The 49349-nt window shown below is 52.9% G+C and carries 38 protein-coding genes; 26 read left to right on the top strand and 12 right to left on the bottom strand.

Features of this window, described 5'->3' with window-relative positions:
* Positions 1-231: 231 nt before the first annotated feature.
* The gene (locus FH871_RS30065; RefSeq protein ID WP_138995049.1) at positions 232-3207 is read right to left on the bottom strand and encodes an excinuclease ABC subunit UvrA; all 2976 of its coding nucleotides are present in this window, start codon (positions 3205-3207) and stop codon (positions 232-234) included.
* Between the two features lie 118 nt (positions 3208-3325).
* Between FH871_RS30065 and FH871_RS30060 the strand changes: the two genes are divergently transcribed.
* The 9 genes from FH871_RS30060 (at position 3326) to FH871_RS30020 (ending at position 16947) form a co-directional block, all read left to right on the top strand.
* Complete coding sequence (locus tag FH871_RS30060; RefSeq protein WP_138995048.1) at positions 3326-3955, top strand: MgtC/SapB family protein; 630 nt, start codon at positions 3326-3328, stop codon at positions 3953-3955.
* Between the two features lie 78 nt (positions 3956-4033).
* Complete coding sequence (locus tag FH871_RS30055) at positions 4034-4672, top strand: hypothetical protein (RefSeq protein WP_138995047.1); 639 nt, start codon at positions 4034-4036, stop codon at positions 4670-4672.
* Positions 4673-4834: 162 nt separating this feature from the next.
* Entirely contained in the window at positions 4835-5419 is a 585-nt protein-coding gene (locus FH871_RS30050) for an RNA polymerase sigma factor (protein ID WP_229317718.1), read from the top strand.
* Positions 5420-5902: 483 nt separating this feature from the next.
* Positions 5903-7417: a serine hydrolase domain-containing protein gene (locus FH871_RS30045; RefSeq protein ID WP_138995045.1), complete on the top strand. Its 1515-nt coding sequence runs from the start codon at positions 5903-5905 to the stop codon at positions 7415-7417.
* Between the two features lie 329 nt (positions 7418-7746).
* Complete coding sequence (locus tag FH871_RS30040; RefSeq protein WP_138995044.1) at positions 7747-8889, top strand: FecR family protein; 1143 nt, start codon at positions 7747-7749, stop codon at positions 8887-8889.
* Positions 8890-9215: 326 nt separating this feature from the next.
* Positions 9216-12572 carry a TonB-dependent receptor gene (locus FH871_RS30035; RefSeq protein WP_138995043.1) on the top strand — a complete coding sequence of 1119 codons (3357 nt, stop codon included), beginning with the start codon at positions 9216-9218 and terminating at the stop codon, positions 12570-12572.
* A 13-nt stretch (positions 12573-12585) separates the two neighbouring features.
* Complete coding sequence (locus FH871_RS30030) at positions 12586-14052, top strand: RagB/SusD family nutrient uptake outer membrane protein (RefSeq protein WP_138995042.1); 1467 nt, start codon at positions 12586-12588, stop codon at positions 14050-14052.
* A gap of 11 nt (positions 14053-14063) precedes the next feature.
* Positions 14064-15710, top strand: a complete 1647-nt coding sequence (locus FH871_RS30025; RefSeq protein ID WP_138995041.1) for an FAD-dependent oxidoreductase — start codon at positions 14064-14066, stop codon at positions 15708-15710.
* An 82-nt stretch (positions 15711-15792) separates the two neighbouring features.
* On the top strand, positions 15793-16947 hold the full coding sequence (locus FH871_RS30020; RefSeq protein WP_171063001.1) for a sialidase family protein: 1155 nt from the start codon (positions 15793-15795) through the stop codon (positions 16945-16947).
* A 56-nt stretch (positions 16948-17003) separates the two neighbouring features.
* On the opposite strand, the gene FH871_RS34030 is transcribed toward FH871_RS30020, so the two are convergent.
* Both FH871_RS34030 and FH871_RS30010 read right to left on the bottom strand, forming a co-directional pair.
* Positions 17004-17420, bottom strand: coding sequence for a helix-turn-helix domain-containing protein (locus FH871_RS34030; RefSeq protein ID WP_138995040.1), 417 nt, complete (start codon positions 17418-17420; stop codon positions 17004-17006).
* Positions 17421-17622: 202 nt separating this feature from the next.
* Entirely contained in the window at positions 17623-18090 is a 468-nt protein-coding gene (locus FH871_RS30010) for a hypothetical protein (RefSeq protein ID WP_138995039.1), read from the bottom strand.
* A 614-nt stretch (positions 18091-18704) separates the two neighbouring features.
* Here FH871_RS30010 and FH871_RS30005 point away from each other — a divergent pair.
* From FH871_RS30005 to FH871_RS29980, 6 genes are all read left to right on the top strand, one after another.
* Positions 18705-19505, top strand: a complete 801-nt coding sequence (locus FH871_RS30005; protein WP_138995038.1) for an SMP-30/gluconolactonase/LRE family protein — start codon at positions 18705-18707, stop codon at positions 19503-19505.
* A 180-nt stretch (positions 19506-19685) separates the two neighbouring features.
* Positions 19686-20264 (top strand): RNA polymerase sigma factor, encoded by a 579-nt coding sequence (locus FH871_RS30000; protein WP_229317716.1) that lies wholly within the window; start codon positions 19686-19688, stop codon positions 20262-20264.
* A 16-nt stretch (positions 20265-20280) separates the two neighbouring features.
* On the top strand, positions 20281-20880 hold the full coding sequence (locus tag FH871_RS29995) for a hypothetical protein (RefSeq protein ID WP_138995037.1): 600 nt from the start codon (positions 20281-20283) through the stop codon (positions 20878-20880).
* Entirely contained in the window at positions 20877-21773 is an 897-nt protein-coding gene (locus tag FH871_RS29990) for a hypothetical protein (protein WP_138995036.1), read from the top strand. Before FH871_RS29995 ends, FH871_RS29990 begins: the two co-directional genes overlap by 4 nt.
* 36 nt (positions 21774-21809) lie before the next feature.
* Entirely contained in the window at positions 21810-22583 is a 774-nt protein-coding gene (locus tag FH871_RS29985; protein ID WP_138995035.1) for a hypothetical protein, read from the top strand.
* Between the two features lie 29 nt (positions 22584-22612).
* Positions 22613-23422, top strand: coding sequence for a hypothetical protein (locus FH871_RS29980; RefSeq protein WP_138995034.1), 810 nt, complete (start codon positions 22613-22615; stop codon positions 23420-23422).
* A 75-nt stretch (positions 23423-23497) separates the two neighbouring features.
* Here FH871_RS29980 and FH871_RS29975 read toward each other — a convergent pair whose 3' ends face one another.
* Complete coding sequence (locus tag FH871_RS29975; RefSeq protein WP_138995033.1) at positions 23498-24799, bottom strand: RagB/SusD family nutrient uptake outer membrane protein; 1302 nt, start codon at positions 24797-24799, stop codon at positions 23498-23500.
* Between the two features lie 63 nt (positions 24800-24862).
* On the bottom strand, positions 24863-27910 hold the full coding sequence (locus FH871_RS29970) for a SusC/RagA family TonB-linked outer membrane protein (RefSeq protein ID WP_138995032.1): 3048 nt from the start codon (positions 27908-27910) through the stop codon (positions 24863-24865).
* Positions 27911-28131: 221 nt separating this feature from the next.
* Between FH871_RS29970 and FH871_RS29965 the strand changes: the two genes are divergently transcribed.
* A complete protein-coding gene (locus tag FH871_RS29965) occupies positions 28132-28557 on the top strand; it encodes an ABA4-like family protein (protein WP_138995031.1) in 426 nt (141 codons plus the stop codon).
* Between the two features lie 19 nt (positions 28558-28576).
* Positions 28577-29431: a TraB/GumN family protein gene (locus FH871_RS29960; RefSeq protein ID WP_138995030.1), complete on the top strand. Its 855-nt coding sequence runs from the start codon at positions 28577-28579 to the stop codon at positions 29429-29431.
* Here FH871_RS29960 and FH871_RS29955 read toward each other — a convergent pair whose 3' ends face one another.
* On the bottom strand, positions 29432-30637 hold the full coding sequence (locus tag FH871_RS29955; RefSeq protein WP_138995029.1) for a hypothetical protein: 1206 nt from the start codon (positions 30635-30637) through the stop codon (positions 29432-29434).
* A 139-nt stretch (positions 30638-30776) separates the two neighbouring features.
* On the opposite strand from FH871_RS29955, the gene FH871_RS29950 reads away from it, so the two are divergent.
* The 4 genes from FH871_RS29950 to FH871_RS29935 all read left to right on the top strand — a co-directional run bounded on the left by FH871_RS29950 (position 30777) and on the right by FH871_RS29935 (position 35328).
* Entirely contained in the window at positions 30777-31403 is a 627-nt protein-coding gene (locus FH871_RS29950; RefSeq protein WP_138995028.1) for a thymidine kinase, read from the top strand.
* 85 nt (positions 31404-31488) lie between these two features.
* Positions 31489-33687, top strand: coding sequence for a two-component regulator propeller domain-containing protein (locus tag FH871_RS29945; protein WP_171062999.1), 2199 nt, complete (start codon positions 31489-31491; stop codon positions 33685-33687).
* A 29-nt stretch (positions 33688-33716) separates the two neighbouring features.
* On the top strand, positions 33717-34352 hold the full coding sequence (locus FH871_RS29940) for a uridine kinase (RefSeq protein ID WP_138995026.1): 636 nt from the start codon (positions 33717-33719) through the stop codon (positions 34350-34352).
* A gap of 46 nt (positions 34353-34398) precedes the next feature.
* Entirely contained in the window at positions 34399-35328 is a 930-nt protein-coding gene (locus tag FH871_RS29935) for an alpha/beta hydrolase (RefSeq protein WP_138995025.1), read from the top strand.
* 86 nt (positions 35329-35414) lie between these two features.
* Here the strand turns inward: FH871_RS29935 and FH871_RS29930 are convergent, their stop codons facing one another.
* From FH871_RS29930 to nuoL, 4 genes are all read right to left on the bottom strand, one after another.
* The gene (locus FH871_RS29930; RefSeq protein WP_138995024.1) at positions 35415-36569 is read right to left on the bottom strand and encodes an acyltransferase family protein; all 1155 of its coding nucleotides are present in this window, start codon (positions 36567-36569) and stop codon (positions 35415-35417) included.
* Positions 36570-36659: 90 nt separating this feature from the next.
* Positions 36660-37565, bottom strand: coding sequence for a prohibitin family protein (locus FH871_RS29925; protein WP_138995023.1), 906 nt, complete (start codon positions 37563-37565; stop codon positions 36660-36662).
* Between the two features lie 209 nt (positions 37566-37774).
* Positions 37775-39439 (bottom strand): NuoM family protein, encoded by a 1665-nt coding sequence (locus tag FH871_RS29920; protein WP_138995022.1) that lies wholly within the window; start codon positions 39437-39439, stop codon positions 37775-37777.
* A 32-nt stretch (positions 39440-39471) separates the two neighbouring features.
* Positions 39472-41376 (bottom strand): NADH-quinone oxidoreductase subunit L, encoded by a 1905-nt coding sequence (gene nuoL / locus FH871_RS29915; protein ID WP_138995021.1) that lies wholly within the window; start codon positions 41374-41376, stop codon positions 39472-39474.
* Positions 41377-41632: 256 nt separating this feature from the next.
* Here nuoL and FH871_RS29910 point away from each other — a divergent pair, with 256 nt between their 5' ends.
* A complete protein-coding gene (locus FH871_RS29910) occupies positions 41633-42508 on the top strand; it encodes a phytanoyl-CoA dioxygenase family protein (RefSeq protein WP_171062998.1) in 876 nt (291 codons plus the stop codon).
* A gap of 67 nt (positions 42509-42575) precedes the next feature.
* Here FH871_RS29910 and FH871_RS29905 read toward each other — a convergent pair whose 3' ends face one another.
* Together FH871_RS29905 and FH871_RS29900 are read right to left on the bottom strand one after the other, a co-directional pair.
* Positions 42576-45026, bottom strand: coding sequence for a TonB-dependent receptor (locus tag FH871_RS29905; RefSeq protein ID WP_138995019.1), 2451 nt, complete (start codon positions 45024-45026; stop codon positions 42576-42578).
* A gap of 95 nt (positions 45027-45121) precedes the next feature.
* Positions 45122-45937, bottom strand: a complete 816-nt coding sequence (locus tag FH871_RS29900) for an AraC family transcriptional regulator (protein ID WP_138995018.1) — start codon at positions 45935-45937, stop codon at positions 45122-45124.
* Positions 45938-46217: 280 nt separating this feature from the next.
* Between FH871_RS29900 and FH871_RS29895 the strand changes: the two genes are divergently transcribed.
* The 4 genes from FH871_RS29895 to FH871_RS33855 form a co-directional block, all read left to right on the top strand.
* Positions 46218-47540 carry a Gfo/Idh/MocA family protein gene (locus tag FH871_RS29895; protein WP_138995017.1) on the top strand — a complete coding sequence of 441 codons (1323 nt, stop codon included), beginning with the start codon at positions 46218-46220 and terminating at the stop codon, positions 47538-47540.
* Between the two features lie 111 nt (positions 47541-47651).
* Positions 47652-48662, top strand: a complete 1011-nt coding sequence (locus tag FH871_RS29890) for a T9SS type A sorting domain-containing protein (RefSeq protein WP_138995016.1) — start codon at positions 47652-47654, stop codon at positions 48660-48662.
* A gap of 205 nt (positions 48663-48867) precedes the next feature.
* Entirely contained in the window at positions 48868-49206 is a 339-nt protein-coding gene (locus tag FH871_RS29885) for a PadR family transcriptional regulator (RefSeq protein WP_114408301.1), read from the top strand.
* The coding region (locus FH871_RS33855; protein WP_171062997.1) for a permease prefix domain 2-containing transporter at positions 49203-49349 on the top strand (147 nt) is incomplete at its 3' end. The genes FH871_RS29885 and FH871_RS33855, both read left to right, overlap by 4 nt.

The raw sequence follows: 49349 nt of genomic DNA, 5'->3' as shown, positions 1-49349 counted from the left end.
AAACCAAAAGGACCTTACATAACAAACTTACTCACGTATCAATAACGTTCGTGTCTTTCCCTGGTGTCTAAACATGGTAGATTTTTTCTTTGTTTGTCAAGGTTTGTGAAATTTCGCAGCACTAATTTTAGTTTCCTCTCTTTCTTGGCCAGTATACAGCACATCGAACACAACAATAGCCGGACAACTAAGCCCGGCTATTGCTATAAAATCAATCAACGTCCGATAACCTTACACTTTCCCCCGCAAAAAATCCGCCGTATAATTCTCCCCCTCCGGCAGTTTCACCAGTTCTTCCGGGGTGCCGGCAAAGGTGATGTAACCGCCCGTATCCCCGCCTTCAGGGCCGAGGTCGATGAGGTAGTCGGCCGATTTGATGATCTCGGTATTGTGTTCAATGATGATTACACTGTCGCCCTGATCGACCAGCGCGTTGATGGCTTTCAGCAGTTTGCGGATGTCGTGGAAGTGCAAACCGGTGGTCGGTTCGTCAAAAATGAAGAGCGTTCCGCCTTTGTTGGCGTTGCCTTTTCCCAGAAACGACGCCAGCTTAACCCGCTGGGCTTCACCACCCGACAAGGTGTTGGACGACTGCCCCAGGGTGATATAGCCCAAACCGACGTCCTGCAACGGCATCAGTTTATCGACCATCTTCGGTTCGGCTTTCCGGAAGTAGCCAATGGCTTCATCGACGGTCATTTCCAGAATATCCGCCACGTTTTTGTCGTTGAGCGTCACTTCCAGAATTTCCTGCTTAAACCGCTTGCCGTTACAGCCTTCGCATTTCAGAAAAATATCGGCCATGAACTGCATTTCGATCTTGACCTCGCCTTCGCCCTGACACACCTCGCAGCGACCGCCATCCACGTTGAACGAAAAGTGCGACGGTTTATAGCCCCGTGCTTTTGCCACGGGCTGTTCCGCCATCACCTGCCGCAGATAATCGTAGGCTTTGATGTACGTAACCGGGTTCGAGCGCGACGATTTACCAATCGGATTCTGGTCGATCATCTCGATGGAGGTGACGCGGTCCAGACTGCCGCCCAGGCTGTCGTGCTTGCCCGCTTCTTCCGAACCGTCGCCCTTCAACCGCGTCAGGGCCGGATACAATACCTTGCGGATCAGCGTCGATTTGCCCGAACCACTCACGCCCGTCACCACGGTCAGCGTGTTCAGCGGCAACCGCACATCCAGATCTTTCAGATTATTCTCCCGCGCGCCGTTCACCTCCAGCCAGTGCGTCGCTTTCCGCCGGAATTTCGGCACCGGCACGGTTTCTTTTCCCGTCAAAAAAGCGAGGGTGTGCGAATTGTTAGTGAAGACGGGGCCGCCCGGCGGTGAAGAGTTATGAGTTATGAGTTGGCTGACGTGTTCTGTTTTTAACTCTTCACCGCCGGGCGGCCCCGTCTTCACTCTTAACTCATAACTCATAATTTCCTCCCAAGTGCCCTGAAACACCAGGTGGCCACCGTTGACACCCGCATCCGGGCCAATGTCAATGAGCTGATCGGCCGCCCGCATCACTTCTTCTTCGTGTTCGACCACAATGACGGTATTGCCCAGATCGCGGAGGGTTTCCAGCACGCTCACCAGTTGCTTGGTGTCGCGCGGGTGGAGGCCAATGCTGGGTTCATCCAGAATATACATCGATCCTACCAGCGCACTACCGAGCGAGGTTGCCAGTTTAATACGCTGGTATTCACCGCCGGATAACGTATTGGTTAGGCGGTTTAGCGTTAAATAGGTCAGCCCGACGCGCTCCATGTAATCCAGGCGGTTGCGGATTTCGGTGAGCAGCCGCTTGCCCACTTCCTGCTGGTGCGGGGGGAGTTCGAGATTCCGGAAAAAACCGGCGGCTTCGCCAATCGGCATCAGCACAATGTCGGTGATGGATTTTCCACCGGCAATTTTTACGTAACTGGCGTCCTTCCGCAGCCGCGAACCCCGGCATTCGGGACAGGTCGTTTTGCCTCGGTAGCGCGACAGCATCACGCGGTATTGGACCTTGAACGTCTGGCTTTCGACGAAATCGAAGAACGCGTTCAGGCCCTGAAAATATTTGTTACCCGTCCAGAGAACTTCTTTCTGCTCCGGTGCCAGATCTTTATACGGGCGGTGAATCGGAAAGTCGAACCGAATGCCGTTTTTGAGCAGCGGTTTTAAATATTCCTCATTCATTTTCTCGCTCCGCCAGGGTGCCAGGGCGCCTTCGAAGACCGATAGATTTTTGTCGGGAATGACCAGATCCGGGTCGATGCCCAGTACTTTACCAAAACCGTCGCACCGGCGACAGGCACCATACGGATTGTTGAAGGTGAACAGGTTGACGCTCGGTTCTTCAAAAACCAGTCCGTCCAGTTCAAATTTATCCGAGAAAACGCGCGATTCTTTGCCCACGACATCGACCCGGCAAACGCCTTCGCCTTCGTTGAAAGCGGTCTGGATCGAATCCGAAAACCGGTACTGACTGTCTTCATCGGGCTGCCCGTCCGCATCGAACTGAACCGTGCTGCGGTCGATCAGAATTTCCAGCGATGCCCCCGGCGCGGGTTCTTTCACGCCCTGTTCCAGCATTTCTTCTATGAACAGCACTTCGCCGTTGGCCACAATCCGGGTGTAGCCTTTCTGGAGCAACACCTTCAGTTCGTCGGCCAGCGTCCGGTCGGGGCGAATGTGGAGCGGAGCCATAACCAGCACGCGCTGTCCCTGTTCGTAAGTATACAGGTATTTAACGACGTCCGTTACCGTATCTTTGCGCACTTCCTGCCCCGAAATGGGGGAGTAGGTGATGCCCACGCGGGCAAAAAGCAATTTCAGGTAGTCGTAAATTTCGGTGGTCGTTCCAACCGTTGAGCGGGGATTGCGGGTCGTTACCTTCTGTTCGATGGCAATGGCTGGCGACACCCCTTTGATGTAATCGACCTCGGGTTTTTCCATCCGGCCCAGAAACTGCCGGGCGTAACTGCTCAGGCTTTCAACGTACATGCGCTGACCTTCAGCAAATAAGGTGTCGAACGCCAGGGACGATTTGCCCGAACCCGAAAGGCCGGTGATCACCACCAGTTTGTTGCGCGGAATGGCAACGTCGATGCTTTTCAGGTTGTGAACCCGGGCACCCTTGATGATAATATACTGTTTGGGATCAAGATGTTCAACGTTGGGTTGCTGAAAGGAGCCGTCAGGCGGCAGACTAACCGATAAATTCATCCTATAAATTTAGCAAAACTCTATCTTTGGACTAACGGTTTTTTTGAAAGGATGGTTTCTTTTTCAATAACGTTTGACACCCAGCCGAAGCAGGAGATGGCGTAACCAACGGAAATACATGGATTCAATTGTTCAGGAAGATATTCTGAAACTTCTGCTGGCGATGGTGCTGGGTGGTTTGATTGGCGCGGAACGCGAATACCGCAGCAAATCGGCGGGACTCCGGACCACGATTCTGATCTGTGTCGGATCGGCGCTGTTCACCATCGTTTCGCGTCGTTTCAGCAACGACGACCGGATTGCGGCCAACATCGTCAATGGGATCGGTTTTTTGGGTGCGGGGATTATTTTCCGGCAGGAGACCAGCGTCAAAGGATTGACCACGGCGGCCACGATCTGGGCCGTAGCCGCCATCGGAATGGCAGTTGGCGGTGGTTTTTACGATGTTGCCGTGGGCGGTTTTATCATCATTGGGGCCACGCTGCTGGTGTTGCCGGCGCTGGCGGCCCGCATTGCCCGCGCCAACCAGGCCCGACAATTCCGAATTGTTACTACCTTTAAACACAAAACGCTGATGGCGTATGAAACGCTGTTTGAAGAATGTGGGTTGCATCCCCGGTTGCAGAGTCAGCAGCGCATTGGTAACGAAATCATTGGCATCTGGCGCGTAACGGGGTCCGAAAAAGCCCACGAGCGATGTATTCAACACTTGTTGAATGACCCGGAAGTAAAAGAGTTTGGGTTTTGAGTGAGGGCATTACTTACTAAAAACCACTATTTTTTCGTTTATAATTCGAGTATCCATTTTTGTTCATTAATCAACTCTATGAACCTCATACAGAAAGGTTTATTAGCAATCATGCTGATAAGCAGCAGTGTAGCCTTCGGGCAAATTACCGAAGATCCCGAAGAACGACGCGGAGAAGGAAAAGACCCATTGAAAACAAAAACGCCGGAAGGAGATCCGTTGCCCTTTTCGCAGCGGCTGCGGTTTGGGGGCGGCATCAGCAATGTGTCTATCGGTAACCCGTTCAGTATTGGCGTCGCTCCCGTCCTGGCATATCAGGCTTCGGAACGGGCTATTGTAGGCGTTGGCATCAATTATGTGTATTACCGGGCCAAGTACTACTATCAGGGCGGTGCCACCGAAATCTACCGGGCCAATCAGTACGGTGGACGGGTATTTGGGATGTATGAGATCGTTCCCAATATCGTGAAGAACCTGTATGTGCACGGGGAATTTGAAAATACAAGTGTTGGCTATCAGAACAACACCATTCCTCCCCAAGATTTGCGACGCTGGGTGAGTGCCGGGTTGGTTGGGTTGACCTATTCGCAACCGATTAGCCGACGGTTTGGTGTGAATTTAACGGCCTTATACAACCTGAGTTACAACGCCGATCCTATCTTCTCGTCGTTCGTTTACGGCGGCAGTCCGTGGGTGATTCGGGTGTCGTTTTTTTAATTGAAAGAAAAGACGCGGGAGTAGAGAATAAAGACAGTCGCAGGAACGGTTTTCTTTATTCTCTACTCCCGCGTCTTTTCTCTCCCTTTTTAGCATTAATGCCATTAGAATTATAAAAATTTCTACTTAATTCGGGTAGATTTTCAAAACCGAATTAAGACCTTGACCACCGAACGGCAACCCGACCCAATTCTCTGGAACGCCCTGAAACAAGGCGACCGGCGGGCTTTTGCCGAACTCTACGAGCGGTATTACCGCATCCTCTACAACTACGGATACAAACTGCTGCCCGACGCGGCTCTGGTGGAAGATGCCATTCAGGATTTGTTCGTGGATCTCTGGCGGATTCAGCAGAATCTGGCCGAAGCCGAATCGGTCAAGTTCTATTTGTTTCGGTCCCTGCGCCGAAGAATTCACCGCCTGAGTGAGAAAGAAAACCGGTTTTTATCCATCGACCAGGCTACATTAGCGTCTCAGACTGACACCACACCGGAGCATCAGTTCTCCGACGGGGAGCAGCAATTGACCCGGCAACTGGCCCAAGCTCTGAAACAACTTCCTGATCGTCAGCTGGAAGTAATCACGTTGCGGTTTTATGAAAACTTCAAAACCAGCGAGATTGCGGCCATTATGGGCATCACCGACAAGTCCGTCCGGAATACGCTCCACAAGGCCATGATCCACCTCCGCGAAAATGCCCGCTATCTGGCTCCGTTTCTGGGGCTTTTGTTTCTTCTTTTGGCATAGCATCCTCTAATAGTCATACGTGATTCGTTTTTTCAGCCCGCGTTTTTAACCGGGGCTGATAGAACCGTGTCGGTCGTAATCAAGTCCGTAAACCCAGAGTCGGGTAGTTTGCCGTTTCGTACAAAAAAACAGCACGTAGTGCCGTATGGAAAATAGCATACCGCAGCTGCAAGCCGGAGATTGGTACGTTGAGCGAGTGCGTAGGAATCAAAACGCCATTGGCACTTGTGTCCGAAAAAAGACAGGTGATGTCCACTTTTGGACACCACCTCATAAGGACAAATATAGTTAACTACTTGGTAGTCAGTTGTTTGCATTTAAATAAGCGGGTGTTGGCAGGATATTTGTTCTACAAAAGTTAAAGTATTCCTGCTTTACGAATCGTTGTTTCCTGACCAACCCCAGTCCACAGGGACATAGACTGGTATCCCAGGTAATGCAGCGCAAAAGAAATCCATGAGTAAGTACTAAAATCTTTACTTTGTGAAAAGGTCTCACCGCTTCCTACTTATCTTAGCCTTTCTGGCTCAGCCCCTTCTATCGAATGCTCAGGCCAGCAGGGCACTCGACAGTTTGTTTCATGCCTTAGATACAGCCCATGTTTTTAACGGGAATGTGCTCATCCGTGAGAAGGGTCAGACTACTTTCCAACGGTCAGTTGGCTTGTCAGACTTAAAGACCTCTAAAAAGCATTCGTTGCATTCCGCTTTCCAGATTGGCTCCATCTCCAAGACGTTTACCGCCGTGGCGGTCATGCAACTAATCCAGCAGCATAAACTTGGTCTTAAAGATAGTTATCAAAAATATTTCCCGGATTTTCCTTTCTCACAGATTCATATCGACCATTTGCTTTCGCATACGTCAGGTCTGCCCGACAAGGAAGAATTATTCTTTCCGCTAATTGATCAGGACTCAACCCGACAAATAAGCAACCACGATATTATTCCGGCTTTAAAGCAGTCGAAGAAAGCACTGGCTTTCTTACCGGGCAGTCAATGGCGTTACTGCAACATCGGCTATGCCTTACTGGCTACTTTGGTCGAAAAAATAAGCGGTGAACGGTTCGGCGATTACTTGACTCGTCATATCTTCCGCCCGGCTGGTATGAAGCACAGCTACCTACTGGGCGACTTTCCCGGCGATACCAGTTATGTGACGGGCTACTTGGTTCGTCACCATTATCTCAACGACATGGAAAGTATTGGCAGCAGCCAAAAAGTCAGGCGCTGGACGTTTAATCTGCGTGGGCTTTACGGGCCAACGAACATCGTCAGTACGACCGGCGATCTGGCTACCTATGCCACTGCCCTGGACGAGCACAAGTTACTGAGTAAGGACATGCAGGACCTGGCCTTTACGCCCTATCAACTAACAGACGGCACTCTGGCCGCTCCCGGCGGTGAGTTTGGGGCGGCTAACTATGGCTTAGGTTGGTTTCTGCCCACCAACACCCAACTGGGTCGAATTGTCATGCACACCGGTCGCGAACCTGGTTTCTTTACCTTCTTCTGGCATGATCTTGCGCACCATCGGACCATTATTTTACTCGATAATGCGGAGAGTACCGGTTTTGGCATGGCCTGCAAGCAAACGATCAATCTGGCTTACCAAACTCCTTTTTTCGGGACGAAACAGCCCGGCAAGCGGTCGCTCTTCCTGCCTTACATTAGAACGTTACTAAAAGAAGGGCCGGATGCCGCTGCGACCTTATTCAACCAGCTCAAAGCCGACACCGCTCATTACTTTACCGACGAGCGGGAATTGAACGAACTGGGTCTGGAACTTCTGTCAGACCACCATGACACCGCTGCGCTGGAAGCCCTCAAACTAGCGACCTTGCTTTACCCGCAGAGTTGGAACACGTATGATAGCTACGGAAAAGCCCTGCTGCAAAGTGGTAGACGCAAAGAAGCCATCGCCATGTATCGCCAATCGGTCCTGATGTTTCCCGGTAATTTGCCGGGCCAAAAAATTCTGAATGAATTGACGAAGGACTAGTGAAGGCCCTATTTGTCTTTCAAGCGGTTTTACTCACTCGAATCAGAAGGTAGCACGTACTGAAAAGGGGCACAGTTCTGCTGAAAATTACCACAGATGCTTTAGACGCTTCTTCAATCGGCTTTCAATACCGCTTCACACTCGCATACGAACGCCCTTCAACCGAGCCCACGATTCAAATCGTGGGCTGGTGCAATTACATTGTCCGTAATCCAACGCGTAAATCCAGAGTCAAAATAAAAAAATCAGAAAAGGAGGGGACACTTCGCCATTTCACCGCTCTTGGTAGAAGAGAGCGGAATATTCATCTATTTTATTGCCCGGATGCAATGAATGCCTATACGGATTATACCACCGAAGACTTTGCTGAAGATGATTTTTTCCGACGCTGGGTGCTGGCACCCGATGCCGAAACCGATTCGTTCTGGCAGGGATTTCTGGCTGAGCATCCGGAAAAAAACACGGTTATTCTGACGGCCCGTTCACTGTTGCAGGCCGTTTCGCAGGTGCAGACCATGCCCACGGAAGCGCAGGGACGACGGATGTGGGCCGCCATCGAGCACCGCACCACCGGTTTACCCGGGCTGGAGGAACAACCGGACGCCGATGATGAAAACCGCTGGGTTTGGCCAAAAATCAGACGCCCGAACTGGTTCCAGCTGGCGGCTGCTGTAGTGTTGCTGGTGGGAATAGGCTGGTGGTATATGCTGCGGTCCAAACTGGCCGAACAGCCGGGAACCTATTCCGGACTGGTTGCTCAATCGAAGATTGATCTGATCGAAAAAATAAACAACACCCCGCAACCGCTGACCGTCCGGTTTGAAGAAGGCAGCACGGTGGTCTTGCAACCCGGTAGCCGGGTGAGTTACACGGCCACGTTTACGGGCGAAAAACGGGAAGTGTATTTGTCGGGCGAAGGATTTTTTGAGGTCTCCAAAAATCCGGAAAAACCCTTCATGGTATATGCCAATGGATTGGTTACCAAAGTGATCGGAACCAGTTTTGTGGTTCGGGCGCTGGAGGAAGCCAGGGGCGTAACGGTCATTGTGCGAACTGGGAAAGTAGCGGTTTTTCCGATCAAATCGCTTGATCGAAACCAGCCCGAAACCGGGCAACCGGCGGGAGCGATCTTGTTAACCCCCAACCAGCAGGCCTTTTTCGATACCGACAGCGACCGGCTGACCCGCAAACTCGTGGAAGCTCCGGTGCTGATCAAAACGCCCGAACACAACCAGAACTTTATTTTTGAAAATACGCCGGTTGCGGAAGTGTTCAAAACGCTGGAAACTTCGTATGGCGTGTCGATTGTCTATGATGCGAAGACGTTGAAAAGCTGCAACCTGACCGCCCCGCTGGGCGACGAACCGCTGTTCCGAAAACTCGACATCATCTGCCAGACCATCGACGCTACCTATGAAGTCTGGGATGCAAAAATTGTGGTAACTGGAAAAGGCTGCCAACCAACGGAATAAATCCTGAATGAGTGATGCGGTTGCGTTATTGGGATGCTAAAAAATAAAATAGTACAAATAACTCATAACTGAATCTTAAACCCTGATTGCATGAAGAAACACTGACCTGTTGATGAAAAAAGCCGGAACAGAACCGTACTGTTGCGACCAGTACGGCTCCATCATCCCGGCGAATCAGTGCCCTCCCTTGCTTTACCGGTATTGCGACTACCCTGAAAAACGGGGACGGGGATTGTTTTTGCCTCCACTTCTGAAAAATGTTGAACAAAAACACTGCTAAAAGTATGAAAAAACTGCGGGATTATTCCCCAACTCTTTGCCAGATTATGAAGATTACTTGCGTACAGTTGGTGCTGGCCGTAGTCTTTGCCGGGCTGACCCTGGCCCGAAATGGAATGGCGCAGGAGCTGCTCAATCGATCGATCTCTGTTCAACTGGAAAACAAGGACTTACGGACCATTCTGAACCGATTGGAGAAAGCCGCGAACGTAAAATTTACGTACGTTCCGCAACTCATTTCGGTCGGTAATAAAGTGACACTCCGGGCCGAAAACGACCGGCTGGAGGTGGTACTGAATCGTCTGCTGAAACCGCTGAACATCACCTACCAGGTTTCGGGCAATTACATCGTGCTGAAAAAAGAACCGACCAGCGCGGTGTTGCCCGAAGAAACGACGCTGGAAGCGCCAGCCCTGATGGCAGAGATACCCGTTACGGGTACGGTGACAGACGAAAAAGGCGAAGGATTGCCGGGCGTCAGTGTGTTGCTGAAAGGCACGCAACGCGGCACGGCAACCGATAGCAAAGGCGCATTCCGGCTGGCGGTGCCCGATAATTCGGCGGTTCTGGTGTTCAGTTTTGTGGGTTACAGAAATCAGGAAATAACCGTTGGTTCACAATCGACCCTAAAGGTTCGGCTGGAAGCGGACGAAAAATCACTCAACGAAGTCGTCGTGGTCGGCTACGGAACCGTGAAACGTTCCGATCTGACAGGTTCGGTGGCCAAAGTGGGCGAAGAAAACATCAAAGCGACGCCCATCGTGGCCCTGGATCGGGCCATGCAGGGCCGGGTGGCCGGTGTGCATGTGACCACCAATTCGGCCCAGCCCGGTGGCTCAACAACGGTCCGTATCCGGGGAACGGGTTCGGTAAATGCGGGGAATGAACCACTGTATGTGATTGATGGCTACCCAACCGGTAATCTGAACTCCATCAATCCCAATGATATCGAATCCATTGAAATATTAAAAGATGCCTCGGCGACGGCTATCTACGGCTCGCGGGGCTCCAATGGGGTCGTTATGGTTACCACCAAGCGCGGCAAAGAAGGACAATCAAGGGTCAATTTTGAGAGTTACTACGGTGTTCAGTCGGTCCGTCGGAGCGTTCCGCTAATGAATGCCCGGGAATATGCTGAATTTATCAACGAAGCCCGGATCAAGGGCGGCAGCACGGCCTATTTCGACGGTTCTTCGGCCGACCGTCCATTGCCGGCGTCGCTGGGCGAAGGCACCGACTGGCAGAAGGAAGTGTTTCGGGAGGCACCTATCCAGAGCTATCAGATGAGCTTCACGGGGGGCGAAACGAAAACCCGGTACGCGATATCGGGAAGTTATTACGACCAGCAGGGCATCGTCAAAAACTCGTATTTTAAACGCTTTACGCTTCGTGCCAATCTGGATCGTGACGTAAAGTCGTGGCTGAAGATCGGTTTATCGATGCAGGGCGCCTACACCAAATCGAATGCAGCCCGGACGGAAACCGACGGCGGGATTAACAGTGGCGTTACGACATCGGCGATCAACTACGCGCCGGTTTTTCCGGTTTACAATAGCGCAGGCAGCTATTATCTGGATCAGGGTTCTTTAAACGGCAATCTGGTCGATAATCCGGTGGGGCTGGTGAACGAAATCACCGACCAGAATCTGAACACCCGGCTGCTGGGAAATGTGTTTGCCGATATAAAGCTGGCCGAGGGATTGACGTTCCGCACGAGTTGGGGGGCCGACATCCTGAATACGAAATCAAACTATTATGCTACCCGGAAGATTCGTCTGGGCGCTACCTCCAACGGAAGTGCTTCCGTCAATTCGGGCTTTAATCTGAATTGGCTCAACGAAAATACGCTGTCGTACACCCGAACCATTATCCCGAAACACACCCTGAACGCCCTGATCGGGTATACTACGCAAGGATATCATAACGAAGGAATTACGGCGAGTGCTGTCAACTTTACCGACGACTTTGCCCAGTTCAACAATCTGGGGGCCGGAGCTACGCTGCAAACTCCATCCTCATCGGCGAGCGATTGGGCGCTGGTTTCGTATCTGGCCCGCCTGAACTACAACTATGATGATCGCTTTCTGCTTACGCTTACCGCTCGACGCGATGGATCGTCGCGGTTTGGAACCAACAATAAGTACGGATTTTTCCCGTCGGGAGCCTTGGCCTGGCGCATTATCAATGAAAAATTCCTACAAAATCAGAAGGTATTGACCGACCTCAAGCTCCGGACCAGTTATGGCCTGAGCGGGAATCAGGCCATTGGCGATTATCAGTATTTATCGGGGTTGGGCGTCAGTACGGCGATCCTGGGCGGAGCTTCTCCCGTTTTGCGGACTGGGTGGACCCCCACGGCCATCAGTAATCTGGATTTGCGTTGGGAAAAGAATGCCCAGTTTGACGTAGGGCTTGATGTTGGCTTATTGAATAACCGGATTCAGTTTACCGCTGATTATTACATCAAAACGACTTCTGATTTGTTGTTTTCGGTTAATATTCCCCAAACGACCGGCTATAGCACGGCCCTCCGGAACATTGGCAAGGTAGAAAACCGGGGCCTGGAACTAGCGTTGTCAACGATCAACATGGACAGAAAAGGCTTCCGGTGGAATACTGAGTTTAGTATGGCCGTCAACAGCAACAAAATTCTGACCCTCGATGGTCGCCCTGAATTTACGACGGGCAGTGGAATCGGTCACCTTCAGGTATCCAACACCGTGTTATTGAAAGTGGGTGAAGCGCTGGGTAATTTCTACGGACGGGTAATGGACGGCATTTTCCAGAACCAGGGGGAAATTGACAATTCGGCCCAGAAAACCGCGAAACCGGGCGATATCAAATACCGGGATCTGAACGGTGATGGAATGATTAACGACAACGACCGCACCATCATCGGAAATGGGTATCCTAAACTCTTCGGTGGGCTGAACAATACCGTAACGTTTAAAGGCTTTGAGCTGAATGTCTTTTTTCAGGGCGTTACGGGAAATCAGATCCTGAATTACCTGCGGTTTGATCTGTATAATCTGAACGGAAACAACAACCAGGCCGAGGAGGTGGTCAACCGCTGGACACCAACCAACCCGAGCAACGAAATTCCACGGGCCACGCTCACGGGTGGTCAACGGATTCTGTCGACATTCCAGATTGAAGATGGGGCCTATCTGCGGCTTAAAAACCTTTCCCTGGGCTACAACCTGCCGTCTGCGCTGCTGAACAAAATTGCCGTTCGGAATGCCAAAGTATACGTAGCGGCCCAGAATTATCTCACGTTTACAGCTTACAAAGGCTATGACCCGGAGGTGAGTCGCTTCGGTACTACATCGATCAGCCAGGGGATGGATTACGGGGGGTATCCGGCAGCTAAAACACTTCTTGTTGGTTTAAACCTGACCTTCTAAACGCCTTTATATCATGAGATTCTCTATTTTTCTTCTGTTGATAACCGGCTTCCTGACGGCCTGTTCGACCGATCTGGATTTGAATCCGCTCGGTTCTCAATCGGTCGGAACCTACTACAAAACGGCTTCCGATGCGGAGGCCGCGGTGTTGAGTATGTATGGTCAGTTGCGGGGAATGTACCGCGATGAAATTGTCGTTACGCCGAATGTGATTGCCGCCGACGATGGCATTCCGTTTCTGACGGGGAATGCCGACCGGGTGGCGATGTGGCGATATGGCCTTATTTCGACCAATACGTTTGTCGGAAACATCTGGAGTAATGCCTATACCGGCGTTCAACGATCCAATCTTGTCATCAGCCGGGTTCCGGCCATTCCGATGGAGGAGGCTACCCGGAAAAGCTACGTTGGAGAAGCTAAATTTCTACGGGCCATGCACTATTTTACGTTGGTCCGTTTTTTTGGCGATGTGCCGCTGGTGACCACCGAAACGACTTCACTGGAAAATGTGAACGCAGCACGGTCTTCGGTCGATGAGGTGTATAAGCTGATTGAAAGCGACCTGAAAGAAGCCGAAACGGTATTGCCTAAAAGTTATACGGGCAACAACATCGGTCGGGCAACATCGGGTGCTGCGAAGGGCCTGCTGGCCAAAGTCTATCTGACCTGGGCGGGGGCCAATGCAAGCTCACCGTATTGGGCACAGGCGGCTGCCAAGGCGAAAGAGGTGATCGATTCAGGAATTTATGATCTCTGGGCCAATTATGCCGATGTGTTTGACCTGAAAAACCGGGGTGGAAAAGAATCCCTTTTTGAAGTCATGTACATCACCGATCTGGCGGGCAACAATTTTACCACGGGGTATGCCCCGCGTGGAGCGCCCATCGTACCGAGTACGGGCAGCGGTATTTTTCGGGTCAGCAAAAGCTTGTTCGATAGCTACACGGCCGCCGATAAACGCAAAGCAGTCACGTTCCTGACGTCGTATGTTCATCCGACGACCAAAGCAGCCGTTACCCTGTCGACCGATGATGCCGATCCCGCCCGGGCCGTGTCGTTCTGGAAATTGGCCGATATAACCGCTACCGTTAGCGGGGGAGGGGGAAAAAGTTTTAGTGTCCAGCGCTTTTCGGATATTCTGCTGATCTATGCGGAGGCACTCTCGGAAGCCAATAACGGCCCGAATGCCGAGGCCTATGCTGCGATAAATCGGGTGCGGGTGCGGGCGGGCCTTCAACCACTGAGTGGTCTCAACCGGCAGCAGTTTAAGGATGCCGTTTTGCTGGAACGCCGGCTTGAGTTTGCCTTTGAAGCGAACCGGCGGTTCGATCTGGTTCGGACAGGACGTTTGCTGGATGCGGTGAATGCCGAAACGTCGTACGGTCGGAGTCCCGCCATCAAGGCAACCAACGTCCTGTTCCCCATTCCGCAACGCGAAATGGATGCAAATTCGGCTTTAAAACAAAATGACGGCTATTAAACGCGAACGCAATGACTTTTCGAAAACAACTCCTAGTCCTGGTTTTCCTGCTTTCCTGGAAAGCCCAGGCCCAACAAACCTATGATGTCGTCGTGTATGGCGGAACACCAGCGGGGGTCATGGCAGCCATTCAGGTCGCGCGCATGGGGCAGTCGGTGGTCGTATTGGAACCGGGTAAGCATCTGGGGGGCATCATGGTCGAAGGGCTGGGCGGAACGGATATCGACAATCAAAAAGATTTTCAGAATAGCCCTGCCGTTGGGGGCCTGGCCCTTGAATTTTACCGGCGGATTGTCAAAGTCTATGGCCGTAGCGATGAATTTGAAGAGGTGCTGCGTACCAGAACCAAAAAAGCAGACATCTGGCGCTTCGAACCGCACGTGGCCGAGCAGGTAATCAAGGACTGGGTCGCCGAGCATAAGATTGTCGTGGTGTATGAAAGCCAGTTGCTGGAAACACCGGGGGCTGTCTCGAAAAAAGGTACAGCCATCCAGCACATTAAACTTACCAACGGAAAAACGTATCGCGGAAAAACGTTTATCGATGCGACATTGGAGGGCGATTTGCTGGATCGGGCCGGGGTCAGTACGGCCATCGGTCGTGAAGCCAACAGTGTTTATAACGAAACCAAAAACGGCATTCGGGCCGACACGGACCACAACCAGTTTGCGGTGAAGGTAGACCCGTACAACGTGCCGGGCGATCCCTCCAGCGGGGTGATTTATGGGGTCTCCGGCGAGCCGCTGGGAGAGCCTGGCTCAGGCGACCACCGTCTCCAGGCCTATTGTTTCAGAGTCTGTTTGACCAACAAGCCGGAGAACCGAATTCCGTTTCCGAAACCGGCAAACTATGACCGAAAAAAGTACGAATTATTCGAACGGTATCTGAAAGCGGGCGGGCGGTTGTATCGCCCGGGTGCGAACATCCCGAATCAGAAGACGGATTTTAACGGGGGCCGGGACGTATCGCACAACCTGAACGGGATGAACTATGCGTATCCGGCGGGAACGTACCAGAAACGAAAGGAGATCATTGATTCCCACCGGCATCACACGCTGGGACTTTTCTACTTTTTGGCAACGGATCCCGAAATTGGCCGACTGGATCCCGATCTGCAAAAAAACTGGTCGCAATGGGGACTTGCCAGGGATGAATTTACCGACAATGGCGGCTGGCCCCGGATATTCTACGTACGCGATGCCCGCCGGATGGTATCCGACTACGTGATTACGGAACACCATGTCAAAAAAGACAGCCCGACGCCGGTTGAAGACCCGGTGGCCCTGGCCTATTGGCCTCCCGACGTACACAATGTTCGTACCCTCGTAAAAGAGGGCTTTGCGTATAATGAAGGATTTGTGTTTGGCGGCCATGATTGGCAACCGTTACCCATTTCATACCGGGCCCTGGTGCCCAAAGCCTCGCAATGCACTAATCTGCTGTCGGCTTCCTGCCCGTCGTCCAGCCATATTGCTTACGGAGCCATTCGGATCGAATTCACCTTCATGGCCCTGGGGCAGGCCTGTGGCACGGCGGCCGTGCTGGCGAATGAAAAACGCGTGGCCGTTCAGCAGGTTTCATACCCCAAACTACGGGAACGGTTGCTGGCTGACCGGCAGGTGATTCTGCTCGAAAAGACCGACGCACCCGCTAAGTAAAAAAACGGTCTTCGGGCCTTTCTGGTACATGACTGCCGGTAGACTCAAATTCCTTCTTGTATACGCTATTCTTTTCCTTTCGTTGCCTGGGAACGGAGTTGGGCAAACGCCCGACTTCTCCCGGGTGCCGGGAGTGATCGTTACACACAGTCCGGCGTCTTCCGGGCTGTACATCGGTTCGCCCAGCCTTTGCGTGTTGCCCAATGGCGATTACCTGGCGTCCCACGACCTGTTCGGCCCTCAATCCAATGAGTTCGTGAAACCCAATTCGCGGATTTATCGCTCGACCGACAAAGGCAAAACCTGGACGCAGATCGCGGAAATCAACGGACAGTTCTGGTCAAAACTCTACGTCCACCGCAACGGTTTGTATTTCTTCGGAACCGACAAACACCACGGAAACACGATCATCCGGAAATCCGACGACAACGGCGTGACCTGGACCAACCCGACCGACGGCGACCACGGCCTGTTGCTGGCGGGCGAATACCACTGCGCCCCGGTGCCGTTTCTGGAACACGACGGGCGGCTCTGGCGGGCGATGGAAGACGCGATGGGACCGATCAAAAAGTGGGGTAAACGCTACGGCGCTTTCATGCTGTCGATGCCGCTGGAGGCCGACCCGATGAAAGCCGCGAACTGGACCAGCAGCAATGTGCTGCGGTATGATTCGACGTATCTGAACAACGGTTTCGGCGGCTGGATCGAAGGCAATGCGGTTTTGAGTCCTAGCGGTGAAATGCTGGATATTCTGCGTGTCGATCACAAAGCCTCACTGGACGAGAAAGCCGCTTTTGTAAAAATCAGCCCGGATGGCAAAACCGCTGTGTTCGATGTCAGCACCGGTTTTGTGCCGTTTCCTGGCGGCAGCAAGAAATTTACGATTCGGTATGATCCGACATCAAAGCTCTACTGGACGCTGACGAATTACATTCCGCAGGAATTCAAGCAGGCCAATGCCGGAAAAAACCCGGCCAGCTTGCGGAATACGCAGGCATTGTGTAGCTCGAAAGACCTGAAAACCTGGGAATTACGCCAGGTCGTGTTGCAGCACCCCGACGTTGCCAAACACGGTTTTCAGTACGTTGACTGGCTGTTTGAAGGAAAAGACATCATTCTGCTATCGCGCACGGCGTATGATGACGGCTTGGGCGGGGCGCACAACAACCACGATGCCAACTTCCTGACGTTTCACCGAATCAAGAAATTCCGAAAAAAAACGGTGGCGAGTTTATAATAAAGGTCGATCCGGCAGCGATTTCCCTGGCAGAAGTAATTCCTAAGAAGGCGGTTTCATTCGTTTTTTGCTCCTGTCGAGACCCATTTTCTATTTTTAAAACGCAGAAAGGTACTCTGACTGACGGGTTGCGGAAGTTGCCGGTTAAGTTCTGCCAAAGCCTGCCGCGAATCGTGAGGGTATTTGGACAGGGCTTTCTGAACGGCTTCTACATGGCGGGGATTGGCCGGGTTTAATTTGGGCTTCAATCCCCGCCCCGTTTTGTCATACAATCCGGCCATTCCCCTTTTTTTCCACCGGTTTAACCAGTTATAAATACTCCGCTGATCTACGTTAAAAAGCTTGGAAAGCTCCGAAACATTCATCCCATAATAATGATAAAGAACACATTGGCATCGCTTTTCGAAGGGTTTTTCGGTGCCAGCACGCACGATTTGACGGAGTTGCTGAAGATCTTCTTTATTGATATACATAGAAACTACAGTCTAAAAATAATTCATTGACTAGTTTGATAAATCCGTGCTTTGGCCCTGAACCAGGCCGTTATTTTCACTCAGTACGGTTTGATCAAATGGGATGAAGCGTAAATACCTTTTCGGCTTTTTACGGTGTTTTTAGACAGAGAATCAGAAGAAGTAAAAAAATAAACCAGTGCTGGTAATTGAACGATAAACGTTATACGTTTATCAGTTGCTGCCATTCCTGTTCCAATCGCCACAGATGGCAGCGAATGGGCGAGCCGTCAAACGCTTCGACCGGTAAATGAATACAACTTACAGGGTCGGATAGAGAGGCTGATAACAGCAAAGCCCCTCCCCGGACATACTGATTGAGCACTTCCAGCGCTGATCCCAGATCCGGCCGTGTAAAACTGATTTGTTGATAACCCCACACAGGAGACAGTAAACAGGCGCAAATGGTTGTTTCCATAATCCATTGAAGTTTGCAGCGGGTTTGAAAAGGGTATGGTCTTGCCGGGCCAGATTTTTGACCGATCTTATACGGACGATCCCGTACTTTTTTTGCCAATCGATTGCGGGCATGGATTGCATCTATCAGGCTTACATCGTGCTGTTGGGTGGATTCGTCAAAGATTTTAATACCTTTTTGATTCCAGAAAAAATGTGGAATTAATTCGGACATACTATCGGATGAGTTTAGGAGTATTACACGACTTCAATAAGTATATATTGTTCAGAATTTATGCTTATCGATATGAGATATCGCTAAGCATAAATCCTTTGTCATGCACTAATAATTAGACATAAATATTGAAATCTCTTTGATTTAATTCATTATTTATATTGTTATTATTCAATATTTTATTAGTATTATTTATATAATATTGCAATTGTGTTAAAATAATCATGTTTTTTTTAGAAATAATCTAGATTGATTCATAATTATTTTCAGACAAAAATATGCTACCCAATATTCTTTGGTTATTTATACAAATTTTGAGTTTTATACTGGATTGGTTTATGAATTGAATAATAATAGCACCGGCAGGAATTGTGTAGAGGATCAAGCCGCTTTATCAGATTGATTTTGCCAGATTTTACGCAGTAATATAGCCCTCTAATGATAGCCTAGTCTGATCCTGAAGCGCTTTTTTGCCGTTACTGAAAATTTTGCTGTCGGGGGTTTTACTGTAAAACGTTTCGGTAACGAATCTGGTCATTGGCTGATTCCCCTTTAACCAGATGAGTGGTTTTCGTGTTTAACAACTACACGATTTCATCAACACGGCTCCTATCATGAAAAACAGAGATGTTATGGCTACCGGTTTGCAATTTCCGGAAGGTCCGGCTTTTACCTCCGACGGAACGCTCTGGTGCGTCGAGCAGGAGGGTGGCAGCCTGTTCTGGCTCAAACCGGATGGGACAAGCGGTCGGGTTCACGTTGGCATTGGGAGCCGCCCGAATGGACTGTATATCGACGACCGCGATCGGCTGTGGTTTTGCGATTCGGGTCTGCATGCCATCCGTTGCATCAATTACCCCGGTCAGGAACCCGAAACCATCGTCGATCACATTGCCGACGAACCGCTCAACTGGCCTAATGACCTGATTTTCGATCCGGAAGGCAACCTGCTTTTCACCTGTCCCGGTTCGCCCGACGACGACGAACCGGGTTCCGTCTGCGTGTGTTCGCCCGTGGGCGAGGTGAAAAAAATCTCCGAAAAACTATTCTACCCCAATGGCCTGGCCTTTTTGCCGAATGGCCGAACCCTGCTCGTGGCCGAAACGCACCGCAAGCGCATCTGGGTCGGCCGCTGGGATGCCGTTGGTCTGAACTGGATCGATCCGAAGGTTTGGGCCGAAACCGGTCCGGATGGTTTTGGCCCCGATGGATTGACGCTGGGGCCGGATAACCTGCTCTACGCAGCTATTTACGGCGGCAGTTGCCTACAGGTTTACAAGCCAACCGGCGTTTTATCGCATACCATCAAGCTTCCCGGCGAAAATCCCACCAACTGCGCCTTCGATCCCACCGGTCGACTCGGCCTGGTGGTGACGGAAAGCGAGAAAGGGCAATTGCTGCGGATTGAAGTTTAAAATAATATCGAATACTAAATAACGAACACCGAATAACGAAGTAACTTCGCCCGATACCCACTTTGTTATTCAGTGTTCGTTATTCAATATTCATTATTCGCTTTTATTTTCCCCCCCTTTCCAACCTTTCTCCTTCTTTTCTGCCCTTTAGGGTGAACGTTCAACCCTAGCCTGGCTCCTTTGACGCTGACGCCCGATATATCGGAAAGTGAACTCGTTGACTTCTGTCTGCGAAGGGATCGGCCTGTGGCGCAGCGGATGGCACAGCGGCTGTTGTTCGAGCGGTATAAACGGGCGATGTTTTCGGTGGCCCTGCGGATTCTGAACGATTATGACCACGCCAACGATGCCTTGCAGGATGCGTTTGTGGAGGTGTTCCGGCATCTGGCATCGTTCCGGTTTCAGTCGACGCTGGGGGCCTGGATCAAAACGATTGTGGTTCGGCAGGCGTTGCGAAAACAGCAACTCGAATGGCGGTTTGAAACCCTTGACGAACAGCTTCACGATCAAGCCATTGAGGTGCCGGACACGATAACCGGGGCGGTTCTGGATGCAGCCATTCGGTCGTTGCCCGACGGTGCCAGGGCGGTTTTTGTGCTGGCCGAAGTCGAAGGGTATAAACACCACGAAATTGCGGCCATGCTGAACATTTCGGAAGGGACCTCCAAATCGCAGTTGAGTTATGCCCGAAAATTATTGCGAAAAAAGTTATCGGAACCGCCGGGCGGCCCCGTGGGATTACACGGATTAGAAGATTAATAGGATATACACGCTGATGGACCTGCTCAAAGCCCTGCAAAAGTTACCCGAACACGAACCCCGGCCCGATCTGTGGGATCGGATCGACGCGGATTTGCGGGCAGATGCAACGATCGACCGGGTGCTGGACGACTTGCCGGTTTTTGACCCGAAAGCTGATGCCTGGGAACACATTGCCGGGCGACTGGAAAAACCGGTGCTTCGGCCGTTGCAGAAGCCCTTGTTACGGTGGACAGCCGCAGCAGCCGTTGCTGCGGTGGTGATGGGGCTCTGGCTGGTGTTGCAACCGGCTTCGGACGAAAAAGTCACGATTTCCTACCAAACTGAGGTCATTGAAACAGAATTGACGGTGGCGTCGGAACCAAAACAATCGGCTGCTGATCAGAAAGTGGAAACCTTTATCAACGAACAGTGTGCGCAGCAAACCGTCGTCTGTCAGAAACCGGAGGTGAAGGAACTGAAACAACACCTGAACGAATTGAGCAGCCGGAAAGAAGCCGTCGAGCAGGAATTGCTGGTGTTTGGCAACGACCCGGCGCTGGTGCAGGCCCAGATCAAGATTGAAAACGAACGCGCCGAGGTGACCAAAGAACTCGTCCGGATTTTAACGATATGAAAACGCTGTTTTTTCTACTGACTTTCGTAACGATTTCCACCCGGGCCCAAACCCGGCTGCAGGTGGTGACGAAAACCGTGGAAAAAGAACTGGCCTACAGCACCGGCCAGCGCGTGAATCTGACGGCCCAGAAAGCCGACATTACCATCAAAGGCTGGAGCAAAGCGACGGTGCTGGTGCGGCTTAAACTGATTGCCAAACACCCCGAGCGCGAGGTGGCCGAACGCGAACTGACCTACCTGAACTACGACATTCAAACCCGCAGCAATGTGATCGACCTTTCCAACCGTTTCACGATTCCGCAGCGGGCGGGCGCGATCAAAGGCAATCTGAAGGCGGTTTATGAAATCTGGGTGCCGACGCGCTGCGCCATAAGCCTTCAGAACACGTTCGGCGACGTAATCCTCAGCGATCTGGCCGGCGACACGAGTTTGAAGGTGGAATTTGGTAAACTCTCTATTTCCAACCTGAACGGAAAAACGACGGTGGTTTCTGATTATGGCGACATCGAAGCGACGGAGTTGGGCGGTTTCTTTACCATCAAAGCCGAAAAAGCCGAAATCATTCTCCACGATCTGAGCGGCAATGGCACTATTCAAAGCCGGTACGGCAAACTCTCCATTCAGCCAGCCGCCAGCCTGACGGCCCTCACGGTTCAGGCCGCCCGCACCGAAGTGTTTCTGTATCCCAAACGGCTGGACGATTTTCAGTATGAGATCGAGACGACGTATGCGACGATCCAGGTACCTGAGCTATACAGCGGACACCTGGGTGCCCACAAGCGACGCTTTCGATACGCATCCAGCGGCAGTAAAGGCACCATTTTCGTAACGAATTCATACAGCCCGGTGATCATTCAGCCAAGCGTGGGCGGGGTGACACTGGCGAAGTAAAACACAACCCATTTCTGAAATTAACCTCAATACGGTATGAAGCGGATCATCTTTACACTTTTCTCTTTCTTTGGTTTCTATGCACTCTACGCCCAATCTGTTGGTGAGCAAACCGTTACCTATTCGCAGGAAGAGTGTCAACTGACCACCAGCGAATTACAGCGGTTCATTTGCTACGTGACGAGGGCCAATGTGGAGGAGAAGACCTTGTTGAAAATCGGTATTCGACCCAATTCTCTCTCTCCTTTATTCACTAATAACAAAAATGTGGACTTAGGTCTCAATCTGGAAGTATTGGCCGAACAAAAAATCAGCCCGGCTTTTTCCGTGCTGGTAGGCTTAGACTATATTCCTCAGTATAGCTCGTACAGACAATTTGTAAATACTAAGCCAGGAGTGGGACTTAAAGTGCGCTCGTTTGGCAATCAGGCCAAGGCTCGGTTCGGAGTTCGTCACTATTACATGATGGCGCGACGTATCCGGGAAGGTAAAACCGCCAATAATTTTTCAGGGAATTATGTCGGATTACAAGTCGACCGCCCGGTGATCTATCAGTATACTCGTCATGATTATGATTCGCAGACAGGCACCCCTTATACGGATAAGACTAGTATTCCATTATTCAGATTAAATCAGCCTTCGCTAGAGCTTACGTGGGGAATGCAGCGACGACTCTGGCGCTTAGGCTATATAGACGTAAGCGCAGGACCCAGAATGACTTTTATTGGCGAAAGTAGTATTCCAGTAGTGTATGAAAAATATACGTCGTTCTCTTTTCAATTTAACGCATTGATCGGCATTGGGTGGTAATTGCCAAAACCGTATAAAACCTGATTTCAATGAAAACTATTTCCACACTTCTTTTCAGTATCCTTTTATTGAGCGGTTTATCTTCCGCCATCGCCCAGCAAACCACCTATTCCCAGGAAGACAGCATGATTACGACCGGTGAACTGAAGCGGTTTTACCGGTACATCACGCGGGCTAATGTGGAGGAGAAAACGCTGTTCAAACTGGGATTCTGGCCCAATGCCGGAGATCGGGATTTTACGGGAAGGCCTTCCTTTCGGATTGGCCTGAATGCCGATGTGTCGGTGGAACGGAAATTAACGCCTTCTTTTTCGGTGATGGGAGGTTTTGATTTTATGCTTCGGTACAATAAGTATGATCAATTTGCGGTGCCTTATTATAATAATGGAACTTATATTGATACCGATAGAATGTTCAGAGGATTTGTTTATGCCAAAGTAGGAACTCGGTTTTATTACGATATGGCAAAACGCATCCGGGAAGGAAAAGCGGCCAATAATTTCTCGGGAAACTACATTGGTATTCAATATACTCGGGCGCTTTCGGTTCGAGTCATCGAACACCGCTATGATACAAAAACTGGATCATCCGTAGGGACGAATAATTATGATATAGGGGGGGCGTATGGCGCACCACTGCTTTCAGCCATGTGGGGATTTCAACGCCGGATCGGGCGACGGGGTTTTGTCGATCTCAATGTTGGGCCAGAAATCACTATTCCAAAACGGGAGAAAAACCATCTTTACGGGCCGGGTCGTGCACTCGGGGACTTTTATAAAAATACATACGGCCCCAGCCTGGCTCTCCGCGTCAATGCCGTCATCGGTTTAGGCTGGTAATCATACGTAATCATCAATCGGTTATTCCTGCCGGTATTAAAATTGAATACCGGCAGGAATGCCTGTTTTTTAACATCAAATCGCGGGATCAGCGGGGGTATTCGGATTCGTTAACCGCTCCTGGTCGGGGTACGGGTAGAAATTCCGGTTCCGTTCCGTCAGCGTGGTCGGCGGGGCGGGGCGTCCAAACCGGCGGCTGTCTTCGAGCCGCAGCCCGGTCAGGAACAGTTCAGTTCCGCGTTGCTTGTAAATCTCCGTCAACAATGCTTCCGCTGTAACAGGTCCGGCGTAAGCAGCCAGTCCGGGATACACTCCGAACGGATCACCGGTTCGCTGCGTCCGAACGGCGTTGATGTCGGCCACGGCTGCCGTCAGGTCGCCATTGCTGCGCACCAGGGCCTCTGCCCGAATCAGCCGCACCTCGTCCGGCATATACACCGGGATGGGCCGGTCGATGGCGTCGAAAAAGCCTTTGAGTGTTTTCAACGCTTCGCCATTAACGGTTTTATCAGGTGTCGACAGATAAAACGCCAGCCGGCCGTCGCCCGCTTCGAGCAGCGTGGCCGGTAAGCCCAGCGTGGCCCGGGGCGCGTAGTTCGCCGAAATCTGCACCTGCTGGTAAATCGGATTCGGGCTTTGCGTATTGTACACAAACTGCGAGCGAGCCGTCAGATTCACCGCATTGGCCGCAGCCAGAGCCGCCGGGTAATTGCCAGCCGCCAGATTATACCGCGCCCGGTAGGCCTGAATGGTGTTGACCAGATCAAAATCCGCCCCCGTCACCTGGGTGGTGAATGTCGCGGTTGGCGGATTGGTTGCCACGAGCGAAGCGGCTTCGTCCAGCAGCCGGATGGCTTCGGTCAGGGCGGCTTTGCGGTCGGAGAACGTCACAGACCCGGTTTTGTTGGTTTGCAGCGGCACTTGCTCAAAAGCCGTGGCGAGTCCGCCGAGGGCCATCGCCTTGAACAGATTGGCGTGGGCGATAATGCCACTGCGCAGGGCCGGTTCGTTGGCTAAAACCGTCGGTGCATTGGCGATCAGATCCTCGGCCATGCCCATGACCCGCAGCATCCGCAGCCAGAGGCCCAGCACGTTTCCGTTGAACGTGGGTAGGCCCGTACCGCCCGCTTCCAGCTCCAGAATGTTCGTAAAGGTCGTGATGCCCTTGATCTCGCGCGTGGTGGTGCCGGGGGCCAGCAGCAGCGATTCGAGCGCGGAAGTCGAGTAAAACTGCCGCATCCCGATGCTGAGCGTAATCATGCCGTCGCGGGTGCTGAGCACCTGGGCGTCGGTGGGGCCGTTGGGGTTGGTGATGTCGAGCTTACAGCCCGCCAGCAGCAGAAAAGCAAAGAAAATGATTAATCGTGTTGGCTTCATATCAAATGGATTGGAAAGAACAGGAGACCGCCGAAGCTGCTCCCGGTTTACCAGATAAAATCGTTAAAACGTTGCGTTGATGCCTACCGACAGCGTGCGCGGAATGGGAACCTCCACGAAGTCGAAGCCCCGAACGGCATTGGATTGACCAGCCGCATTGGTTTCCGGATCGTAGCCGCTGTAGTTGTCGATCGACAGCAGGTTGCGACCCGCTACGCTAAAACGCACGTTGCGAAAGCCCCAGAATTTAGGCGTCACCGTATAAGCCGCCGACAACTCCCGGAGTTTAACGAACGAACCGTCTTCAATCCAGTTTTCAAAAATACTGAACAGGGCGGCACTCGTGCCTTTCGGAACTTCTCCGCGCAGTTCGGGTTCGTAGCCTTTCAAACCACCGTACAGATCGCGGTCGCCCACACGCTTGGTGAAGTTGAACACGTCGAAATTCTGCATGGCATCCCACTGCATCCGGAACGACCAGCGCGAACCCACCGCTACTTCGTTGATCAGCGAGTAAATAGCGGTCGGATTGGGGTTACCGATCACCTTGCTCAAAATCGTGCCGCTCGGCTGACCGTCTGCGGCCCGTTGAACGGTATACGTGCCGTTGGCACCCTGAATCCCCCGCTCGCGCTGGGGCAAACCGCCGGGCGTCAGCAACAGGCTTCCGTCGGGATTACGGGCAAAAAACGTGGCATAAAACGCCCCCAGCGGATAGCCATTGACGGCGGCCACCTGTCCAAAACCGCCCGCGAAAGGCAGCACGCCGTTGCCTTCGACGCCGTCGGTAACGTTTTTGTTCTGCGTATAGGTCGCGGTAATGTTCCAGCGAACGTTTTTCGTATCGACGGGAATAGCCCGCACCAGCACTTCAAAACCGCGGTTGGTCATCGTACCGATGTTGACAAACCGGTTGTTGTAACCAGTGCTGGGCGACAGCGTGCGGTTCAGAATCAAATCCTTCACCTCCTTGTGGTAATAGGTGAACTCCACACCGATGCGGTTTTTAGCCAGACTGAAATCCGTTCCGATTTCGAGTTCGGTTTGCCGTTCGGGTTTTACGCTGAAGTTTCCCAACTGCGCGGGAGCGGCATAGCCCACCTGTCCGCCCACCGAAACCGGTGAGTAATTGGTAAACCGGTCGTAGGGACCGATGGCCGTCAGGTTACCCGCCTGTCCCCAGGCCGCCCGGATTTTGAAGTCCGGCAAGGCATTCGCCAGCGACGAGTTTTTCCAGAACGATTCGTCCGATACCACATACGAGCCACTGACTTTGGGGTAAAACTGCCAGCGATTGTCGATCCCGTAGACCGAAGCGGCATCCACCCGACCGGCGGCCGTCACGAAAAACCGGTTGAACAGGCCAAAGGTTTGCTGCGCAAATACACCAAAGAAACTCCGTTCGGTACGGCTTTCGGCCGCGAGGATATTGGCCCCGTTGTTGATGGTCTGGCCGAAAACGCCCAACTGCTGGGCGGTGATGCCCGTCGTGAAGCTGCGGTCGTATTGCAAGGTAGCCCCAATGCCGGTCGTGGATTTCAGCCATTCGGTGGGGCTGGCCTGGTAACGGATGTTCAGGTCGTTGTTCAACTGCAAAATCGACGCTTCGCTTTTGCGCGAATACCCGGCGTTGTACGAGGGCGTCGTGTTGTTGGGCGGAATGTAGCCCGTGGCCAGTTGGGAATACGTATCCAGACCGAACGTAAAGTCGATGCCTAAACCAGGCAGGGGCGTCAGGTTAAGCTGGGCATCACCAATGTAGCGGCTGGTCCGCTGGCGGAAATCGAAGCGTGCAATGGCTTCCAGCGGGTTCGTGCGACGCACCACCGAAACCGGAGCCGTCGAGGGATAAACGCCCGTGGCCGGATCGGGTTGCGGGTTGATGAAGTTGTTGCTGAAAATAAAACCGGTGAGCGCACCATACGCTTCGTTGATCCCGCCGTTCGGAATTTCCTTGCTGTTGCTGTAGGTATACGCCGAACCGATGCTCAGCGTCGCCCACTTGGTCAGCGTCTGCTGAATGCGCATCCGGCTGGAAGCCCGGCTGAAATCCGATCCCTGAACAATGCCCTGGTTGGCAAACAGCGACCCGGAGAAAAAATACTGCGTGGTGGGTGTTCCGCCCGAAACCGACAGGTATTGCTCGTGGCCGGTGGCGGTTCGGAAAATATCTTTCTGGAGATCGTAGCGTGTAACCGGCGTCTGCGTCTTGTCCGTTACGGTCGCGTTGGCAAACGTCGCGGGGTGTTCGTTGTAAGGCAGCGTTTTCCGAATGTCACTCAACCGAAACTGGGTGGAAAACGTAATCGTCGGGCGGCCTTCCTGACCCCGTTTGGTGAAAATCTGCACGACCCCGTTGTTGGCCCGCGACCCGTAAATGGCCGCAGCAGCCGCACCTTTGATGATTTCGATGCGCTCGATATCGTTCGGGTTGATGTCGACCAGGCGGTTTTGCGAGTAACCTCCCAAGTCGATCAGTTCCCGCGAATCGTTGTTGACGATCACGCCGTCGACAATGTAGAGCGGATCGGACGAGCCGACGATGGTGCTGGGCCCCCGCAGCCGGACGCTGATGCCACCGGCGGGGTTGCCGGAGTTCTGGGTAATCTGCGCACCGGAAACCTTGCCCGCCAGCGCCTGATCGATTGAGGTGGCGGCTGAGAGTTGCAGGTCTTTGGCCTGCACTGTCGCAATGGTATTGCCGAGTTGCTTCCGGCTGGTGGCGCCGGACGTTCCGGTAACGACCACTTCGTCGAGGCCCAGGGCGTCATCGGCCAGACTGATGCTGGTCGAAACGGTGGTATTCTGCGAGAGCGTAACGCTCTGCCGCTGGGTCTGGTAACCGATGGAACTGAACTGGAGCGTGTAGGTGCCGGGTGCTAAATTAGCCGTAAAACGATACGCACCGGTTTGGTCGGAAATTCCGCCGGTGGTGGTGCCAATAATGCCTACCGCAGCGCCGGGCATCGGCTTGCTGTCGTTTTTTGTCGTTACTTTCCCTTGAAACGTATACGTTGTCGTTTGGGCGTTAATTTCCCAACCGACCAGCAAAAAAAGGACAAAGAGTAGCCCACGAAAGCCACTTTTCACATGAAATAGTTTTGATTTCATAGAATGTTGATAAAAAACCTGTAAATAAGACGAGGACTGATCGTCCATTGAGTAAGTAATGGATTTTTCAGGAAAGAAAAAAGACGTCTGTGACGAATGGAAGGACCTTTTGAATCGGTTCGCGACGTACGATCATTTTTCTGAACGGTGCAGCAGATTGGGGCGGTTTTTGTTCCACTATTCAATACTTTCTATAATTTGTCCTGTCCAACACCAAACCGATGTCTACCGAAACTGCTTTTCAAATCCTCAATGCGCTCGTGCTGCCGCAATGGCTGCTGATGCTGGTTGCACCCCGTTGGAAACCGACTGACTGGCTCACCAAAATGCTGCCAATTCCGGCACTGCTGGCGGTTTTTTACATCTATTATCTTTTTTCCGGAAATAGTGGGCTGGATTGGCAATCGTTTAGCACGCTGGCGGGAATAAAATCGTTATTTAGCCATGACAAGGCTTTGCTGGCCGGCTGGATTCACTACCTGGCGTTCGATCTGACGGTGGGAAGCTGGATGCTGCGCGACAGCAAACGCCGGAAAGTGCCGCATGGCTGGATGATTCCGTGTCTGCTGTTCTGTTTTCTGCTGGGTCCGGTCGGTTTGCTGCTGTACCTTGGCGTTCGATCCATGAAACAGCAGACCATTTATTGATACGCTATTTTTTACACCGATGAAAACGCTTTCTTTTTTACTGGTTCTCGTTTCCACGACCACATTTTCGCAATCCCTGCTGTGGAAGGTATCGGGGAATGGGCTGAAAAAACCGTCCTATCTCTTTGGTACCTACCACATTATGAAGGATAGCTATCTGAAACAGAATCCCAAAATCAAATCGGCCTACGAAGGGGCGGAGGGCGTGGTGGTCGAAACCGAAGTCGACTCGTCGGCCATGCTGTCGATGGCCATGCGGGGGTTGATGCTCGACAAAAGCCTGGACAAACTGCTGTCGCAAACGGATTACAAGCTGGTGGCCGACGAATTCAAGAAGGGAACGGGCTACGATCTGGCGCTTTTCAACCAGATGAAACCCATCGTGACGGCCACCATGCTCAGCCTGGCCTACGTTCAGAAAGAGTCCGATACGCTCAACAGCTTCACGGGCTTGCCGCTTGATCTGTATTTTGCCAGCGACGGTCGCAAACGCCAGAAAACCGTCAGTGCGCTCGAAACGATGGAGGAGCAGATGGCCTTTTTGTTCGACCACGATCCGGTGGAAAAGCAGGCGCAGAACCTGGTGGAAATGGTGAAGGAAAAGGACGAGATGCACGACATGAGCAAATCCGTGACGGAACTCTACCTGAAGCAGGATTTGCAGGGCATGTGGAAAATGAACGAAAAATCCGGGAACACTTTCGGCAACATGACCTACCTGCTTGATGAACGCAACCACAACTGGATGAAGCGTTTACCGGGCCTGATGGCTTCACGGCCCACCTTCGTCGCCGTGGGTGCGCTGCATTTGCCCGGTCCGCAGGGACTGATCGAGTTGCTGAAAAAGGAAGGCTACCAGGTCGAACCGCAGTAATTACACGGCAAACCGACGTTTCAGAATGTCGACCAGCATCGCTACTTCGTCGCTGCTCATGTCCCACAGATACTGGGCGGCATACCGGTACGAAACCAGATCGCGGGCCTGATCGTAGCTCGTTGCGCGGTTGAGTTCTTCAATCGCTTCGTTGTACGAAGCCGCATTCCCGTTGAACAACTGATTGATAAACATGAACTTCTGATTCAGCGAAATGCTTTTGCTGATGCTTTCGATGGGCGCGCGGTAGAATGTTTCGCCAATGGTTGCCGGACCGGTCGATTCCGTATTCACTTTCAGGCTTTCTTCGAGCGTCGACGTTTCGTTCAGATGGGCGGTTGCCTGGCTGGGCTGCATCGACGGTGCAGGCGGTTCAACGGAAGAACCTGAATCCGACAGAAAAAGCGGTTTTACCGGGGCATCGTCATCCGGGGGTGTACCATTCACCGTCAGGCCCGAACCGTTGGCGGGTGGTGGAACGGCTGGCGTTGCCGGAACGACGGTATTCTCCACTTCGGTATCAAAAAAGGACTTGTTCGCCGTTGGCGTCGGTTGCGCGGGCGAAAACTCGTAGGAGGATTTACGGAGCAAAATCACGGGGTCGAGCAGCAGTTTTTCCGAAAACAACGGAATGTATTTCTCCGGTTTTTCCAGCTCGCGGCTCCGCTGCATCAAAATTTCATCGAGCCAGTTCAGTGCCTGGTTGACATAAACGACGCTTTTGCCCTTCATACGGTCTTCAATAGCCGCCGGAACGAACTTGTTGATCTGGGTATAGCGGGTCAGTTGGTGCGCGGCTTCGGCCGTCAGGGAGAAGTCGGGCTGGTTCCGCAGGGCTTCGTCGAAATAATGGCGCGGGTCGAACAGCAGAATCAGCGTCCGGCGGGTGGCTTCGGTCAGCAACGGCTCCAGATGTTCCCGGCGCACCGAAATATGTTGCGACACGGTATTCATAAACACCTGCATCGCCTGCCGGACATCCGGGTGTTCAAAATCAAAAAAAGGACTGCGAAAACGCTCCGCATCGCTCCGCCATTTGTCGGACAGGCTGCTGATAACGAACAAATTGATCTGACTGACGGGGCTTAGTTTTAGGAGTTCCTGCCCGCTGATGACGGTATGATGGGCATAAAAATCACCCGCCACTTTTCGGGCGTATGATTTGCAATATTCAGTAAGGGAGGAGGCATTGAACTTGTTCGACATATCAAAATATCTTTGCTTTGTAAAGATATGGTTTTCGCTTAGAATATTCCGATCAGACATTGGTGAAATTCTCGTTAAAGCCAGTTTGGCCACTACAAGAAAGGTGCCAGATTAGTATTTTATTCAACGCTACGAACGTATGTTTATTGAACCGAACCGCCGGCGTGAACCGCCCCACCTGCGCACGGGTTGGATTGAAGTGATTTGCGGCTCCATGTTTTCCGGAAAAACCGAAGAACTGATCCGGCGCATCAACCGGGCCGTGATCGCCCGGATGAAGGTGGTGATTTTCAAACCGTTGATCGACACCCGGTATCACGAAGAAAACATCGTTTCGCACAACGCCAATGCCGTTCGTTCGCAGCCCGTCCAGACGGCCCACGAAATTCTCACGCTGGCCGGGGATAGTGAAGTCGTAGGCATCGACGAAGCCCAGTTTTTTGACGATAAAGAGCTGATCGAGGTGTGTAACCACCTGGCCGACAACGGGAAACGTGTCATTCTGGCCGGGCTGGACATGGACTTTGAAGGCAATCCGTTCGGCTGTATGCCGCAGTTGATGGCCATTGCCGAATACGTCACGAAAGTCCACGCCATCTGCGTCGTGTGTGGCGACATCGCCAGCTATTCCTACCGCCTGAATCTTTCCAAAGAAAAGGTGTTATTGGGCGAAACCGACAGCTACGAAGCCCGCTGCCGCCGGTGTTATAATCTGGGCAGTCAGGTGGTTAGCAAAGAATGGGTGTATGAGGACAATGTGAAATGATGCGCATTGAATGCTAAATATTAAATTTAAAATGATGAATGTAAAAGGAATTGTAAGCCGGAAGCGAGGGCGGTCTATTTCACTTTTGCATTCATCATTCATCATTTTACATTTATCATTTACAACACTTCTTCCCTGCGCAAAGGCGCAGCCCGGCACCTGGCATTCTCACCCCAGTTTTCTTTCTGCCCAAACGCTGGCGGCTGTTCAGAACAAGATCTACTGCGCGTCGGAGAACGGTTTTTTCTATTTCGATCCGGTGGCGAATGAAGCCATGCGGCTGAGTCGCGACGACGGTTTTAGCGAAACCGGCATCAGCCAGTTATTTTATGTAACGGACCAGAAACGGTTGCTGGTTGGGTACCGCAGCGGCACCATCGACCTGCTATCGGTCAGCGATGCCGGCGAACCCGGAGCCCTGACCACGATTACCCTTATACGCGACGCCACGCAGATCCCCGGTAGCAAACGCATCAACCACGTCTCCCGAACCGGCAACGACGCCTACCTGGCCTGTGATTTTGGGATTGTGGTGCTGGATGTCGTCAAATCCGAAATCCGGGATACCTACCGAAATATTGGCCCCAACGGAACGCCGGTGGTGGTGTATGCCACGGCGCTGGCGAATGATTCCATCTACGCAGCCACCTCGCGCGGACTACTGGCGGCCCGCTTCGCACCAACGGTCAATCTGGCTTTTTTTGGAAACTGGAAAACCGTCTCCCTGCCGACTGGCGCTTCCGTTCAATCGGTGGTGGGGGGCAACAACCGATTGTATGTGGCCTGGCCGGGACAGGGCGTTGCCGAGCGGCAGGGCGGGCGCTGGACGGTGGTCAAACCGTTGCCGACCATCACCGGTTTGCTGGCAACAGCAACCGAATGGATTGCCACCGCACCCGACGAACTTCAGCGTGCCTCGGGCGTACTGATGCAAAACGCGTTGCTGGGCGAACCGAAGGAAATAACCGAAGCCGCCGGTAGTTTCTGGGTGGCCGATTCACTGTCCGGCTTGCTGCGTATTACGGGCACCGCCGTTCAGTCCGTAAGCCCGGACGGTCCGGCTTCGGATGTTTTCCAACGGCTGGCTACCGACCCGTCGGGTCAGGTGCTGGCGTTGCCGGGCGGTTTTACGGATGATCTGAAACCGCTGCGTCGCCGTCGGGGCTTCGATCGGTTCAGCGATGGGCGCTGGCAGAATTTTCAGGCGTCGTCGCTCCCCACCGATTTCGTCACGGCAGGCTATAATCCGACCGATCAGCGGACGTATCTGGGGAGTTTCGGGGGCGGATTGTGGTCGTCTGATAACCAGAATTCGGCTGAAGTCGTCAACCGGGTGTGGGCCAGCATCAGCAGCCTGGCGGTCGATCCAAACGGTGACGTCTGGCTGGCAACGCCGACGCTGGATTTCGGAAAAGCAACGGTTCAGGTTCGGCGGAAAACCGGGCAGTTCGAGTCGTTCATTCCGGGACGGGGCGATATTCACCAACTGATTTTGGACGACAACGGTTTTTTGTGGATGCGGCTGAGTGCAACCAACGGCGGGGGGCTGCAGGTTTTTGACCCGAAAACGAACCGAACCCGGCTTTTGTATAACCAGTCGGGCGAGGGCGATTTGCCGGATCGGAACGTTCGGTCGCTGGTGAAAGACCGCGACGGCCTGATCTGGATTGGAACCGACAACGGCGTGGCGGTTTTTGATAATCCGGCCGCGGTTTTTACCGGAACCGTCAACGCGTACCGACCGGTTTTCGATCGTCGGCGGTTGCTCAGTGGCGAGTCAGTGACGGCGCTGGCGGTCGACGGCGGCAACCGGAAATGGATCGGAACCACCAACGGAATCTATCTTTTCAACGAAGACGGGACGGTTTTGGTTGAAAATTTTACCACCGACAATAGTCCGTTGCCTTCCTCCCAAATCACCGATATTGCCATTGAACCCACGCGTGGCGAGGTGTTTATCGCTACGCCCAACGGCCTGGTTTCATACGGCGGAACGGCCAGCGAACCCGCCCCGGTTTTCGCGGGCATCACGGTTTTTCCGAACCCGGTCCGGCCCGATTTCGGCGGCCTGGTCAGCATTCGGGGGCTGGTCGAAAATACCGTGGTCAAAATCATGGATGCGGGGGGGCAACTGGTGTACGAAACCCGGTCGCAGGGCGGAACCGCCACCTGGAACCTGCGCGACTACCGGGGCCGGTCGGCCGAAACTGGCGTCTATTTTGTGTTTGCGATTTCGCCGGATGGAAAAGAAGGATTGGCGGGTAAATTGGCCGTCGTGCGGTAATTGTGGTTCCAACGTTTTATTTTTGTAAAATGACCACCAAACCATTCATTGTCGGGATCACGGGCGGGAGCGCATCGGGAAAGACATCGTTTTTGAAAGGACTCATCTCCGCGTTTTCGGAAGACGAAATTTGCCTGATTTCGCAGGATAATTATTACAAACCACTGGACCAGATTCCGCGCGACGACATTGGGGTGCACAACTTCGATTTGCCGCAAACCATTGATCACCTGCGGTTTGCCTGGCATATTCGGCAGCTTCACGAAGGACAGATTGTTGAAACGATGGAATACACGTTCAATAACCCGAATGTGGTTCCCCAAAAGCTGATCTTCAAACCAACGCCCATCATTGTGGTCGAAGGGATTTTTGCCTTTCACTTTGACGAAGTGGCGGAACAGCTTGATTTAAAGGTGTTTATCGATGCCAAAAATAAGATTAAATACGAACGGCGGATGGTGCGCGATCAGGCCGAACGCGCCCTGACTCCCGAAATGATCAAGCACCAGTGGGACTACCACGTCCGACCAACCTACCAGGAATTTATCAAACCGCACAAAGCGATGGCGGATATCGTCATTCCCAACAACCTGCACTACCAGAAGGGGCTGGAGGTGGTGATTGGGTATTTGAAAGGGAAAGTCGCTACTTTCGAGCCAAAATAATAAAAACCGGTCGCCGGATGCGGTGACATTACTTCCTAAACCCATTATGAATTTCACCTTAACGCTGCTTTCAGCGACGCTCTTACTGGCAACTTCTGCGATGGCTCAAAAACCGGAAACCGTTGATCTCTGGCCCAAAAACCAAATTCCGAATGCGATACCGAACGAGGCCGTTCAGGAAAAATCGGAGCTGGGCAAAGACGGTATTTTACGAATCAGTGACGTTAAAGTTCCGACGATAACGGCTTTTCTGCCGCCGAAAGACAAAGCCACCGGAGCGGCCATTCTGGTGATTCCGGGTGGAGGGTACGGCATTCTGGCCTACGGACACGAAGGCGAAGAAATGGCGAAGTGGTTCAATGAACGCGGAATGGCGGCTTTCGTGCTGAAACACCGCCTGCCGGACGACCGGACGCAAACGAACAAACACGAGGTGCCGCTGGCCGACGCCATGCAAGCCATGAAGCTGATCCGCCAACATGCGGCCAAATGGAACGTCAATGCCGACCGCCTGGGCGTGATCGGGTTTTCGGCGGGCGGTCACCTGGCTTCGACTTTATCAACGCACTACCACCGGGGTGCTGCCGCCAGCGAAGAGGCCAAACCGAATTTTGCGATTCTGATGTATCCCGTCGTGACGTTCGGGGCCAAAGCGCACGGCGGTTCACGCGAGAAATTGATCGGCAAAACGCCCAGCGCGGAGCAGATCGCGTATTATTCCAATGAATTGCAGGTGGATGGCAAAACCCCGCCGACGTTTCTGGTCCATGCGCAGGACGACAAAGGCGTGCCGGTGGAAAACAGCATCGACTACTACCTGGCACTGACCAAAGCCAACGTCCCCGCCGAAATGCACATCTACCCGAAAGGCGGTCATGGCTATGCGCTCCGGGTGCAGGGCAAAGGCTCGATTGAAAACTGGCCCGCGGCCTGTGAAGGCTGGCTGAAGTCGATGGGGTTGCTGGAGAAGAAATGATTGTTACACAGGGTTGATCAGAGGAAATCAGAGGTTATCAGAGAAAAAACTCTGGTTAACTCTGATCAACCCTGTGTAACAACTTGCTATACTCTCAGGAACACCTTCTTCTTATACAGAAAATACAGAAACGCCCATTTCACGGCCAGGAACGCCAGCACGGCACCCACCGCCCGGACGGGTTCGGAGAAGAAACTGAGGATGCCTTCGAAGAAGAATTTGGCCGCGTATTCGAAGTCGATAAACTCCCCGGCGATGTAGATCAGGATGGAATTCATACCGATCACCGTGAAGAAAAACGCCCAGCCGCTCACTTTTTTGACGTCGATAATCCAGTAAAACAACGCCAGCATCAGGATGCTCCAGCCTCCGGCTACGAGCGTGAACGAACTGGTCCACAGGTTTTTATTGATCGGAAACACCAGCCCCCAGCTATAGCCCAGCACCAGGCAGGAGATGCCGCCCAGCACCAGCCACAGCGTTTTCTGGTCGCGGTGGGCAGATGGACCGTCGCTACGGAGCAATTTCCCGGAGAAAATACCGAGCAAGGCCGTCGCAATGGCGGGAATGGTGGAAAACAGACCTTCCGGGTCATGCACCTTCAGATACAGACGACCCGGCAGCACTGACCGGTCGACGTAGCCCGCCAGGCTGCAATCCAGCGTTAAGACGCCCGCTCCGCAGCCCGGTACCGGAATCAGTTTCATGGCGGCCCAATAGCCCAGCAGCAACCCGGCAAACCAGGCATACTGGACTTTCGGATTCGGAAAATACAGGTAGATCAACTGGCCAAACATGCCGGCCAGACCGATCCGGGCCAGAACGCTCGGAAACCGCATGTCGCTGATGGGTTTGGTGAACAGACCGTTGTTGTAAATGATGCCCAGCACCACCAGAATCAGACCGCGCGTGATGATTTTTCGGGCTAGTTCACGCTTCGCAACGCCCCGTTCCAGCCGACTTCCGACGGCAAACGGGGTGGAAACGCCCGCCATGAACAGAAAGAGCGGAAAGATGCAGTCGTAGGGCCGAAAACCGTCCCATTCGACGTGGGTGAACTGTTCGGCCATGAAGAAGGCCCAGGCCCAGCCGGTGGTTTTGGCTAAAACGTGAAAAATTTCTTCTCCTCCGGCAATCCAGAACATGTCGAAACCCCGCAGGGCATCCAGGGACATCAGACGCCGGACGGGCGCCGGTTGGGCAAGGGCAGGCTCTGAAGCAGCCGTAGAAGTTGATTGCATACCAGTTTGTAGAATAGACCGTCTATAGTACTGCTTGGGGTCTGGAATGGGCTATTGCTGCTGAAAAGCAGTTTTTCGGAGGCAAGCCGGTTATTTATCATTCAGAATCAGCGGCACATTTCCGCGACTGCCCAGAACGATGATTTTGGCATTGGGCGAAGCGGCCAGTTCACGTTGGGCCTTTATCTGTTCGTAGACCAACTGCTTGTCGGACAAGCCCGTGGCCAGAATCTTCTGGTAATCGGCAATGCCCTGGGCTTCGACGCGCTTCCGTTCCGCTTCCTGCCGTTCCTTTTGCAAAACAAACTGCATTTTCTGGGCATCCTGTTCGGCATTGATTTTCGACTCGATGGTGGTTTTTACGGATGCGGGCAGGTTGATATTCCGGATTAGCAACTGTTCCAGCATCAGCCCGCGTTTCGTCAGATCGGACTCGATGGTTTTGTAGATGCGGTTTTGAAATTCATCCCGTTTGGTGGAATAAAGCGCGACGGCATCGTAATAAACGGCATTGTCACGAATGCGGGTGCGAGTGATCGGCCGAACGACTTTGTTGGAATAATCCGAACCGATGCTGCGGTAAATTCGCGGTGTTTCGCTGGGGTTGACGCGGTATAACACCGTCAGGTCGATGATGACTTCCAGACCGTCGGCGGTGAGCACCCGGATGGCATCGTCACCCTGTTGGCCGCTCTCGTCCTGAACGCCCGACATGGTGTAGTTCTGCGTTTTAACGTCAAATTCTGTGACTTCAACCAGGGGATTGACCCAATTCAGGCCACTTTCCAGAACGCGATCCTGTACACTGCCAAACAAACTCTGGACGCCCACGGTCCCGGCATCAATTTGACGAATGGACGAAGTGGCTAATCCGATCAGAATCAATATAATACCGACTACTTTTAGTGGCCGGGAGAAGCGGGAGAATTCAAGCGACGGCGTATTGGTGGCGAAACCGATGATTAAGGCGAGTGCGCCAAGGATCAGAAGGAACATAGTTTTGGGTAGCAATGGGCCTTGGCCCGTGGTGAGTTTGGAACAGCAGCTTGTAAAGCCCTGGAAGAAAGGGGGCTAACGGCTAGTAATAATACAAACTTTTATCCACAGAAGCTGGTGATTTTTTTGATAGGAACGCGGATGCAACGGATTTTCACGGATAAATCAGTTTTGATCCGTTCCATCCGCGTTCCTATCATTCCTATCAACTATTCTACGCTAAACCGCTGAATCCACTGCGCAATGGTGGCGTTGGAGAGATTGAACAGGAGATTGGGAAATAAACCGAGCAGCAGTGCCAGAACCGCCAGCGGAATCAGCATCAGTCGCTCGCGGGCCGTGAGATCCGTAAGCTGACCGGTAAATTCGGTGCGCGACCAGAGGGGGCCGAAAAACATGCGCTGGAGCGTCCAGAGAAAATACGCAGCCGCCAGAATGATGCCCAGCGTGGCGACGGCCGTCATCCAGCCGGGTAGCCAGAGCGATTGGAAACTGCCCATCAGTGTAAAGAGTTCGCCTACAAAACCGGAAAAACCGGGTAATCCCAGCGAAGCAAAAAACGCAATGGCGGTTAGGGCGGTATAAGCAGGCATGGTGCTGGCCAACCCCCGGTAGCTATCGATACGCCGGTCGTGGGTGCGGTCGTAGAGAACGCCGGTGAGCAAAAACAACATGGCCGACAACACGCCGTGGCTCGCCATTTGGTAGACGGCACCGTTGACGCCTTCGGAAGTCAGGGAGGCTATACCAAGCAGCACAAAACCCATGTGGGAGACAGACGAGTAGGCAATCATTTTCTTGAGATCGCTCTGGGCCAGGGCATTAAAGCCACCGTAGACAATCGAAATTACGCCTAAACCGGCCAGCAGCAGGGCATATTCGGCGGCTCCGTCGGGAAACAGCCCCCAGCCAATTCGCAGAAAACCGTAGCCGCCAATTTTGAGCAACACCCCCGCCAGCACCACCGAAACCGGTGTTGGCGCTTCCACGTGGGCGTCGGGGAGCCAGGTGTGAAAAGGCACGACGGGCAGTTTGATGGCAAATCCCAGAAAAACGCAGAGAAAAGCCAGCATCCGTGACGGAAGGCCGAACACAATGATTTCGCCGGTTGGCCCCAGAAACGAGTCGGGCAGGTAATTGCCGCCGTGGGCCATGTAGCGCAGGTCGAAGGTATGCACCAGTTGCTGCGACTGGATTTTGTAATCGGCCAGCAGAAACTGGACCTGACGGATGATGTCGTCGGTGATTTCCGAACGGTCGCCGATCAGGCCGATATTAATAGCGGTTTCGACCGGGTCCATGACCGATAAATACAGGCTGATCATCACCAGCAGAATTAGCACCGAACCCGCCAGTGTGTACAGGAAAAATTTGATGGACGCATATTCCCGGCGTGGCCCACCCCACAAACCGATGAGAAAATACATCGGCAGCAGCATGAATTCGAAAAAGAGGAAAAACAGGAAAAAGTCGAGGGCAATAAAGCAGCCGATGATGGTGGCCGTCAGCAGGAGATACAGGGCGTGGTAGGCTTTTAAGCGCTTATCGATGGTCCAGGAGGAGAGGGCACCGACGAGCATGACCGCGCCCGTCAGCAAAACCAGCGGCAGGCTGATGCCATCGATTCCCACCAGATAATCAATGGAAACGACGCCGAGCGAACCCAGCGGCAGGCTGATCCAGTCGAAGCGTTCGAGGAGTTGGTAGTCGGCCTGCGTGGGGTCGAAGGCGGCATAAATGGCTCCGCAGACCAGCAGTTCGAGGCTGCAGGCAACCAGGGTAATCCACTTATAAACGTTTTTCCGGCTGTCGGGCAAAAGAACCACGAGCAGCGACCCGAGCAAGGGAATGAATAGGAGTGATGACAGCATAATAGTTTGTCAGGAACCGCCAACGCGGCTACCGACTAGATCAAAAACCAGAGAATTACTAATAAACCCACCACCGCACTGGCAATGTAGGATTGCACCCGTCCATTCTGCACCGATCGCGTCAGGTTGCCCAGCCGGTGCGTCAGCCACGACGCCCCATTGACCAGCCCATCGACAATCATGCGATCCGCCCAGCCAATCATGTGTGCCAGCACGACGGTGCCGATGCCGGCGAAATCAACCAGCTTGTCGATAACCCGGCGGTCGAAACCGTATGAAAGATAGGCCAACCGAACGAAGGGCCGGACAAGCAGCCGTTTATAGAAGCCGTCGAGGTACCAGTTGTGTTCCGACAACCGGCTCATGGCGGTTGATTGCGTCAAAACCGGCATTCGCCAGCCCAGCCACAAGCCAACCGCAACGACCGAAATGGAAAGAAGCGCAATCCAAAGATGACCTCCATGATTGTCCACGGCAGGAAATAGACGAAAAAACCAACCCTGTGCCGCCGAAAACGGATTTCCGGCAAACACAAAACCGATGGATAAAACGGCCAGCATCAGGACCGGAACCGTCAGCAGCCGATCCGATTCGTGCGCCCGATTTTCCGGGTTTCGGGCGTCACCAAAAAACACCAGCCGCCCTTGCCGCGCCATGTAACAGGCTGTTAAGCCAGACGATAACACCGCCAGGATGGGAATGACATAGGCCAAACCGCCCTGCGCACCAGCCCAGTCGAATGCGCCGGTCAGAATGGTTTCTTTCGATAAAAAACCGGAGAAGAAGGGAACACCGGCCAGCGCAGCCGCACAAACCGCCCAACCAATGAAGGTGAGGGGCATGGCTTTGCGTAAACCGCCCATCTGCCGCATGTCCTGCGAATGAACGCCGTGAATAACCGACCCGGCCGCCAGAAACAGTCCGGCTTTGAAAAAGGCGTGGGTCGTCAGGTGAAAAAGCGCTCCGGTTACGTTGCTGGTTCCCATCCCGATTACCATCAGACCGAGTTGCGAGACGGTGGAATAAGCCAGCACTTTTTTAATATCGGTTTGATAGAGCGCCGAATAAGCCGCCATCAGCATCGTGATCGTGCCGACGATGGTGATGAGCAGCAGGGCGTCGGGTGTCAGTAAAAAGTGGATGCGGGCGAGCAGGAAAATACCGGCAGCCACCATCGTGGCGGCATGAATCAGGGCCGAAACCGGCGTTGGCCCTTCCATCGCGTCGGGGAGCCAGGTGGTGAGCGGAAACTGGGCCGACTTGCCGATACAGCCGCAAAAGAGGCAAAAACCGGTCAGTGTCGCCAGCGGCCCGTTGGACACAAACAGGTCCGGGAGTTCGGCCAGGTCGGTGGTTCCCGATTGAAAAAGCAACAGAAAAATGCCGAGGAGAAAACCCGCATCGCCAATGCGGTTCATGATAAACGCCTTTTTAGCGGCCGCAGCCGCAGCTGGTTTTTGAAACCAGAAACCAATGAGCAGATACGACGAGAGGCCGACCAGTTCCCAGAAGGCATATAGAACGATGAGATTGCCCGCCAGAACAATGCCGAGCATGGAACCGATGAAAAGACTCAGAAAACCAAAATACCGGTAGCGGTCGCGCTCGTCGTGCAGATAGGAAATGGAATAAATCTGGACCAGCAAGGCAATGAAATGCACAATGACCAGCATCAGTAAGGTGAGCGCGTCGAGCCGGAAAGTGATGGGAACCGCACGACCCGGAATCAGAAGCCAGTCCGTGCGGAGGGTCAGAACATCGGGGCCGGTTTGGGTGGCCACAAAGACCGACAAACCCAGCCCGGCCAGCGTCAGGACTGCGGCTGTACCCCCGGCCCAGAGATTGATTCGCCGACCCGCCAACAGACTCAGGGTGCCACTCAGAAAGGGCAGAACGATGAGAAGCCAGAGAAGTGTATGGATGGTATTTTCGTCGAACATCGCGCAAGATAACGCCGGACGTTTGCCGGGGCAAATATCCTGAATAAACCAACCAATAAAAATAATTAGTTACTTTTATGGCATAGTAAGTGACGTGCTAATCAATAGCATTATAAATTTGGTTCACACCCTTAATCCTCTTATTCCGATGGCCGTGGCAACCTCACAATCTACCGAAAATTACAGCATGAATCTTCCGTGGACGGAGTCTCCTTTTTTTCGCTCCGAATTGAAAAAGGCGAATTTAAGTCCCGAAATGGAACGCATTGTAACGCAGTTTTCAGAAGGCGGTTTTGTTGTTTTCGATCCCGATATCGACGAATCGATTCTGAACACGGCCCTGGAGAAGCTGGAGCCTAAGCACCTGGCAATCAAGGACGACCGGATTCAGGATGCCTGGCGGGATGTCGACGCCGTTCGGCAGATTGCCATCGCTCCGAAGGTGCTGGACGTGCTGCGAACGCTGTATCGCCGGGAGCCAATTCCGTTTCAGACCCTGAACTTTAAACTTGGTACGCAACAACGGACCCACAGCGATTCGATGCACTTTCATTCGATTCCGCAGCGGTTTATGTGTGGCGTCTGGGTGGCGCTGGAGGATGTTCGCGACGACAACGGTCCGCTACACTATTACCCCGGTAGTCACAAGCTGCCATTTTACGATTTGTCAGACATCGGAATTCGGGCAACGTCGGCCAAAAGTCTGGACGAAGCCTACGGGAAGACCTATCCCAAATATGCTGATTTCCTGAGTGATATGATTGAGGCTCAGGATCTGAAGAAGGCGATTCTGAACATGAAAAAGGGTCATGCCATCATCTGGGCCGCCAATTTGCTGCACGGTGGCGAGAAGATTCTGACCCCCGGTTCGACCCGCTACAGCCAGGTAACGCATTACTTCTTTCAGGATTGCGTGTATTACACGCCGTTACAGTCGGACATGCCGTTGGATAAATTGTATCTGCGCCAGATTACCAACATCATCACCGGCGAGAAGGTCGCCAACAAATACATTGATGAGTACATCAAACAGGACAACGAAGGCTACGCGATGCGGATCACGATTCCAACGTCGGTGCGCCGGATCGGGGGGCTGATTTTGAAACCGTTCCGGAAATTGCTGGGGCGATAAGGCCACGCTGGTTGGGTCAAATTGATCGTATGCCGTTTGTTCGGATTTCACCCCGACGTCTACCTGTTCAAAACTCCTTCTCCCCAAATTCGCTGGCCGGCAGCCGGGCCTTTCTGGATGTCTGGTTGAAGGTATAGCTGAGGTTTAGCAGAAAAATGTCGGTTTCCTGGATGTAATTGGTCGTGGTGTAAAAATTCCGGCCAAAGGTCGTGATGCGTTGCTGATTGGTACCCAGTAAACCCAGGTCGATGTTCTGCCATTGTAGGGTGGCTGTCATCCGGCCTTTCAAAAAGGTCTTTTTGGCCGACGCACCCGGAATGATAAACCGGGAATCCTCACCCTGGGCCGTGATTCGTTTCGAGAGGTAATTCAGGGTGGCCTGAAGCTGAAACGTGGGCGAAAACCGGACCGTCGTATTGGCATTGACGGAATAAACCACACTCGACGTATTCACGATTACGGCGTTGTTGAACAGCGCCCCTTTGATCTGGTAGCGGTACACATTTCCGCCCGCATACACCTGCCAGGCTTTCGTCAGATTCAGGGTCGTTCCGGCTTCCAGTCCCCAGGACGTAGCCAGTCCGGCATTCGTATAAATCCGGTTCAGAATCGTGTCGTTGTAAACGCTGTTGACGCGGTTGACCACATTCTTAATCCGCTGGTTGTAAACCGTTACGAACACATTGCCTTTGTCAAAATCTTTGATCAGGCCGATTTCCGACAGATCGATGAACTCCGGCAGGATGTTGGGATCGCCGGATTCGAGGGTTTCGGAATGCTCGCGCTCCGGAAACGGATTCAACTCGTTGTTGGTCGAGCGTTGCACCCTTTTGCTGTATCCGGCTTTGGCCCGCAGCGTTTTGCTGATTGCGTACTGGACATTCAGGGACGGGAAAAGGTTGGATAAATTCAGGTTCCGGGTTTCCTGATTCCCCGCCGTAAACGCCCGCGTGGCGTATTCATACCGCAGTCCGCCGATGTATTCCAGTTTCCCGGTTTTGGCCGAATACTGCCCATACACCGAATGAATCTCGTTGAGAACCTTCGTTGTGCTGCTGAACTGGGGAACGGCAACAAACGCACCGGTTTCCAGATTCTGGTCGAGGTATTGAAAATCGCCTTTCTGAACCTGGTTGCGGTATTGGTAACCAGTTTCGAGTTTGCCCTTGCCCACCGTGACGGCGTAATCGGCCTTCAACCGGTAGGCATTCAGCGGATTCTGGCTGGGGTTGCGGGTGTTTTGCAAAACCGTCTGCCGGTCGGGCATCCGCAGGTTCGCATTGGTCGTCAACCCGTCCAGATCGGCCTTTTCGAAGAGGCCGGAAACCGTAAGAAGGGATTTATTGGAAAAAGTGTGGCTATAATCCAGATTGCCGAGCGTAATGGCGCTGGTCTTGCGGGCAATGTTCGAATTAAAATACGAGATCCGGCCGATGACATCCCCCGTAACCAGGTCGGTTTTGGTATTGTCGTAAACGATGTCGGCCCGGCGCGACTGGGAGCGAAAACCGGTGTAGAACCCCGCCGAAAACGCGTTGTTTTCGTTGGGTGTATAGGTCGCCGAAGCCCGGCCCGTGTAGTTATACCGGATAAAACTCCGTTCGCCCACGGAAGGGAATGCCGTGTAGCGGTTGCCGATGGTGGTGCTGACGTCGCCCACCCGCCGACCGGCGATGTCGTTTCGGAAATAATTACCGCTGACGGTCACATCCCACCGGGCCGACTTCGCGCTGAAGGTGACATCGGCACCAAACCGGACGGGCTTGTTCAGGTTATCGTACGTAGACAGCGAAGGCAAACCGCCCTGGATATTGGCCGAAAAGGACCGCTGGCCGACCTGCGCGGTTTTGGTCGTAATGTTGATGATGCCGCCCTTGCCGTCCGGGTCAAACCGGGCCGAGGGGGAAGTGATGACTTCGACGTTTTCAATCGAATTGGCGGGAATCTGGTTTAAAATCAGGGCCGGATCGGTCTGAACCGGTTTTCCGTTGACCAGCACCAGAAAGCCCGACGACCCCCGGAGTGTAATGCCGCCTTCGCTGTCGACCGTGACCGAAGGCGTGTTTTTCAGGACGTCGATGGCCGTTCCACCCTGGCTGCCGATGAATTTATCCGCCCGGTAGACCTGCCGGTCAATTTTGTTTTCGACGGTTTGCCGCTCGCCCTGCACGTTCACCTGCTGAAGCGTCTGCGTATCTGCCTGTAATGCGATGGTTTGGGGAGCGGTTGACTGGCCCGAGACCGGAAAGCTGAACCGTTTTTTGCGGTAGCCGATGTATTGGGCTTCCACGTAGTAGGGCGCAGCGGGCACGTTATCGAATTTGAAATTTCCCGCGTCATCCGTCAGGGTGCCATTCACCAGGGTCGAATCCTGGCTTTTGTAGAGCGCTACCGAGCCAAACGGCAAGGGGCGATTGGTTTCCGGATCGATCATTTTACCGGTAATCGATCCGGAATTTTGGGCGTGAACGAACGGAATCGCCAGAAATGTGGCCAGCAGGGTTACAAAAAATTTCATCGGAAGTATACCTTCGCCTTGTGAGTTAGTCAGAAGCAAAGGTATATCCTGCTATGTCAGGCGGTTTTGTAGATTACAGCCGTAAACTGGTACATTTAGGAAATTCCTTTCCGGTAGACGCTCGGCAAAACGCCCGTCTGGCGTTTAAAAAACTTGTTAAAATGGGAGGGGTCCGTAAAGCCCAGCTCATACGCCACTTCTTTCAGGGTTTGGTAAGAATACAGCAGCAGTTTTTTGGATTCGGTCGTCAGCCGTTCGTCGATGATTTCGCCCGCCGTTCGGTTCACAATTTTCCGGCAGGTGTTGTTGAGCGTTTTAGAAGTGACATTCAATTGTCGCGCGTATTCGCCCACCTCGCGGTTGGTTCTGAATTGCGCATCGACCAGCGCGAAAAACTCTTTTAAGAGGGTTGGAAGTGCCTGGCTTTCATCCGATTTGATTTCCCGTTTCAGCAGGTTGAGCAGCAATTGGATGTAGGTCTGGATGATGGCCTGGTAGTTACTGTTCTGTTGTTCATATTCGACCTCGATGCTCCGGAACAGTTCAAGGATGGTCGGATGGACATGGCTCAGGTCAAAACCGCTCGGAAAAGCCAGCGGAAACGTTTGAAACAGCGCTTCGTAAAAAGGATGATCCAGTAAAAAATCCTTCTGCACCATCACCACGTATCCTTTCGGAATTTCGGTCAGTTCCCAACTGTGAATCTGGCCCGGCATCACCAGATACAGGCTATGCGGTTTTACGGTAAACCGGTTGAAATCAATCTGATGCGTACCGGCACCGGCGTCCAGGTAAATGATTTCGAGATAATCTTTGTGACCATGCGGGTTGGTGGTTTTAATGACCTCCTTCATCCGTTTGATCCGGAACAGTTCGCGCTGGTTCAGCTTGTTTTTGATCGTAATCTGCATGGGTTAAGGGTCGTATAACGAAGCGGCTGCGCCGTCGGATGGTGTCGTAACGCTTAAATCGGCTGCCGGTTTTGTTCTATTTTCAGAACCGCAACCCCGCCACCTTTGCGTTAAACAATCGCTAAAATTACAATGAAATTTGCAACCTTGATTCGGGCCTGTCTTAGCCCGGAAACTGTTAATTTCTGTGGATGTGGGCTTGTTCTGGAAAACCTGCCGGAAGAATGATAAAATTAGTCTGTATTGTACTAATTTGCTGGTCTATTATTCCTGAACCCTGATGATCACTTCCCGCAGAAAATTTCTTCAGAAATCGTCCCAAATCGCCACCGGTGTGGGCCTGACAACAGCCTTGACCGAACTCGTTGCCGCGCCCGTAAAAACCGCCCCGACCGATGAGGTGGTGGTGGCCCTGATCGGCTGCAACAGCATGGGTTGGTCCGACCTCAACTCGATGCTCAAACAGCCGGGTGTGCGGTGTGCCGCCTTGTGTGATATCGACAGCAACGTGCTGAACAAACGCGCGGCTGAACTGGAAAAATCGTCGGGCAAAAAACCGGTTTTGTACACCGACTTTCGGAAATTGCTGGAAAACAAGGACATCGACGCGGTGATCATCGGCACACCGGACCACTGGCATTGCCTGCAAACCGTCTACGCCTGTCAGGCTGGCAAGGATGTGTACGTGGAAAAACCGCTCGCCAATTCCATCGAAGAGTGCAACCTGATGGTGGATGCCGCCCGAAAACACAAACGCATTGTGCAGGTGGGGCAGTGGCAACGCAGCGGTCTGCACTGGAACGAAGCCCTGGACTTTGTGCGTTCGGGAAAAATCGGCCGGATTCGTTCGGTGAAAACCTGGGCGTATATGCCGTACGGGAAAAGTTTTCCGGTTATGCCGGACGGCCCCGTTCCGGCGGGTGTCGATTACGACTTCTGGCTGGGACCGGCTCCGAAACGCCCGTTCAACCCGAACCGGTTTCATCGCAGTTTTCGTTATTTCTGGGATTATGCGGGGGGCCTGATGACTGACTGGGGTGCCCACATGATTGACATCGGGCTGGCGGGCATGAATGTCAGTTCGCCCAAAACCGTCGTGGCGCTGGGGGGCAAATACGGTTTTCCGGATCATGCCAGCGAAACACCCGATACGATGCAGGTGGTATATGATTACGGGAATTTCACGCTGCTCTGGGAGCAGTCGCTCGGCACGGGGCGCGGCCCGTTCGACCGCGAACACGGTGTGGCTTTCGTCGGAAACCTGGGAACCGTCGTGATCGATCGTTCCAAATGGGAGCTCTTTCCGGAAACTGACGCGGGGAATTACCTCGTTCCGGCTATGCCGCCGAAATTCGGGAATGGAAAAGATTTGGACAACCATACGCAGAACTTTGTGACCTGCGTCCGGACCCGGCAGAAGCCCAATTGCCCGGTGGAAGTGGGCCGGGATGTGGCCCTCCACGCGCACCTGGGCAACATTGCTTACCGAACCGGTGAGAAGCTGATCTGGGATGCCGAAAAAAAACAGATTGTTGGCAATGCAAAGGCCAGCCTGCTGGCTCAGGCCCATTACCACGGCAACTGGGTCGTCCCCCGCTCGTAGCGAACGCCTTTCAATCATTTTTGCCCTTCAAAATAGTGACTTTCGGGAACAAAAAACTTCTAAAGTAGTATGTTTGTACAATAAAAAAATAAACACACCGAAAGACCGCCTATGAAAACGACTACGCGCCTGAGAAAGGTTTTGCGAAACGCTTCTTTGATCCTGGGATTGGGACTGTTGGGAGCCCCTGTGACGGTGGCGCAATGCTCCCAGAAAAATGCGAAGGATCAGACTGTTGACTTTCGGTTGACATACGATAAAGCCACCCAGCGCTTCACGGCCTGGTATGTGCCCTCCATATCGAGTACGCACCGGCTGGTAACCGCCCAGTTTAGCATCATTACCCCCAACGGCTTTACGGCCCCGGAAGCCGGTTCGGGGCGGGATTCTCAATTTGAAATCACGAATATAAACGGTACTTGGCAGGATTTTGTTTTTGATAATGAGCTGTTTACGTCAAAGGCCTATTCCCCCCTGGCGTCGATGGAGAATGTGGCGGTTCATCAGGTAGGCATGGCTCCGCAGGCCACGGATGTCGGGGCGGTTACGGCAGGTGTTCCGGTGCCACTCTTTTCCTTTGTTTCAACCGAACAGGAAGGGGTGGTACGGATTGCGGAAACCGGAGAAAAAATTCAAAAAGATATTCTGAGCAAATTTGGGAGCAACATCAGCAATGAAATGTCCATTCAATCGCCCGTCAAAGCCTTTGTCCGGGCCGAAGAGCGGTATTGCAAAAACGACGTTCAGAAAAAAGTCGAGTTTACAAAACCGGTTCTGATCGACCCCAGCGCGGCCACAGCCGTCAAACCAACGGCGGGGGGGCAAACCATAGGCATGGCCGGAACGGATGAGTTGCTGGGTAATGAACAACTGATGGTGACGCCGAATCCGGCCACGGTCGAAGTAACGGTGTTGTACCAACTGCTGTCGGCCGGCAATGCCGGGATTGATTTGGTGGATGGACAGGGCCGGATCATTCAGACGCTGGTGGCCCGCAAACACCACGCGATTGGCAAATACCAGCTAAAAGTGACCTTGCAGGATGTGGCCGCCGGGATGTATTTCTGTTCCCTGAAAGGCGAAAATGTTCAGAAAGCCGTGAAAGTGATCATTGCAAAATAGTAAAAAATGCCCCTGAAAGTAAAAAGCCGGAAACTGCCTCGTTTCTGGCTTTTTTGTTTGGTCTGACCTTGTCCGTTTCGGGACGTAAACTGTCCGTTTTTGGACACCCGCCCGGTGGGAATATGTTGAAATAGAGCCACAAGAGCGCATGGGCTGGTTTGGCAAAGGATTTGTACGATAAAATAGAGACTAATGCCGGAACCCGATGCGTCGTACTTATTTAGGAGAGTTTGAAGAAATCGTTTTGCTGATGGTGGCCATTCTCGACGGCGATGCCTACGGCGTAACCGTCAGCCAGGAGATTGAGCAGCATACGGGCCGCCAGGTGACGTTCGGAACCGTTCACAACACGCTCATCCGTCTGGAAGAAAAAGGCTTTGTGACGTCCCTGCTCGGCGGGTCCACCGCCGAACGCGGTGGTCGGCGGAAGCGGCTGTTCAAGGTCACGGCACTGGGCAGCCGGGCGTTGCAGGACATTCAGCAACTCAGGAATGAACTCTGGCAACTGCTTCCTCCCAACACCCTGAAACTCGGCGGCTCATGAAGAAGACTCCTTCACCTATCCAGCCACATCCGCCCCGCTGGGCGCAGCGGCTTCTGGCCTGGCTTCATCCCGAAGAAACGCTGGAGGAAGTCGAGGGCGATCTGGATGAATTGTACACCTACTGGCATCGGCGGGCGGGCAAA

The organism is Larkinella sp. C7 (assembly GCF_006149005.1).
Classification (GTDB): Bacteria; Bacteroidota; Bacteroidia; order Cytophagales; family Spirosomataceae; genus Larkinella.
The sequence above is the reverse complement of the archived record's forward strand: the minus strand, read 5'-3'. Positions and strand labels throughout refer to the sequence as shown.

Excerpts from the sequence above, each read along its gene's own strand:
- FH871_RS30065 (WP_138995049.1), bottom strand. The coding sequence starts at position 3,207 with ATGAATTTATCGGTTAGTCTGCCGCCTGACGGCTCCTTTCAGCAACCC.
- FH871_RS30060 (WP_138995048.1), top strand. The coding sequence starts at position 3,326 with ATGGATTCAATTGTTCAGGAAGATATTCTGAAACTTCTGCTGGCGATG.
- FH871_RS30055 (WP_138995047.1), top strand. The coding sequence starts at position 4,034 with ATGAACCTCATACAGAAAGGTTTATTAGCAATCATGCTGATAAGCAGC.
- FH871_RS30040 (WP_138995044.1), top strand. The coding sequence starts at position 7,747 with ATGAATGCCTATACGGATTATACCACCGAAGACTTTGCTGAAGATGAT.
- FH871_RS30035 (WP_138995043.1), top strand. The coding sequence starts at position 9,216 with ATGAAGATTACTTGCGTACAGTTGGTGCTGGCCGTAGTCTTTGCCGGG.
- FH871_RS30030 (WP_138995042.1), top strand. The coding sequence starts at position 12,586 with ATGAGATTCTCTATTTTTCTTCTGTTGATAACCGGCTTCCTGACGGCC.
- FH871_RS30025 (WP_138995041.1), top strand. The coding sequence starts at position 14,064 with ATGACTTTTCGAAAACAACTCCTAGTCCTGGTTTTCCTGCTTTCCTGG.
- FH871_RS34030 (WP_138995040.1), bottom strand. The coding sequence starts at position 17,420 with ATGTATATCAATAAAGAAGATCTTCAGCAACTCCGTCAAATCGTGCGT.
- FH871_RS30010 (WP_138995039.1), bottom strand. The coding sequence starts at position 18,090 with ATGTCCGAATTAATTCCACATTTTTTCTGGAATCAAAAAGGTATTAAA.
- FH871_RS30005 (WP_138995038.1), top strand. The coding sequence starts at position 18,705 with ATGAAAAACAGAGATGTTATGGCTACCGGTTTGCAATTTCCGGAAGGT.
- FH871_RS29995 (WP_138995037.1), top strand. The coding sequence starts at position 20,281 with ATGGACCTGCTCAAAGCCCTGCAAAAGTTACCCGAACACGAACCCCGG.
- FH871_RS29990 (WP_138995036.1), top strand. The coding sequence starts at position 20,877 with ATGAAAACGCTGTTTTTTCTACTGACTTTCGTAACGATTTCCACCCGG.
- FH871_RS29985 (WP_138995035.1), top strand. The coding sequence starts at position 21,810 with ATGAAGCGGATCATCTTTACACTTTTCTCTTTCTTTGGTTTCTATGCA.
- FH871_RS29980 (WP_138995034.1), top strand. The coding sequence starts at position 22,613 with ATGAAAACTATTTCCACACTTCTTTTCAGTATCCTTTTATTGAGCGGT.
- FH871_RS29975 (WP_138995033.1), bottom strand. The coding sequence starts at position 24,799 with ATGAAGCCAACACGATTAATCATTTTCTTTGCTTTTCTGCTGCTGGCG.
- FH871_RS29970 (WP_138995032.1), bottom strand. The coding sequence starts at position 27,910 with ATGAAATCAAAACTATTTCATGTGAAAAGTGGCTTTCGTGGGCTACTC.
- FH871_RS29965 (WP_138995031.1), top strand. The coding sequence starts at position 28,132 with ATGTCTACCGAAACTGCTTTTCAAATCCTCAATGCGCTCGTGCTGCCG.
- FH871_RS29960 (WP_138995030.1), top strand. The coding sequence starts at position 28,577 with ATGAAAACGCTTTCTTTTTTACTGGTTCTCGTTTCCACGACCACATTT.
- FH871_RS29955 (WP_138995029.1), bottom strand. The coding sequence starts at position 30,637 with ATGTCGAACAAGTTCAATGCCTCCTCCCTTACTGAATATTGCAAATCA.
- FH871_RS29950 (WP_138995028.1), top strand. The coding sequence starts at position 30,777 with ATGTTTATTGAACCGAACCGCCGGCGTGAACCGCCCCACCTGCGCACG.
- FH871_RS29940 (WP_138995026.1), top strand. The coding sequence starts at position 33,717 with ATGACCACCAAACCATTCATTGTCGGGATCACGGGCGGGAGCGCATCG.
- FH871_RS29935 (WP_138995025.1), top strand. The coding sequence starts at position 34,399 with ATGAATTTCACCTTAACGCTGCTTTCAGCGACGCTCTTACTGGCAACT.
- FH871_RS29930 (WP_138995024.1), bottom strand. The coding sequence starts at position 36,569 with ATGCAATCAACTTCTACGGCTGCTTCAGAGCCTGCCCTTGCCCAACCG.
- FH871_RS29925 (WP_138995023.1), bottom strand. The coding sequence starts at position 37,565 with ATGTTCCTTCTGATCCTTGGCGCACTCGCCTTAATCATCGGTTTCGCC.
- nuoL (WP_138995021.1), bottom strand. The coding sequence starts at position 41,376 with ATGTTCGACGAAAATACCATCCATACACTTCTCTGGCTTCTCATCGTT.
- FH871_RS29910 (WP_171062998.1), top strand. The coding sequence starts at position 41,633 with ATGGAACGCATTGTAACGCAGTTTTCAGAAGGCGGTTTTGTTGTTTTC.
- FH871_RS29905 (WP_138995019.1), bottom strand. The coding sequence starts at position 45,026 with ATGAAATTTTTTGTAACCCTGCTGGCCACATTTCTGGCGATTCCGTTC.
- FH871_RS29900 (WP_138995018.1), bottom strand. The coding sequence starts at position 45,937 with ATGCAGATTACGATCAAAAACAAGCTGAACCAGCGCGAACTGTTCCGG.
- FH871_RS29895 (WP_138995017.1), top strand. The coding sequence starts at position 46,218 with ATGATCACTTCCCGCAGAAAATTTCTTCAGAAATCGTCCCAAATCGCC.
- FH871_RS29890 (WP_138995016.1), top strand. The coding sequence starts at position 47,652 with ATGAAAACGACTACGCGCCTGAGAAAGGTTTTGCGAAACGCTTCTTTG.
- FH871_RS29885 (WP_114408301.1), top strand. The coding sequence starts at position 48,868 with ATGCGTCGTACTTATTTAGGAGAGTTTGAAGAAATCGTTTTGCTGATG.